The 57,671-nt window shown below is 52.2% G+C and carries 38 protein-coding genes (2 of these 38 cut by a window edge); 29 read left to right on the forward strand and 9 right to left on the reverse strand.

What is annotated here, in order from left to right; all coding sequences use genetic code 11:
* Window positions 1-1,323, forward strand: partial view of a glucose-6-phosphate isomerase gene (pgi, locus tag EFB02_RS06390; RefSeq protein WP_122820769.1) — the 3' portion only. The gene continues 375 nt to the left of window position 1, outside the view; the window shows 1,323 of its 1,698 coding nt (coding positions 376-1,698); its start codon lies beyond the left edge, outside the window; its stop codon occupies window positions 1,321-1,323.
* Between the two features lie 319 nt (window positions 1,324-1,642).
* Here the strand turns inward: pgi and EFB02_RS06395 are convergent, their stop codons facing one another.
* Both EFB02_RS06395 and EFB02_RS06400 read right to left on the reverse strand, forming a co-directional pair.
* Entirely contained in the window at window positions 1,643-2,491 is an 849-nt protein-coding gene (locus EFB02_RS06395; protein WP_122820770.1) for an aldo/keto reductase, read from the reverse strand.
* A gap of 254 nt (window positions 2,492-2,745) precedes the next feature.
* Window positions 2,746-3,177 carry a GNAT family N-acetyltransferase gene (locus EFB02_RS06400; RefSeq protein ID WP_122820771.1) on the reverse strand — a complete coding sequence of 144 codons (432 nt, stop codon included), beginning with the start codon at window positions 3,175-3,177 and terminating at the stop codon, window positions 2,746-2,748.
* A 393-nt stretch (window positions 3,178-3,570) separates the two neighbouring features.
* Between EFB02_RS06400 and dnaK the strand changes: the two genes are divergently transcribed.
* The 8 genes from dnaK (at window position 3,571) to EFB02_RS06440 (ending at window position 13,838) form a co-directional block, all read left to right on the forward strand.
* A complete protein-coding gene (gene dnaK, locus EFB02_RS06405) occupies window positions 3,571-5,445 on the forward strand; it encodes a molecular chaperone DnaK (RefSeq protein WP_122820772.1) in 1,875 nt (624 codons plus the stop codon).
* Between the two features lie 66 nt (window positions 5,446-5,511).
* Window positions 5,512-6,306 carry a nucleotide exchange factor GrpE gene (locus EFB02_RS06410; RefSeq protein WP_234992764.1) on the forward strand — a complete coding sequence of 265 codons (795 nt, stop codon included), beginning with the start codon at window positions 5,512-5,514 and terminating at the stop codon, window positions 6,304-6,306.
* 21 nt (window positions 6,307-6,327) lie between these two features.
* Window positions 6,328-7,335 (forward strand): DnaJ C-terminal domain-containing protein, encoded by a 1,008-nt coding sequence (locus EFB02_RS06415; RefSeq protein ID WP_122820773.1) that lies wholly within the window; start codon window positions 6,328-6,330, stop codon window positions 7,333-7,335.
* Window positions 7,335-7,772 (forward strand): heat shock protein transcriptional repressor HspR, encoded by a 438-nt coding sequence (locus EFB02_RS06420; RefSeq protein WP_122820774.1) that lies wholly within the window; start codon window positions 7,335-7,337, stop codon window positions 7,770-7,772. Before EFB02_RS06415 ends, EFB02_RS06420 begins: the two co-directional genes overlap by 1 nt.
* A gap of 42 nt (window positions 7,773-7,814) precedes the next feature.
* Window positions 7,815-8,834: a hypothetical protein gene (locus tag EFB02_RS06425; protein WP_122820775.1), complete on the forward strand. Its 1,020-nt coding sequence runs from the start codon at window positions 7,815-7,817 to the stop codon at window positions 8,832-8,834.
* 218 nt (window positions 8,835-9,052) lie between these two features.
* Window positions 9,053-11,674 carry an ATP-dependent chaperone ClpB gene (gene clpB / locus EFB02_RS06430; protein ID WP_122820776.1) on the forward strand — a complete coding sequence of 874 codons (2,622 nt, stop codon included), beginning with the start codon at window positions 9,053-9,055 and terminating at the stop codon, window positions 11,672-11,674.
* A 292-nt stretch (window positions 11,675-11,966) separates the two neighbouring features.
* Entirely contained in the window at window positions 11,967-12,962 is a 996-nt protein-coding gene (locus EFB02_RS06435) for a TetR/AcrR family transcriptional regulator (RefSeq protein WP_122820777.1), read from the forward strand.
* Window positions 12,963-12,974: 12 nt separating this feature from the next.
* On the forward strand, window positions 12,975-13,838 hold the full coding sequence (locus tag EFB02_RS06440) for a serine hydrolase domain-containing protein (protein ID WP_122820778.1): 864 nt from the start codon (window positions 12,975-12,977) through the stop codon (window positions 13,836-13,838).
* A gap of 6 nt (window positions 13,839-13,844) precedes the next feature.
* On the opposite strand, the gene EFB02_RS06445 is transcribed toward EFB02_RS06440, so the two are convergent.
* Window positions 13,845-14,636 carry an exodeoxyribonuclease III gene (locus EFB02_RS06445; RefSeq protein WP_122820779.1) on the reverse strand — a complete coding sequence of 264 codons (792 nt, stop codon included), beginning with the start codon at window positions 14,634-14,636 and terminating at the stop codon, window positions 13,845-13,847.
* Window positions 14,637-14,677: 41 nt separating this feature from the next.
* Between EFB02_RS06445 and pyrE the strand changes: the two genes are divergently transcribed.
* The 3 genes from pyrE to EFB02_RS06460 are packed head-to-tail and all read left to right on the forward strand — an operon-like array spanning window position 14,678 to window position 16,649.
* Entirely contained in the window at window positions 14,678-15,253 is a 576-nt protein-coding gene (pyrE, locus tag EFB02_RS06450) for an orotate phosphoribosyltransferase (RefSeq protein WP_122820780.1), read from the forward strand.
* 3 nt (window positions 15,254-15,256) lie between these two features.
* Window positions 15,257-16,030, forward strand: a complete 774-nt coding sequence (locus EFB02_RS06455; RefSeq protein ID WP_122820781.1) for an SDR family NAD(P)-dependent oxidoreductase — start codon at window positions 15,257-15,259, stop codon at window positions 16,028-16,030.
* 4 nt (window positions 16,031-16,034) lie between these two features.
* Complete coding sequence (locus EFB02_RS06460; protein ID WP_122820782.1) at window positions 16,035-16,649, forward strand: TrmH family RNA methyltransferase; 615 nt, start codon at window positions 16,035-16,037, stop codon at window positions 16,647-16,649.
* 124 nt (window positions 16,650-16,773) lie between these two features.
* Here the strand turns inward: EFB02_RS06460 and EFB02_RS06465 are convergent, their stop codons facing one another.
* Window positions 16,774-16,953: a hypothetical protein gene (locus EFB02_RS06465; RefSeq protein ID WP_122820783.1), complete on the reverse strand. Its 180-nt coding sequence runs from the start codon at window positions 16,951-16,953 to the stop codon at window positions 16,774-16,776.
* 288 nt (window positions 16,954-17,241) lie between these two features.
* Between EFB02_RS06465 and fbaA the strand changes: the two genes are divergently transcribed.
* The 4 genes from fbaA (at window position 17,242) to EFB02_RS06485 (ending at window position 24,098) form a co-directional block, all read left to right on the forward strand.
* Window positions 17,242-18,267, forward strand: a complete 1,026-nt coding sequence (gene fbaA / locus EFB02_RS06470; protein WP_122820784.1) for a class II fructose-bisphosphate aldolase — start codon at window positions 17,242-17,244, stop codon at window positions 18,265-18,267.
* 488 nt (window positions 18,268-18,755) lie between these two features.
* Window positions 18,756-19,961, forward strand: coding sequence for a glutamine-hydrolyzing carbamoyl-phosphate synthase small subunit (gene carA / locus EFB02_RS06475; protein WP_122820785.1), 1,206 nt, complete (start codon window positions 18,756-18,758; stop codon window positions 19,959-19,961).
* Complete coding sequence (gene carB / locus EFB02_RS06480; RefSeq protein ID WP_122820786.1) at window positions 19,945-23,226, forward strand: carbamoyl-phosphate synthase large subunit; 3,282 nt, start codon at window positions 19,945-19,947, stop codon at window positions 23,224-23,226. Before carA ends, carB begins: the two co-directional genes overlap by 17 nt.
* Before the next feature lie 2 nt (window positions 23,227-23,228).
* Window positions 23,229-24,098, forward strand: a complete 870-nt coding sequence (locus EFB02_RS06485; RefSeq protein WP_122820787.1) for a sulfite exporter TauE/SafE family protein — start codon at window positions 23,229-23,231, stop codon at window positions 24,096-24,098.
* A 216-nt stretch (window positions 24,099-24,314) separates the two neighbouring features.
* Here EFB02_RS06485 and EFB02_RS06490 read toward each other — a convergent pair whose 3' ends face one another.
* Complete coding sequence (locus EFB02_RS06490; protein ID WP_122820788.1) at window positions 24,315-27,296, reverse strand: hypothetical protein; 2,982 nt, start codon at window positions 27,294-27,296, stop codon at window positions 24,315-24,317.
* Between the two features lie 130 nt (window positions 27,297-27,426).
* On the opposite strand from EFB02_RS06490, the gene EFB02_RS06495 reads away from it, so the two are divergent.
* The 3 genes from EFB02_RS06495 to EFB02_RS06505 all read left to right on the forward strand — a co-directional run bounded on the left by EFB02_RS06495 (window position 27,427) and on the right by EFB02_RS06505 (window position 30,227).
* A complete protein-coding gene (locus tag EFB02_RS06495; RefSeq protein ID WP_122820789.1) occupies window positions 27,427-27,804 on the forward strand; it encodes a cold-shock protein in 378 nt (125 codons plus the stop codon).
* A 28-nt stretch (window positions 27,805-27,832) separates the two neighbouring features.
* Window positions 27,833-28,606 carry a DUF3027 domain-containing protein gene (locus EFB02_RS06500; RefSeq protein ID WP_122820790.1) on the forward strand — a complete coding sequence of 258 codons (774 nt, stop codon included), beginning with the start codon at window positions 27,833-27,835 and terminating at the stop codon, window positions 28,604-28,606.
* 145 nt (window positions 28,607-28,751) lie between these two features.
* Complete coding sequence (locus tag EFB02_RS06505) at window positions 28,752-30,227, forward strand: NCS2 family permease (protein ID WP_122820791.1); 1,476 nt, start codon at window positions 28,752-28,754, stop codon at window positions 30,225-30,227.
* 105 nt (window positions 30,228-30,332) lie between these two features.
* On the opposite strand, the gene serC is transcribed toward EFB02_RS06505, so the two are convergent.
* On the reverse strand, window positions 30,333-31,475 hold the full coding sequence (gene serC, locus EFB02_RS06510) for a phosphoserine transaminase (RefSeq protein ID WP_122820792.1): 1,143 nt from the start codon (window positions 31,473-31,475) through the stop codon (window positions 30,333-30,335).
* 182 nt (window positions 31,476-31,657) lie between these two features.
* On the opposite strand from serC, the gene EFB02_RS06515 reads away from it, so the two are divergent.
* Window positions 31,658-32,344: a metal-dependent transcriptional regulator gene (locus tag EFB02_RS06515; protein ID WP_122820793.1), complete on the forward strand. Its 687-nt coding sequence runs from the start codon at window positions 31,658-31,660 to the stop codon at window positions 32,342-32,344.
* A gap of 268 nt (window positions 32,345-32,612) precedes the next feature.
* Window positions 32,613-33,338, forward strand: a complete 726-nt coding sequence (locus EFB02_RS06520) for a C40 family peptidase (RefSeq protein ID WP_200831569.1) — start codon at window positions 32,613-32,615, stop codon at window positions 33,336-33,338.
* Window positions 33,339-34,242: 904 nt separating this feature from the next.
* Here the strand turns inward: EFB02_RS06520 and EFB02_RS06525 are convergent.
* Window positions 34,243-35,289 carry a hypothetical protein gene (locus EFB02_RS06525; protein WP_122820795.1) on the reverse strand — a complete coding sequence of 349 codons (1,047 nt, stop codon included), beginning with the start codon at window positions 35,287-35,289 and terminating at the stop codon, window positions 34,243-34,245.
* A 1,001-nt stretch (window positions 35,290-36,290) separates the two neighbouring features.
* On the opposite strand from EFB02_RS06525, the gene EFB02_RS06530 reads away from it, so the two are divergent.
* From EFB02_RS06530 to secA, 6 genes are all read left to right on the forward strand, one after another.
* Window positions 36,291-45,197 carry a SpaA isopeptide-forming pilin-related protein gene (locus EFB02_RS06530; RefSeq protein WP_122820796.1) on the forward strand — a complete coding sequence of 2,969 codons (8,907 nt, stop codon included), beginning with the start codon at window positions 36,291-36,293 and terminating at the stop codon, window positions 45,195-45,197.
* Complete coding sequence (locus EFB02_RS06535) at window positions 45,194-46,765, forward strand: SpaH/EbpB family LPXTG-anchored major pilin (RefSeq protein ID WP_122820797.1); 1,572 nt, start codon at window positions 45,194-45,196, stop codon at window positions 46,763-46,765. The genes EFB02_RS06530 and EFB02_RS06535 overlap by 4 nt, the downstream gene beginning before the upstream one ends.
* A gap of 306 nt (window positions 46,766-47,071) precedes the next feature.
* The gene (locus EFB02_RS06545; protein WP_122820799.1) at window positions 47,072-48,163 is read left to right on the forward strand and encodes a class C sortase; all 1,092 of its coding nucleotides are present in this window, start codon (window positions 47,072-47,074) and stop codon (window positions 48,161-48,163) included.
* Window positions 48,164-48,228: 65 nt separating this feature from the next.
* Entirely contained in the window at window positions 48,229-49,143 is a 915-nt protein-coding gene (locus EFB02_RS06550) for a universal stress protein (RefSeq protein ID WP_122821037.1), read from the forward strand.
* 1,416 nt (window positions 49,144-50,559) lie between these two features.
* Window positions 50,560-51,753, forward strand: coding sequence for a methionine adenosyltransferase (metK, locus tag EFB02_RS06560; protein ID WP_122820801.1), 1,194 nt, complete (start codon window positions 50,560-50,562; stop codon window positions 51,751-51,753).
* A gap of 164 nt (window positions 51,754-51,917) precedes the next feature.
* Window positions 51,918-54,695 (forward strand): preprotein translocase subunit SecA, encoded by a 2,778-nt coding sequence (secA, locus tag EFB02_RS06565; RefSeq protein WP_122820802.1) that lies wholly within the window; start codon window positions 51,918-51,920, stop codon window positions 54,693-54,695.
* A gap of 115 nt (window positions 54,696-54,810) precedes the next feature.
* Here secA and EFB02_RS06570 read toward each other — a convergent pair whose 3' ends face one another.
* Window positions 54,811-55,434, reverse strand: coding sequence for an Rv3235 family protein (locus EFB02_RS06570; RefSeq protein ID WP_122820803.1), 624 nt, complete (start codon window positions 55,432-55,434; stop codon window positions 54,811-54,813).
* Window positions 55,435-55,723: 289 nt separating this feature from the next.
* Here EFB02_RS06570 and EFB02_RS06575 point away from each other — a divergent pair, with 289 nt between their 5' ends.
* The gene (locus EFB02_RS06575; protein ID WP_122820804.1) at window positions 55,724-56,242 is read left to right on the forward strand and encodes a DUF6912 family protein; all 519 of its coding nucleotides are present in this window, start codon (window positions 55,724-55,726) and stop codon (window positions 56,240-56,242) included.
* 332 nt (window positions 56,243-56,574) lie between these two features.
* Here EFB02_RS06575 and EFB02_RS06580 read toward each other — a convergent pair whose 3' ends face one another.
* The gene (locus tag EFB02_RS06580; protein WP_122820805.1) at window positions 56,575-57,003 is read right to left on the reverse strand and encodes an HIT family protein; all 429 of its coding nucleotides are present in this window, start codon (window positions 57,001-57,003) and stop codon (window positions 56,575-56,577) included.
* A 197-nt stretch (window positions 57,004-57,200) separates the two neighbouring features.
* On the opposite strand from EFB02_RS06580, the gene ftsZ reads away from it, so the two are divergent.
* Window positions 57,201-57,671 carry the 5' portion of a cell division protein FtsZ gene (gene ftsZ / locus EFB02_RS06585; protein ID WP_122820806.1) on the forward strand. The gene runs 870 nt beyond the window's last position, so the window shows 471 of its 1,341 coding nt (coding positions 1-471); the start codon lies at window positions 57,201-57,203; its stop codon lies beyond the right edge, outside the window.

Below are 57,671 nucleotides of genomic sequence, written 5' to 3' on the forward strand. Positions count from 1 at the left end.
ATTTATGCTTTTGCCGAGGAAGTGCGCAGTGGTACATGGGTGGGAATCACCGGTAAACCCATCACTACCGTGGTAAACATCGGAATCGGAGGCTCAGATTTAGGGCCGGCGATGGCCTATGAAGCGCTACGTCCTTATGTGAAACCGGGACTTGGGTGCCGTTTCGTATCCAATATCGATCCCACGGATCTGTGTGAAAAAGTAAGGGATCTAGACCCGGAAACTACTCTCTTCATAGTTGCCTCTAAGACATTCACCACTTTGGAAACCCTAACCAATGCCCGGGCAGCCCGCAGCTGGCTACTAGAACAGCTGGCTGCTCGCGGAATCTGGAAGGGGAAAGAAACAACTGAACAGCTTAGCAATCAAGACGCTCGCCAGGCAGTATCGAAGCATTTCGTGGCGGTTTCTACCAACCTCAGTGCTGTAGCTGAGTTCGGGATTGATCCGGCTCATGCCTTTGGTTTCTGGAATTGGGTAGGAGGACGCTACTCGGTAGATTCTGCCGTAGGTACCGCACTGGCAGTGGCTATCGGGAAAGATGGATTCTCTGATTTCCTATCCGGAATGCACGCCGTGGATGAACATTTTCGGGCCACTCCGTTAGGAGAAAATGTCCCCATTTTGATGGGGCTACTTAACGTGTGGTACCGCAATTTCCTACATGCGCCCACCCATGCAGTGTTGCCCTATTCTCAATACCTGCATCGTTTCCCCGCCTACTTACAGCAGTTAACCATGGAATCTAATGGTAAGGCAGTGCGCTGGGACGGTGCAGCGGTAACCTACGATACTGGTGAAATCTTCTGGGGAGAGCCGGGCACTAACGGGCAGCATGCCTTCTATCAGCTGATTCACCAAGGTACTCAAATGATTCCGGCGGACTTTATTGCTTTCGCTAATCCCACTTGGCCATTAAAAGATGGAGAGAATGATCAACATGAGCTATTCTTGGGTAACTTCTTCGCCCAGACCCAGGCGCTAGCTTTTGGGAAGACCGCGGATCAGGTGCGTGCCGAGGGGACACCCGAGCAGATCGTACCGGCGCGAGTATTCCCCGGAAACAAGCCTTCGACCTCGATTATGGCGCCGCGGTTAACCCCCTCGGTATTGGGGCAGTTAATCGCCCTCTATGAACACATCACCTTTACGCAAGGGGTGGTATGGGGGATTAACAGTTTCGACCAGTGGGGAGTGGAGCTGGGTAAACAGCTAGCCAAAGCCCTGACTCCGGCAATCGCTGGCGATAAAGAGGTATTGGAGCAGCAAGATCCCTCTACGAAAGCGATGATCAACTACTACCACGCCAATCGCGAAAACTAGCCTCTACTTTAGTTTTTATATAGGGATGCGCAGGGGGTGGGCTAGGAGGTTGGTGCGCTAAAAGCGCTCGGGGCTCTGGTGAGCCTTGCTTCGCTCGGCTCAAGTCGCCCTCTCGCATCTTTTAGCGCGCCAACCGCAACATAGTGGTCAGGTTGGTTCCAGCTGTGCGCGGGGGCTAGGTTTTATCCGAGTCGGCTAGGCGGGCGCAAAATTTGGAAAACGTCGCTACGTTTCCCAAATTTTTGGGCGGGAGGAAAAATCTAGCCCTCGCGCCCACCGTGAAGATCAGTCTTTGCGTCGCTAGTCATGTTGTAGGGGGTTAGAGGATGTCCATGGTGTCGGGGTGGGAGCCGGTACGCCCGTCCTCGCCCTTATCTAGGGAATCTAAATCTACTTTGGACCGTTCGTCCAGCTGGAAATCAAAAATATCCAGATTTTCTTTAATGCGGTCGGGGTTAACTGACTTGGGGAAGAGAACGTCTCCACGTTCAATGCCCCAACGTAGCACTACCTGAGCAGGGGTTTTGCCTAGGCGCTTGGCGGCAGCGACCACTTTTTCTTCCCCTAACACCCTGCCTCGAGCTAGGGGGGACCAGGCTTCGGTTAGAATTCCGTGTTCGCGGTGGAACTTACGCACCTCGTTATTGGCAAACTGGGGGTGAATCTCTACCTGGTTAACAGCGGGAGTCACTCCGGTTTCGCTAATCAAACGCTCCAAATGGTGAATCTGGAAGTTAGACACCCCCACAGTCCGAGCTTTTTCGTCATATTGGAACTCGAGGAGAGTACGCCAAGTTTGCACGAAATCACCGTCGTAACGGGTAGGAAGCGGCCAGTGAATTAAAAACAAATCTACATAGTCGGTGCGTAAATCTTCCAAGCTCTGCCGGAAAGAGTCCCGAGCATCCCGCGGCAGATGCTTATCGTTGTTAAGTTTGCTGGTTAAGAAAATTTCTTGCCGCGGAATTCCGGATTCCTCAATCGCGCGTCCTACTTCTGCTTCATTGTGATACATCTGCGCGGTATCAATATGGCGAATCCCTAGATCCAAAGCGTATCTAACCGCATCTACACAATCTTCAGGGGCAATCTTGTAGGTTCCGAAACCGAATTGTGGAATCTGGTAGCCGGTAGAAAGTTCCAAAGTGGGAATAGACGGGGCGGTCATAAAATCAATCCTTAGTTCTCGACTGCTCTTACCACCATTTTTACCCCAGGAATGTCATCTTAGGGGAGTATTGCTAGCTAAGTCACGCTTCGGGTAGCAGTGTTGTGGGTAGAAAACTGAGATTTAAACTATGTTTAGCTGCAAGAATATCCCTAAAGAGCAACTTTGTGTTTTATCTTGCAACTTGAGAGTATCTCGGCTCGCTCTTTCGCAAAAGTTTTGTGACGAAGACGTGTTGGGCTCTTCAGGAAGGGTTAGTTATCGGCGTAGCGATAAACGTTGGTTTCCCGTTGTTTAAAGCCGCAACGTCGGTAGAGGCGATTCGCTGCTTCGCGCGAGGGGCGGGAAGTTAAATCCACGGTTTTCGCTCCGATTTTTTTGGCGTGAGCTACTGCTGCCTCAACCAGTTTCTGGCCGGCACCCTGGCCGCGAGCAGCCGAATCTACAACCACGTCCTCGATCCAGGCGCGTTTTCCAGTGGGAATTTTGAAGGTTGCCAGGGAGAGCATTCCTAAAATCCTGCCCTCATTGGAGCGAAAAACTAGCAGGTAAACTCCATCTTGTTCGCAGAATTCTTTAATTTGCTGGGGGGTTAGCTGTTTGGCGGATTGCGAGAGCTGGGGGATGAGACGGGAAAATGCCTCTACAAGTTCCTCGCTGAACTTTTCGACCAGTTCGACTGCCATGATTGCTCCTTTATTTTTTAGGAAACTCTTACTTAGAAAAGATATACGCTCCCAGCGCAATTTGGGAAGTAAGCACACCGCTGCTGGCGTTCCCTCAGGGAATCGGTGACCACTCTCTGAATAAAAGCACAGGTAAATGCAATTGTTTAGGTTTTTTGAAAAAAGTTAGAGGGAAAGGGAATAAAAGCCACTCTTGCGGAGTTGAGTTAAGTAGACTCAGGTTTTAGGGGTGCGGCTTGATAGTCTCTTAGGATTTGATAGCCTTGAGTGTGTGAGGCTCAAGGCTGCTGAAATCCAAAAGAGGGCGCCTTCAAGATCGAAAATAGTGGGCATCGGCCGTTAGAGCCTAGAGCTAAAAAACTAACTAAATAAAATCTTAGGAAGGAAAAAATTATGGCACGTGCAGTAGGTATTGACTTGGGCACCACTAACTCCGCGATTGCGGTTCTTGAAGGGGGGCAGCCTACGATTATCGCCAATGCGGAAGGCCAGCGCACAACTCCCTCGGTGGTAGCCTTCTCCAAGGCTGGAGAAGTTCTGGTAGGGGAGGTTGCTAAGCGTCAGGCGGTAACTAACGTAGATCGGACTATTGCCTCGGTGAAGCGTCACATGGGGGATAGCTCCTGGAAAGTAAAAATTGATGACAAGGAATATACTCCTCAGCAGATTAGTGCGTTCATCTTAGGCAAACTGAAGAAAGATGCTGAAGAATACTTAGGGGATTCGGTACAGGATGCAGTAATCACCGTGCCCGCCTACTTTAACGATGCGCAGCGCCAGGCTACTAAAGATGCCGGTAAAATCGCAGGGCTTAACGTACTTCGTCTGGTAAATGAGCCGACCGCCGCTGCCTTGGCTTATGGTTTGGAAAAGAGTGAAAAGGATGAATCCATCCTAGTATTTGACCTAGGTGGAGGTACCTTCGATGTTTCCTTACTGGAAGTAATGAAGGACGAGGATGGCTTTTCTACTATCGAAGTGCGCGCCACTAATGGGGATAACCACCTTGGTGGTGATGACTGGGATCAGCGCATCGTGGATTGGCTAATCGGTACGGTTAAAACCAATACCGGTGTGGATCTTGCCAACGACAAGATTGCGATCCAGCGTCTGCGGGACGCCGCGGAGCAAGCTAAAAAGGAGCTATCGTCTGCCACCTCCACCCAGATCTCTTTGCAGTACCTATCGATGGCGGAGTCAGGGCCGGTTCACCTAGATGAGCGCCTCACTCGTGCCCACTTCGAGGAAATGACCCAGGATCTGCTAGAACGTACCCGCAAGCCTTTCGAACAGGTAATTGCTGATGCCAAGATTCACGTGTCAGATATTGACCACGTGGTTCTGGTGGGTGGCTCTACCCGCATGCCCGCAGTCGCCGAGATGGTAAAGACCTTGACCGGTGGAAAAGAAGCTAATAAGTCGGTTAACCCCGACGAAGTAGTAGCCAGCGGTGCTGCCCTGCAGACTGGGATTATCCAGGGGGATCGCAGTGACGTTCTTCTGATTGACGTGACTCCCTTGTCACTAGGGATTGAAACCAAGGGCGGGGTGATGACCACCCTGATTAAGCGCAATAGCGCTATCCCCACTAAGCATTCGGAAATTTTCTCCACTGCGGAAGATAACCAAGATTCGGTGTTAATCCAAGTGTTCCAAGGGGAACGTACCTTTACTCGCGATAATAAGTCGCTAGGTACCTTCCAGCTCACTGGGATATTGCCCGCGCCTATGGGAGTTCCTCGGATCGAGGTTACTTTCGATATTGACACCAACGGAATTGTGCATGTCTCGGCGAAAGACCAGAACACTAATAAGGAACAGTCAATGACTATTTCCGGGGGTTCCGCGCTTTCCAAGGATGAGATTGACCGCATGGTGAAAGAGGCCGAAGCGCACGCGGAAGAGGATAAGAAGCGGCGCGAAGAAGCTGATTTACGTAACTCGGCGGAACAGACGGTTTACTCGATCGAAAAACTGCTGAAAGATAATGCCGAGAAACTTCCCGAGGAAATCGCCAAAGAGGTGCGCGAAGCTTCCGACAAGGTCAAGAAGGCTTTGGAAGGCGAAGACATCGAAGCGGTAAAGACTGCGATGGAAGAGCTTAATACCAAGTCGCAAAAGATTGGGGAAACCCTCTATGCGCAAACTCAAGCCGAGGCGGCGCAAAGCCAAGCGGAGGCTGGAACTGAAGCTGGGGATGCTGGCGCCGGCGCCGAGGATGACGTAATCGATGCGGAAGTTGTCGATGAAGAGGATGAAAATAAGTAACTCTCTAGACTCAAACTGTCTGGGGCGCTCGCGACAGTGGGCGCCCCACCGGCAGGAGGAAGAACTTTGGAAGAGAAAAATGGGAAACGGAGGATAAAGATCAAGGTGAAAGACCCATTGAATCCAACTTCGGATCCAGAACCAGAAAATAAAGCGGATTCTTCCGCCTCACAGGCCTCGGATCCTCAAGATGCCGGCATGCCGGAATCTTCAGCTCCAGTCGGTACTGGTGGTAACGCGGAGGCAGCTCTCGTTGATAGTGCTAAACCAGAAGAAACCGAGCATCAGGATGAAGACTCCGCTTTTGCGGATTTGGCTGCGCGTCTAGGGGAAGAAATTCCAAATGGACCTGCTGGGGTGCAAGAAGAAGCCGCTGCTCCGCAGGAGAGCGAATCCGAAGATGTAAGTGACGAGTTAAAACAGTTGAAAGACCAGGTGGCGCAATTAACGGAACAGTTAGCTCGCTCGCGGGCGGAAAACTATAACTTGCAGCAGGAATACTCTGGTTATGTCAAGCGTAGCAAGACCGAGATGTCTGCTCACCGGACGGATGGGCAAAAAGCGGTACTGCAAGTATTACTGAGTGTTCTCGACGATGTGCAAGCGGCGCGGGAGGCGGGGGATCTTAAAGGGCCCTTCGAATCGATTGCCAATAAATTGGAAAACACGCTTGAAACCAATTTTGGTTTAACTCGCTATGGCAATACCGGTGATGAGTTTGACCCCAACGTGCATGAAGCCATGATGGCGCAAAGTGGTGGTGAGGGTGAACCTAGCATCGCCCAGGTGCTTCAGCCTGGCTACAAAGTGGGTGAACAGGTACTGCGAGCAACAAAAGTAATAGTAAATAATCCAGATTAGGGATAAAGGAGGTGAGCATTCATGGCCGGACAAGATTGGGTCGCAAAAGATTTTTATCGCACCCTAGGGGTGTCAAAAAAGGCAAATCAGGCCGAGATTAAGAAGGCTTACCGCAAACTGGCGCGCAAGTATCATCCCGATCAAAATCCTGGTGACCAAGCTGCTGAAGACAGATTTAAGGCAATCGGGGAAGCCTATCAGGTACTGTCCGATCCGGAACAAAAGCGCCAATACGATGCCATTCGCGCTATGGCGGGCGGTGGTGCCCGTTTCAGCGCCGGCCCCGCTTCAGGTCGTGGTGGGGCCGGAGGCTTCGAAGACGTATTAGGCGCTATGTTTGGAGGCGGAACCGTTCCCGGGGGCGGCTCCGCTAGGATCAACTTGGGTGAGGGTGACCTCGGCTCCATGTTTGGTTCCCTGTTTTCCGGGGGAGGGCGCGCTAGCTTCGGAGCATCCGCTCCTTTCGGGGCAGGAACTTCTGGCTTTCCCGGTGGTGGTAAAGGCCCGGATTTAGCTGCTGAAGTTACCTTGGATTTTCGCACCGCCATGGCGGGCAGCACTATGAAGCTTTCGGTAGACGGCGAGAGCATGACCGTGCGAATTCCTAGCAAGATTCGCGACGGTAAGAAACTGCGTCTGCGTGGAAAAGGGCGTCCCGGGCCGGGAGGAAACGGGGACCTGGTAGTGACAGTTCACGTTACTCCTGATCCGGTGTATTCCTTTGACGGAAAATCCCTGCAAATGCAGTTGCCGGTTACTGCGGCGGAAGCGCTCGCGGGTGCCAAGGTTAAAGTGCCGCTTTTAGGCGGCAAGCAGGCAACTATCAAGATTCCTACCGGATCCGATAGTGGCACTAAGCTGCGTCTGCGTGGGAAAGGACTGGACGGTTTAGATGTGGTTGCCACTGTACGGATAGTGAATCCGCGCAAACCTTCTAGCCGGGTAGTCGATATTGCCAAACAATTGGGTGAGGCGATTAGTGCAGATCACCCGGACTTTGATCCGCGTAGTCAGTTGGAGCGGCAATAATGGCTGCCGCGGTGGAAACACTCTATGTGATCTCGGTTGCCGCAGAGCTGGCGGGGATGCATCCGCAAACTCTGCGGCAATACGATCGCATTGGATTGGTAATTCCTAGGCGCACTAAGGGTAGGGGACGCCGTTATACCGCCGAAGATATTGCGGAACTGCGCGAAGTGCAGCGCCTTTCTCAAGAAGAAGGTATTAACCTGGCGGGAATAAAACGAGTGCTGGAGCTGCAGCGTGCGGCTACTCGTTTGGCCGCCGAAAACCAGCGCCTGCAAGAGCGGCTTAATATTTATGAACGAGGACGGGGGCGGGTATTTTCGGCCGCGCCCACCGGGGAAGTAGCTCCTTTAACTCGGTTCCCGGGTTCGCGTCGGGTGCCGGGACAGGAATTAGTACCCTATCTGCCAGGACAAATAGTTATTTGGGGTCAAAATTGAGGTTAACCTTTACAATTGGGGAAACGATTTAGGGGAGGAAGTATGAGCGAAACTCCAAATAGATACGGGGCTAACTCTAGCGAACAGGAGCAGTGGGTTCTGGACGGCAAGCTTTACTCCGGGAATCCTGCTATACAGCGTCAAGTTGCCGCCCAGCAACCTGATCAGCAGCCTCTATCTTTTTCCGAGCCGGCAGGGGAAGCGGCGGATGAACAGGTATCTTATAACTGCGATGGTGGTAATACTTTTGCCCAACCTCCCACTCTTCAGCCTCCTTATGGGCAAAACGTGTCTGGCAATGGAATCCCCAATAATTACTCCTCGGCGCAGAATTCTTACCCGGCAGGAAATAGGTTTCCTATTCCGCCAGGTTATCCCGGGAACGAGGAATGGAATACGCTCTCCGGAATGTCGCAAGCTACTGGATCGGGAGGTGTGGGGCCGGGGAGTTTCTCGGGGCTCACTAATAACCCGGTACCTCCGTATCCAGAACGAAAGTCTCGAGTCGTACCTGTCACAATTCTGGTGTTGGGTATCGTGTTAATGCTGGTACTGGCGCCTATAGCCTGTATCGGGATGTTAGTGGGGTACGGGCTGGATGTTGCTTCCAGCGCGGAACGTCAGAGTGGCGGCAGTGTGATTACTCGCGAGGATGACTATTATGGGCACACCTTAGTGCTGGTGGAAGTACCAGAAGATACCAGAGTTACTTGTAAAACTACCTTTAACGGCAAAGAAATTCCTACTGAAACCAACGCCGGATCAGAAATTAGTGCCGACACCGCGGTGGGGGACGATACTAACAACGAGGTGTTTAGTTACAATCTCCGCTCTCGCGGAAAGCTAGTTATTGATTGCCGTAGCGCCCAGCCTGATAAGGCTCCTATTTCCGCCATCACTGTGATTCCCAATGTCACCTTTACCCTGTTGGTTTGGGCATTTATTCTCCCCACTGTTATGGGATTTGGGGGTCTGGGGCTGCTGATTTGGGGGATTATCTGGACGGTGAAACGTGGTCGGGATAATCAACGAGCTCTCGTAAGTAACTCTTACTATCGTTAGTTTTTTTGGTTCCCTGAGTATTTGAAGTGTAGAGACTCGGTGTAGGTGAGCCTTTAGCAGGTCTTCAGGGGAATTTGCCTTTCCCTTTTGGGGATAAGAATCGTTCTTGAGAGGTAGCTAACTCAAAATAGAAAGTTGAGTGGAATAAACTCAACTTTCTGGGTGTTGGACTAAATAGCAACACCCCATCCCACCCGGATGGGAATATGGGAGGAAAAATGGAAACAAAACTTACTATTAAATCGCAGGCAGCCTTGGGAGATGCGGTACAAACCGCGCAGGCTAACAATAATCCTCAGGTAGAGCCGGAGCATCTTTTAAATGCGTTGTTGGGGCAAACCGATTCAATCGCGTTTGCACTCCTGGAAGCGATGGTGCCCAATCGTACCCAACAGATTAACGCGCCCCTGCACCATCTGCTGGGAAAGCTTCCCAGTGTCACCGGCAGTTCCGTAGGGGAAGTGCAAACCTCAATGGCAATGCGGCGGGTCATCAATAAGGCCGGCGAACTGGCGCGCGAACTAGGCGACGAATACGTATCAACTGAGCATCTCTTAATCGCCCTCGCCGATGATTCCGAGGGAAAGACAGCTGTTACCTCACTACTCCATGGCGCGGGTGCCAACGCTAAGGCGCTGCGTGCAAAACTCAAGGAAATCCGCAAAGACCCGGTTACTTCTCAAGATCCGGAAGCCTCATTCCAGGCCTTGAAAAAGTACGGTCGCGACCTAACGGAAGTGGCACGTAGTGGAAAACTTGATCCGGTAATTGGACGTGATAAAGAAATCCGTCGAGTAATCCAAGTGCTTTCGCGTCGTACCAAAAACAACCCGGTGCTAATCGGAGAAGCTGGGGTGGGTAAAACTGCGGTAGTGGAAGGTCTAGCGCAGCGGATCGTAGCCGGAGATGTTCCGCAATCTTTGCAAAATAAAAAACTGATTAGCCTAGATTTAGGGGCAATGGTTGCGGGGGCCAAATACCGTGGCGAGTTCGAAGAACGCCTCAAGGCCGTCCTTGAAGAAATCAAGAACGCCGATGGGGAAGTCATTACTTTTATTGACGAGCTGCATACGGTAGTTGGTGCCGGGGGCGGTTCCGAGGGAGCCATGGACGCCGGCAACATGATTAAACCTATGCTGGCGCGAGGCGAGCTGCGGATGGTGGGGGCCACCACCCTTGACGAGTATCGACAAAACATCGAGAAAGACCCGGCTCTAGAGCGTCGCTTCCAGCAGGTGTTCGTAGCCGAACCCTCGGTAGAAGATACGGTAGCGATTTTGCGCGGGATTGCCCCCAAATACGAAGCTCATCATAAGGTCACAATTACCGATGGGGCGCTGGTGGCGGCGGCAAAGCTGTCTGATCGCTATATCACCGAACGCAATCTGCCGGATAAAGCTATTGACCTGATTGACGAGGCCGCTTCCCGGCTGAGGATGGAGTTAGATTCCAGTCCGGTCGAGGTAGACGAAAAGCGCCGTCAGGTTGACCGATTGAAAATGGAAGAAGCCTATCTGGCTGATTCCGAGGGCGAAGGCTCAGATGAACAGACTAAAGCTCGTCTGGAAGATTTGCGCACAGAAATCGCCAAGGAACAGCAAGTCTTAGATGAACTAAATGTGCGCTGGGAATCTGAAAAAGCCTCCCGCAATAAGGTTGGAGATCTACGCGCCCAACTCGATAAGCTCAATACCCAGTTAGAGCGGGCAATGCGCAGTGGTGATTGGGAAGGTGCTGGACGTTTGCAGAACGGGGAAATTCCCCAGATACAAGCCGAGATTGCCGCCGCTGAAAAGCAGGAGCAACAAAGCGATGGCTCCGACGCCATGGTGGTGGACAAAGTAGGCCCTACTGAGGTGGCGGAAGTGGTGGAGTCCTGGACGGGAATTCCTACCGGAAAAATGCTGCAGACGGAAACCGACAAGCTCTTGCATATGGAACAGGAGATTGGAAAGCGCCTGATTGGGCAGGAGCAAGCTGTGCAGGCGGTTGCAGATGCGGTACGTCGTTCACGGGCAGGGGTCTCCGATCCGAATCGTCCGACAGGATCCTTCCTTTTCCTCGGACCTACCGGGGTGGGTAAAACCGAACTTGCCAAGTCCCTCGCGGCCTTCCTTTTTGATGACCCCGCGGCGATGGTGCGTATCGATATGAGCGAGTACGGAGAAAAGCATTCGGTATCCCGCTTAATCGGGGCGCCTCCCGGATATGTGGGTTATGAAGAAGGTGGGCAGCTGACCGAAGCAGTGCGCCGGCGTCCCTACTCGGTGATTCTGTTAGATGAAGTAGAAAAGGCGCATCCGGAAATCTTCCACGTGCTGCTGCAGGTGTTAGATGACGGACGCTTGACTGATGGACAAGGTCGAGTAGTGGATTTTCGTAACACTATTTTGGTGCTAACTTCCAACCTAGGTTCGCAGTATCTGACTGAGAAAGACATGAGCGAGGACGAGAAAGAACGTTTGGTTAATGAAGCGGTCAAGGCTAACTTTAGACCCGAGTTCTTGAATCGTCTGGACGAGATTTTAATCTTCAAGCCGCTTAGCCGGGCGCAGCTGGCGAAGATTGTCGATCTGCAGCTGGCACAAGTGATGAAGCGTCTGGCTTCACGTCGCCTGAAATTGCAGGTTAGCGAGGATGCCAAGAATTGGTTAGCCAACCAGGGGTATGACCCTGCGTTCGGGGCGCGTCCGCTACGTCGCCTGATTCAAACCGAAATTGGTGATCAGCTGGCGCAAGGGCTGCTGGCTGGGAAGTGGGAAGATGGTGCCGAAATTAAGGTGATGGTACCGCAGGCGTCTGCTTCCCCCGCGGGAAGATTCCACCTGCTGTTAGTTTAGTGACAGTTTGTCATAACATTGGTGCCGGAGGGTCTCCTACCTTCCGGCACCAATTTGTGTTGTCATTTTCTTTGAAATTGCAGTTAGCCAAGCTATCTAAATCGCTTTACGCATGATTTTAGGAGTTGGGAGAGGGTTTTAAGCTCGGAAACGGGGGAGTCAGTTGTAAAACATCTTCTATTTGTTAGGTGGTTTGAGGGGAAAAACTGTATCCTGGTTAGAGCTTGGGTGTTCTGGCATCCAGCGGTAGAAAAAAGTATAGGCGATAGGCAAAAGGGAGGGGGATGCCCAGGTGCCGAAACCAGCACACAAGAGCGGGGAGCGTGGCCCTTATGCCGGTGGCGTAGCTCGGCGTGAAGCCATACTAGACGCAACTGTCGACATGATTGCGGAAGTTGGCTACCACGGTCTATCTATGCGCGATGTGGCTCGCCGTGTTGGTATCTCCCACCCGGGGGTTATCTACCATTTCCCTTCCAAAGAAGCCCTGCTCATGGCGGTTATCGAACGTTATGAGGATCGCTCCAACTTCAATGTGCAGGCAATGCGCAGTATGCAGCCTTTTGAAGTGTTCAATGCCTTCACCGAACTTTCTACCAAGCTCAGTTCTAACCCCACAATCGTGGAAATGGAATGCATGCTTTCAGTGGAAGCCTCCAACGAGGTGCACCCGGCGCACGACCACTTCGCGGCTCGTTTTGAAGGGTTGCAAAAGGTGCTAACCAGTGCCTTTGGACAGCTGCAAGCAGAAGAACTTCTCAATAAGGATTCCGATCCCAAGACACTGGCACATTCCCTATTGGCTGAATGGTACGGCCTGCATATCCAGTGGCTCTACAACAGGGATGGAGTAGATGTGGTCGGTTCCTTGACCAACTTGATTATCAACCAGGTGGATCTTTCCAATCCCAAGGCGCTCCATGCCATCATGTCCAGCGGTTTTGCCTCCCCCTCCGCAATGGCCGCAATCGAGCAGGTGGCTGGTTTTACCTTGGAAGATTTGTTGGAAAAAGGATACATCAGCCTTTCCTCCCAGGAAATGGAGAAATACGGTCTTTCAGATGTGCCGGAAGAAATCCTGGACAAGATTGTTCGTTCCGGTACTCTGACGGCCAACGACCTAGAATACGCCCAAGAAAACCAGGCTCTCAGCATAGATTTGTTGGGTCGCTTGGTTATCAACAACGTCTTAGAAACAGAGGAATACAACACCCTGGCAGATGTTGGTGTCGTGCCGCGTGAAGCGGTGGCTGCGCTTACCGCAGTTATGGCAGCCCGCCCCTTCTAGGGGCTACTTAGGATGATTTCTGACCCAGTAAGCACGGTTCTAGCGCAGTTTCCTTTCCCGGTTTCCTGCGCGCTTTTTTCCTTTGAATCAGCGTCTCAACCGCAAAGCTGTCAGCTGTTAGGAACCTGGGGTGACCTGGATACAGTCTACCCTTGGATGTCGGTGACCAAGTTGGTTACCTCCCGTACTATTCTTGGGGCGGTGGAAAACGGCGTCCTCGACTTGTGGGAGCCGCTGCAGCAACTACCTGGAGTAAAAAATCCCCGTCCCGTGAGTGTGGCTGACCTGCTCGCGCACCGCAGCGGCCTTGATTATGAAAAAAAAGAGTTTACCCGCGCCCTCCATACTCGCCGGGTTTACTCCAATGTCGGGTATGAAATCCTGGGTGATCTACTCAGCCAGCGCAGCGGGGTATCCTTCAGTAACTGGGTGACGAAAATGGTATTTTTGCCTCTGGGGATCAAACGTCAATTGTCAGGGTCTCCTGCGTGGGGAATATACGGTAACCTGCGCGAACTACTCAGTTTTGCCTTCGAGGCTGCCTGTCCGCGTTTCCTTTCCCCCAAGCTGTTTTCTGCCTGGTCACGTAGTGATGGGATGCAGTTGCCCGGGGTGGTACCCGGATATGGTTTTCATCGTGACAATGCCTGGGGATTGGGCTGTGAAATCCACGCTGCCAAACAGCCACACTGGACGCTGCCGGGATCTTCTCCAGATACTTACGGGCATTTCGGGCAGTCTGGGGCATTCTTGTGGATCGACCCCGCCTCTTGCCTGGGAGCAGTTTTCTTAGGGCAACAGCGCTTCGGCGCTCTGCATAAGCAGTTATGGCCAGAGCTAAATCGCATTCTGCGGGAAGCAGCTAAAACCGCTTAAGGGGTGTTACAGAGAAACCTCTAAAATAACCGGAACATGGTCGGAGGCACCTTTGCCTTTGCGTTCCTCTCGTAAAGATTTAGCCCCCTTAACCCGTGTTGCTAGGGCAGGGGAACAGTAGGCAAAATCAATTCGCATTCCCTGGTTACGGGGAAAACGCAGCTGCTTATAGTCCCAGTATGTGTACTGATCAAAAAGATTACGGGTGACTTCGGTAAAACCGGCATCTTCGAAAGCGAAGAAAGCTTCACGTTCGGGAGCAGAAACATGGGTGGAATCAGCAAACACTTCCATATCCCAAACATCTTGGTCAAAGGGGGCAATATTCCAGTCACCCATCAGTGATATTTGTGCCTGAGAATCTGCCAGTAATAATGAGGACGCATACTCGCGGAGTTGCGTCAACCAAGCGAGTTTATAGCGGTAGTGAGGGTGGGAAAGCTCGCGTCCATTGGGGACATAGAGAGAAAATATTCGCACTCCACCGCAGATAGCACCTAAAGCGCGTGGTTCCACCACCGGCTCTTTCCCCGGGTTAGCATAGGCGGGTTGCCCAGGAAAATCTCGTTGCACATCCTTGAGGCCCACCCGAGAAATAATCGCTACCCCATTCCACTGGTTTATCCCGTGTACTGCGACCTCGTACCCGGCGGTGGTGAAAGGCTCATAAGGGAACTGCTGCGGGCGACATTTGGTTTCTTGGATAGCTAAAACATCCAAATTTTCCCGCTCTAAAAGCGCGCTTACCCGTTCTTGTCGTGCCCGAATTGAGTTAACGTTCCAAGTTGCAATCCTCATGTGCTAACCATATCGGGTACAAAACCGATAAACTGAATATCATGACCGCTAATGACTCGCAAAAGACACGTCTGATTTCTTTAATCAAAAAATTATCCGTTAAATTCGGGGATTTCACCCTGGCCAGCGGAAAGAAATCTTCGTTCTATATTGACCTACGCCGCTCTACCTTGCATCACGAGGCCTCGGTGTTGATCGGGCATGTGCTGCTGGATCTATTAGAAGAGTCGGGTTTTCTACCGGAAGATATTGATGCGGTAGGGGGACTAACTATGGGTGCTGATCCGGTGGCCTTTGCGATTATGCAGGCGGCTTCTTCGCGCGGCCTAGATATTGATGCCTTCGTGGTGCGTAAAGAAGCGAAAGATCACGGCATGGGGCGCCAGATTGAAGGCCCAGATATCGCAGGTAAACAAGTGGTAATCGTGGAAGATACTTCCACAACTGGCGGATCTCCTATCCAGGCGGCACAGGCAGCCGAAAAAGCAGGCGCCAAGGTACTGTGTGTGGCGGTAGTGGTTGATCGCGGCGATGTGGCCAAAGAAAAAGTTAACCAGGCCGGCTGGCAATACCTGGCGGCACTAAATTTGACAGATTTAGGGATCGAGGGAGATTAAAAGATGTCATGGGTTTTAGTAACCGGAGCCTCCAGTGGCCTGGGACTAGAGTTTTGTAACCAACTGGCCGGGCGTGGACACAATGTGGTGATGGTGGCACGACGGGAAAACCTTTTGCTGGAACAGGCACAACGAATTGAAGACTTCTACGGGGTCACCTGCGAGGTGTTGACTGCAGATTTAGCCACTCAACCAGGGCTAAAGGCGGTGGCACGTCGCCTGGCTGCGGAGACGCGTCCGATTTCCCTACTGGTTAATAATGCCGGATTTGCTCTGGCGGAAGATTTCGTGGATGGTTCTGCCTCTAAACAGGTACGCGGGTTAAACGTGATGGTGCGGGCGGTCATGCTACTTTCGCAAACCGCTGCCTCTCGGATGCGTAGGCGGGGGCGGGGTGCGATTTTGAATGTTTCCTCGGTAGCGTCTGGAACTGCCATGGGAACTTACGCAGCCCATAAAACCTGGGTAGAGATCTTTACTTGTGCGCTCGCAGAGGAACTGCGAGGCAGCGGGGTACTGGTAATGGCGCTAAAACCGGGAACTACCGATACCGGTTTCTTCAACAAAATCACTACCAAGATCGAGGACGTACCTACCATCGCCCGGCTAACCCCGGAATACGTAGTTGAACAGGCCTTGAATGATCTTTCGCGCGGAAAAATAGTTTCGGTACCTTCTGTAATCTATAAAGTTATAGATTTTTTGACCTGGAAGGCTCCCCGCTCCCTGGTTTGCCGTTTTACCGGATATTTGCAGCGCGACCGGTTTAAAGCCTAAGCCGATGGGGAACGGAGTCGGTCCATGGCCAGGAGGGGCAGACCATTGGCCAGAGGGAGAGCATTGGGATCCGCAGCTGCTTGCCGAAGGCGACCGCCGCAATGTAGAGGATCGTTTCCGCTATTGGCGTCGAGATGCTATTCGGGACTTCCTTGATAGTGAGCGTTTTCCCTTCCATGTGGCAATCGAAAACCTAGACCATGATTTCAATATCGGGTCAATCGTGCGTTCAGCCAATGCTTTTGGTGCTAACTCGGTGCATATTGTGGGGGCGCATCGCTGGAATAAGCGGGGAGCAATGGTAACTGATCGCTACCAACACGTAGATCATTTCCCCGATACGGACTCTTTCGCCCATTGGGCGCGGGGCGCGGGAATTACTCTCATTGGGATAGACAATGTCGAAGGTTCTCGACCGTTAGAGGATGCGGTTTTACCGTCGGAATGCTGCCTAGTTTTCGGATCCGAAGCCAATGGTTTAAGCCCGGAAATGCTGGCTGAATGCGCGGCGGTTTACGAGATTACCCAGTATGGCTCGACCCGCTCCATAAACGTAGGAGCTGCCGCGGCAGTAGCAATGTGGGCGTGGGTGATACAGCATCATGACCAAGCCAAGTGATGTTTTTATGGGTGTAGCTACCGGGGGAACTGGCGTAATTTTGTCTCCCGCCAATTCCCGCTGACCTTAAGGCCGATTACGTTCTGGTTCCTCGTGGGATGTACCTGGTAACGTTTCTTAGTTTTTAGCGCGGTTCAATGCAGTAAGTGCTGGTCTTTAAATGATGACGCAAGGTTATGGTGGCGCTACCGCTGTTTGCTCTATAAAGTGCATCGTCATTTTGCTGTTTTAGCAGTTTTATTGCTACCGCACTAGATGCAGCCACTGCGCGAACCTTGGCTTCTAGACCGTTTTGCGTTGCCATTTTAACCTGGTCAATACTGTTGGTTCCGCAAATAGTCTCTTACCTTCCATCCTCATCTCTAGCAATCGTGTGTCCATAGGAATCACGATTGCTAGCTGATATATAAGAGAAAAACAGAAATCGAATGAAAAGTATTTGATTCTTGAGTTGGCGGTAGATATAAGAGGAGAAAATGCAGTCGGCAAATGAGATATGAGCGACAACGATGTGGGACGCAAGACCCTGCAGTGAGCTAGACCTTGTGAGAGAATGAAAAATGTAAGAAGTCTATCTTAAAGGAGGGCCCCTGTGGCTATTGCAACCCCTGATGTTTATAACGAAATGCTAGATCGCGCAAAAGATGGCAAGTTCGCCTATCCTGCGATTAACGTTACTTCTTCCCAGACGCTAACTGCGGCGATTCGTGGTTTTGCCGAGGCCGAATCCGATGGGATCATCCAGGTTTCGGTAGGTGGAGCCGAATACTGGTCGGGCTCTACCGTTAAAGATCGGGTAGCCGGTTCTCTGGCATTGGCCGCCTATGCGCGGGAGATCGCCAAGAACTACCCGGTTACCGTCGCTTTGCACACTGACCACTGCGCCAAGCAGAACATTGATTCCTGGATTCGTCCTCTAATGGAACTAGAGGCCGAAGAGGTCAAGGCTGGTCGCCTTCCGTTCTTCCAGTCTCACATGTGGGATGGCTCCTCCGTTCCGCTAAAAGAAAACCTGGAAATTGCTCAGGAACTGCTGGATCTCTCGGTTAAAGCCAACACCATCCTCGAGGTTGAGATTGGCGTTGTTGGCGGCGAAGAAGATGGCATCGTCGGCGAGATTAACGAGAAGCTCTACACGACCCCTGAGGACGGCATGAAGACCGCTGAGGCTCTGGGCTTCGGGGAAAAGGGACGTTACCTGACCGCATTGACCTTCGGTAACGTTCACGGTGCCTACAAGCCGGGACACGTGAAACTGCGTCCGGAAATTCTGGGTGAAATTCAGGAAGCTGTCGGCGCAAAGTACGGCAAGGGCGATCGTCCGTTCGACCTGGTAATGCACGGTGGTTCTGGCTCTACCGCCGAAGAAATCGCCACTGCGGTAAGGAACGGTGTTATCAAGATGAACGTAGACACCGACACCCAGTATGCCTTCACTCGTCCGATTGCTGACTGGATGTACAAGAACTACGAGGGTGTACTGAAGGTAGACGGCGAAGTCGGAATTAAGAAGCAGTACGATCCTCGTTCTTGGGGCAAGGCTGCCGAAACCGGTATGGCGGCACGCGTAGTCGAGGCGTGTGAACGTCTGGGCTCGGTGGGCACCAAGATGAAGTAACTTGTTTTAGCTAACTAGAGCAAGGCTTAAAGCAATAACTCAGCCGGAGCTGGAACGCGGCGCGTGCCCAGAAGTTGAGGTTTGTCTCCGCATTCCTGCTTTTCGGTCACTAGCTAGTTATCAAGGGAGCCTTGGGGATTTTAGGGCATGAGCCCGGATTGTCCTCAAGGCTCCCTATTTTTTTAATGCCTTGTTACTTACTGCTATTCCTTAGTTAGTCCCCAGGAACCTGAGCGACATAATCACCCTCCAGAACCGAATAGCCCTCTGGGGAAAGAATGACCCTCCAGGGAGAAATCTTCCCTCCCAATAAAAGTGCTTTGACAGTAGGGAGGAGAGCAATGAACAAAAATCACGCTGGAGCGCTCGCTTACGCTATGATTAGGGGCAGTGAAACTCTTACCTATTTGCTCGCGCCCCCTTGGTGCGGGCAATTTTTTTCTATATGCCTTTACCCTTGGGTGAAGCATAGATAAGGAGAAGTTCTTATGCAGCAGGCCTCCTCAGATCTGGCCTTAATCGTGCTGGAGGACGGGTTTATCGCGAAAGGTAAAGCCTGGGGCAAGCGAGGGCGCGCCTTGGGGGAAGTGGTTTTCGCGACTGGGATGACCGGTTATCAGGAAACTTTGACCGACCCGTCATATCATCGCCAGATAGTTATCCAAACCGCTCCCCATATTGGAAATACCGGCGTAAACGAAACGGATCCTGAGTCGGGACGGGTCTGGGTAGCTGGATATGTGATCCGCGATGCTGCTCGGCGTGCCTCCAACTGGCGTGCTACCGGAGACCTGGAAGACCTGCTGAAATCCCAGGAGGTAGTAGGAATCCGCGAAGTAGACACTCGTGCCCTCACCTTGCATTTGCGGGAAGCCGGGGCGATGCGCGGCGGTATCTTTTCTGGAGATGCGCTTCCGGCGGGTGCCGCTTATCTAGATCAGGCCACTCGTGACCTATTAGTTTCGGTGGTGCGCGATCAGCCGGTGATGGCGGGCGCAGCGCTCGCAGCTGACGTGAGTACCCCCGAAAAATACGTGGTGGAGCCAGCTGGCGAATATGAGGGCAAAGAGCCGTTAGCAGTGGTAGCCGCTCTGGATTTAGGAATCAAAGCGCGTACTCCCGAGCAAATGGCGCTGCGTGGGATCCAGGTGCATGTGTTCCCGCAGCAATCAAGCTTTTCAGAAATTATGTCGGTTAACCCCAATGGAGTGTTCTTCTCTAACGGGCCCGGCGACCCGGCTTCAGCAGACCATGAAGTGGCATTGGCGAGGGCGGTGCTGGACGCAGGTATTCCCTTTTTCGGGATTTGTTTCGGTAACCAAATTCTGGGGCGTGCCCTGGGGTATGGCACCTATAAACTTGCCTACGGTCACCGTGGGGTAAATCAGCCGGTGGTAGACCGTGAAAGTGGGAAAGTGCAGATTACCGCGCATAACCATGGTTTCGCGGTGGATGCCCCGGCGGAACATCCTTCGGTAGCTCCCTTTGATGGGGGACGCTACGGGCGGGTAGAGGTTTCCCATTTAGCGCTAAACGATGGGGTAGTAGAAGGCTTGCGCGCCCTGGATCTGCCGGCTTTCAGCGTGCAGTATCACCCCGAGGCAGCGGCCGGTCCCCACGACGCCCAATATCTATTTGATAAGTTCCTAAGAATCATGCAGGAAACAAAGGAAAAACATGCCACGCAGAACTGATCTTAAATCTGTCCTAGTTATTGGTTCCGGGCCGATCCAAATCGGCCAGGCCTGCGAATTCGACTATTCCGGGAGCCAGGCCTGCCGCGTGCTCAAAGCGGAAGGCCTGCGAGTTATTTTGGTTAACTCTAACCCAGCAACCATTATGACTGACGCCCAGATGGCGGACGCTACCTACATTGAGCCGATAACCCCGCAGGTGGTGGCGTCAATTATTGCAAAGGAACGTCCAGATGCCCTATTGCCTACCTTGGGTGGACAGACCGCGCTGAACACTGCAATTGCCCTGTCCCAAGATGGTACCTTGGAAAAATACCAGGTGGAGCTGATCGGAGCCAGTGCTCAGGCGATTAACGCCGGTGAAGATCGCGAGGAATTCAAAAAGGTAGTACACCGCTGCGGCGCCGAAGTGGCACGTTCCTTTATCGCCCACAACCTGGCTGACTGCCGGGCAGCTGCCGAACAATTGGGATATCCACTGGTAGTACGTCCTTCCTTCACTATGGGCGGCATGGGGTCTGGGATTGCCTATAACGAGCAGGATCTGATCCGCATAGCCGGGGGAGGCATGGCTGATTCCATAACCTCCGAGGTGTTGCTGGAAGAATCCATTCTGGGCTGGAAAGAATACGAACTGGAGCTGATGCGTGACAAGGCCGATAACGTGGTCGTGGTGTGCTCTATCGAAAATGTTGACCCGGTAGGGGTACATACCGGCGATTCAATTACGGTGGCGCCGGCGCTCACTCTAACTGACCGGGAGCTGCAGAATCTGCGCGATATTGGGATTAACGTGATCCGGGAAGTAGGGGTAGATACTGGCGGCTGTAACATCCAGTTCGCGGTGCATCCGGATACCGGCCGGGTAGTAGTCATTGAGATGAACCCGCGGGTTTCTCGCTCCTCCGCGCTGGCGTCGAAAGCTACCGGTTTCCCGATTGCGAAGCTGGCCGCAAAACTGGCTCTGGGCTACACTCTGGACGAGATTCCCAACGATATTACCGGTTCGACTCCGGCCTCTTTCGAGCCCACTTTGGACTATGTGGTAGTCAAAGTGCCGCGGTTTGCTTTCGAAAAGTTCCCGGCGGCTGACCCCACGCTGACTACCGCCATGAAATCAGTAGGCGAGGCGATGGCGCTGGGGCGCAACTTTACCGAAGCGCTACAAAAAGCCTTAATTTCTCTGGATAAAGCCGGCACCTACTTCCGTTGGGATACCCCGCTTGCATCCTCAAAAGAAGAATTATTAGAGCAGGTAAAGATACCTACAGAGAAGCGTCTGATTCAAGTGATGGACGCGATTAGAGCGGGCGCTACCCTAGAGGAACTCTATGCGGCCACGAAAATTGACCGCTGGTTCCTAGATCAACTCTTCTTGCTGAACGAGGTAGCGGAGGAAATTCGGGTAGCAGAAGCGCTTACCCCGCAGCTACTGGTAGAAGCGAAACGTCATGGTTTCTCCGATCTACAGATTGGGCAGATTCGCTCCGTATCCGATGAGGTAGTGCGCGAAGTTCGCAAGGCTTTCGGGATTCGCCCGGTCTATAAGACAGTGGACACCTGCGCCGGAGAATTCCCTGCCCAAACCCCCTACTATTACTCCACATATGACTTGACCAGCGAAGTTAAACCGCGTAAGCGTCCGGCGGTGATTATTTTAGGATCTGGGCCGAATCGGATTGGGCAGGGGATCGAGTTCGATTATTCCTGTGTGCATGCCACCCAGGAACTGCAATCTGACTATGACACCGTGATGGTTAACTGCAACCCGGAAACGGTATCTACGGACTACGATATTTCTTCGCGCCTGTATTTCGAGCCGCTTACTTTTGAGCACGTAATGGAAATTTATGAGGCCGAATGCAAGGCCGGTCCGGTCGCGGGGATGATTGTGCAGCTCGGTGGGCAAACTCCGCTATCTTTAGCGTCCCGTCTGAAAGCTGCCGGGGTGCCGATTGTAGGTACTCCGCCGAGCGCAATTGATGCGGCGGAAGATCGTGAGCTCTTTGGCCGGGTGCTGGATGAGGCAGGACTACCTTCGCCGGCTCATGGAACGGCAACCAACGCTGAGCAAGCCTTCGAACAGGCAGAAAAAGTCGGGTATCCGGTTTTGGTACGTCCATCCTTTGTGCTGGGAGGGCGAGGAATGGAGATTCTCTATTCCGCAGAAGAACTCGACTCTTACCTACATCGCTATAACCTGTCTGACCCCACGGTGATGACTGGACCGTTACTGATTGACCGGTTCCTTGACGATGCGATCGAGATTGACGTAGACGCCCTCTATGATGGCCAGGAACTGTTCCTGGGTGGGGTAATGGAGCATATTGAGGAAGCTGGGATTCACTCTGGGGATTCTTCCTGCGTACTACCGCCGATAACGCTTTCGGACGCGATTATTGCCCATATTCGCACCTCCACCGAGAAAATCGCAGCGGGAGTAGGGGTACGCGGCCTCATCAATATCCAATACGCTCTGGTAAGCGGGGTGTTGTACGTGATTGAGGCCAACCCGCGGGCTTCTCGGACGGTACCCTTCGTCGCTAAAGCTACCGGAGTGCCGTTGGCGCGGGCGGCTGCCTTGGTGATGATGGGGTCTTCAATTGCAGAGCTAAAAGAACGCGGCTACCTGCCGGCAGCTGATTCCGACTTTGCCACTCCCGGACGACCGATTGCGGTTAAAGAAGCGGTGCTTCCCTTTAAACGTTTCCGGGACAAGGATGGCCGGATCGTGGACACGGTTCTTGGTCCTGAAATGCGCTCTACCGGGGAAGTAATGGGTTACGATCGCGATTTCCCCACCGCATTCGCCAAGAGCCAGACCGCGGCCTATGGGAATCTCCCCTCCAAAGGAACTGTATTCGTGTCGGTGTCTGACCAGGATAAACGCGCCTTAGCTTTGCCGGTATCCCGGTTATTTGACCTGGGATTCTCGATTATGGCAACTGCGGGAACTGCGGCTTTGCTGCGGCGCTACGGGATTCCGGTTACCGAGGTGCGCAAAGCCAGCCAAGGGCCGGGTCCAGATGGGGAACAAACGGTGGTGGATATGATTCGTGCTGGGTTAATTGATATGGTAATCAACACTCCTGGCACTTCCGGCGCGAGGGCGGACGGTTATGAAATCCGAACCGCCACCACTGCCGCTGATAAACCGATTGTCACCACCATTTCTCAGTTCCAGGCGGCAGTACAGGCGATTGAGGCTACGCGTGATCGCACCTATGGGGTGTGCTCACTGCAAGAATACGACAAAGCTAAATAGCCATGTTCCTATTCCTCGCCGCTGCTATCGGGTTGTCAATCGGCCTGATAGTGGGGGCGCTGGGCGCGGGTGGGGGAATGCTATTTATCCCGGTTCTGGTGTACATGCTGCATTTTCCTCCCCATGAGGCAGCGGCAGTCTCCCTGATTATTGTGGGGCTCACTGCTTTGGTTTCTCTCGTTCCCCATGCGCTTACTGGCAATGTGCGCTGGGGTAAGGGTGTGCTGTTTGGTTTATTTAGTGCTCTCGGATCTGTCGGGGGGTCGTACCTGAATCTGCTCACTTCCGCTCACTACTTAATGCTGCTCTTTGCAGTGTTAGCCGGGGTGGTCGCGGTCGTGATGGCCCGGCAAGGGGTGGCGGCCAGGAACCTGTATCAAGCCAGGATCCGAAAAATACTGCAGGAAGATGTCGTGGAGTCTTCGCGGCAAAAAACTAACCCGGAGGCTACGGCTTTCCCTGAATCTGCCGCGCAGGTAAACGCAAATAATTTAAAACAGCAAAACTCGCTAACTAAATGGGTGCTAGCCGCTCTGATTACCGGTTTCTTGACGGGATTTTTTGGGGTTGGCGGCGGATTTGCAGTAGTACCTGCCTTGGTGATTTTTCTGAATCTAAATATGCGGCAAGCCGCGGCTACCTCACTATTAATAATGGTGATTTCTTGTGCCGCTTCGCTACTGGCACGAATAGGTGTGACTCTAAATATTGAACTGCTGGTGGTGGCAGTGTTCGCGCTTTCTTCCATGGTGGGAGGGATGCTCGGTCCCATTCTCACTCGTCGGGTATGCGAGTACCGGTTAACCTTAGGATTCGCATGTCTACTTGCGGGAGTGTCTATCGTTACTGCTACTGAGCAGCTTCTTTTATGATTAGCTCAGATGTAAGCGGGGGTAGCCCGGCTAGCTATCCTTAATAGGGCTGGCATTATTAAACGCAAAGATCCAGGCGGCAGCTTAGCTTCACTAGCCAGCTGTCGCGATAAGGGAATAGAGCCAGTGGCGGATACCAGTGATTGCCCAAGTTTAGGTACGGCAGAGTGCCTAACGGGAACCTACCCTGCCTGGTAACGAACCCTCCTGTTTCAACTATGAACGTTTAGCGACATCGTTTTCGGCCAAGCGCAATGCTTGCTCAGTTTGCTGTTTTGCCCGTTGTAAGAGTCGCAAAGCTTCTTGAGTGTCGAGACTGCCTGGACGGTCAAGTCGGGTTAAAGTCCGATTTGCCAGGTCAAGCATGGTACGTCCCGCTACCCCAACCTGAGTGGTGTGTACCCCGATATAGTCATCGACAGCCGCCATTAGAATTGCGACCTGTTCACTAAGTGGCTCAACCTTTTCTTCGAAGGTCAAAGCCCGAGTGGCTTTCTCTGCCACGCGGATAGCGGCTTCTTCTGCGCGAGCTTGACGTGCGATTTTATGCCCTTGTAATAAAAGATTTTCGGTGCGTACAGTAGCTTTTAGCACCTCATTTTCGCGTCCTGCACGATCCATTGTTTGCGCTTCTTCCAGCAAGTTCTGAGCTCGTGCCAATAGCTTATGTGCCCCCATGACATCTTCACCTATGCGAGTGGCCTTTTGGGGATCCTCACTTTGAATTCTTTCCACGATCAAACGGCATCTAACCAGGTCTTCCCGACATTCAATAATTTGTCGTTCAAAATTGCGGGTGATATCTGGCAGCGGAGTCTGCTGATGATACAGATTCGTAAAGTGGGTAATCTGATCGCGTAGTTCCCGCAAAGGAGCGGGCAGATTTCCGGCTACAATCTGCTGATCAATAGGGCGAGATTGCAGTTGGGCGGTAGCAAACTCTGCAAATGCTGCGCGGACAGCATCTTGCGCGCGAACTAGCGCTAAAGCGAAGGGCTGGGTAACGATCTTGCCGAAACGCTCCTGCGCTAAGGCTAGTTTGCTGGAACCTTTGCGCGTCCAGGAATCGGCCTGTCGCAGAACTTTTGTAAAGTCTAGTTGCCCGCCGGCTGCCGCCGGGCGTTCGCCTGTCTCTGCTAAAGTTCGGGGCTCCACCTGCGGATTTTCTTGGGGAACTTTCGGCAGATTAGACGTTGGTTTAGAACTAGAGAGCGCGGCGGACTGTGGCTGCCGGAGAGGATGTGATTTTTCGAGGCGCGGGGATGGGGTTGCTATCTGGGGAGAGAGCGGGGGAATTGCCTGCGCTGCTATCTGCGTTTTAACCGGGGTAGTCTCTTGTGGGGGCAGTGCTGGTTGTGCAGCGGGCTGAGAGGGCTGATGCATTGTCGGTGCGACCCCACGAGCCGCTGTTTGCTGAGTAGGGGGCGGGGTTTGCGGTCGGGAGGACAAACTGACAGGCTCCGGTTTAGCAGGCGCAACGGGTGAAATAGGGGAGCCGTCCTGCTCGGTAAGGGGAGGTGTGAGCACTTTCCCGGATATGGGGTAGGCAGCCGGCGTCACCACCTGCGGAATGGGGCTGGAGCTAGTCACCGGGAGGCTTGCGCCCGGGTGAGAGCTGGCAGGCTGTTGCGGAACAGGCGAAGTAGGTTTCTTTGCCTGTTCTTGACGGAAACGGTTAACTGCCTGCGCGTGGGCTTTCGCGCGGGCAATCTCGTCACGACGCTCTTGCCCATAATGCTTAATCTGTGAGGCAGAAGTAACCTGAGTGTCATCGTCATTGGCTTGCGGCGGCAGGTAGGTAGTTGCACCCGGATGCAAGACAGAATTATGAGGCTGGGGTGCGGACATCTGTGGAGAATGCGAGGGTTGTACTGCGATAGGAGCCGCAGGAGCGGCGGTAGTAGCTAGAGGAGATGAAGCTGGTGCTTGCACTGCTGGTAGGGGCAGTTGGAACTGTTGTATTTGCTGCGGTGATTGTGACAGTGACTGCTGTTTAGGTGTCTGCACCTTAAAAGTCTGGTCTTGGGGATGGGATTGCGTTTCCTGGAGCACTGGCTCCCGCGAAACCTGCGGGGATTGTGCAGTGTTGCGATCAGTGTGGGGAGCCGGGGAAAGCCCCTGCGAAGCAGCCTTGGTTCGTGCCAAAGCAATCTGATCTAACTCGGCAAGCGAAGGAACTTTGCCCGGTTGCGGCTGGAAAGTGGCAGCTGCACTTAGGGGCTGAGAAGGAACTGCCCGCGTGGAACTAGGGGTACTGACCTCGGGTGTTTGGGGCGCTGCCGAAGGAATATCTACAACCGGAGCAGGTGAAGTTGCAGCGGTAACTGTTTCGTGCTTTAGAGGAGCCGGGGAGGAAGCTGATTGCGTTGTCTGTGAATCACTGACAGAGACTTTAGTATGATTCTGGCCTCCAAACTTAAATCCGAAATTCTGTTTACTGGCTCGCTCATTTTCCTCGCAATTTTCTGCCTCAGGGGCAGCTAAGGCAGAAGAAGTCTGGGTAGCCTGCGTCTCCGGAGCCGGCGTCGTCTCTGAAACTGAACCGGAGGTAGCCGGGGAGATCAAAGCGTCCGTTTGTTCCTTTCCTTCGGCTCGCTCCTTAGCTTTACGGCGTGCTTTAAGCATCCGGGAAAGCACTATGATCACTAAAATCAGGGCAACCAGGAAAGCGATCATCGCCCAAGGGGCTACCGCTAATCCCAAACCCATTTCCGGTGCTTTCGCTGAGAGCGCATCTAGATAAGCTAACACTGCATCGGGATATTTTTGTTGATTGAGTAAGGGCACCATTTTGTCAGAAGCGATTGCGGACAATTCCTCTTGAGAGAGTTTCGCGGCATTATCTGCAGAGGCTAAATACATGGTCTGATTAGGGTTGTCAGCTACTATGGAGAGCATATAAGAGCCTTGGGGAGCACCTGACTTTTGTAATGCCATCAAGTTCCAGTTACTGACGGTGTCATTGGAGTATTCTGATGGGAATGCCACGTAAACATGCAGGCCAGAGCGGTCTAAAGATGCTAGACGCTCTTTTACTTTATTTGCCTGTGATCCCATTTTATTTCCAGGATCATAAAGATGATTGGAAATTTTAGGTGGATCCTCGGCGTAAGCAACATTTCCCGCAACTATGAAACTGGCAAAAAGCGCAGTTAGAAGCACTATTGCCAGTAAACCGGCTTTTTTAAAGACTCTCACTTAAGTTTCTCCCTAACTAATGAGGCTAGTCCGGAGCAGATTAAATCCCCACTTTGCATTATCATATGCAAAGAAGTGGGTTGCATGTTGCTTCATGTAACCTAGATTAAGAAAAAGTAGGGAGATTTCAGTGCCAACGGGAAAAGTTAAGTGGTTTGATGCCGACAAAGGGTTCGGGTTTATCACCGCAGAGGACGGCTCGCAGGTATTTTTACATGCCAGCGTGCTGCCTGCTGACACTAAACCTCCTACTCCGGGAACCCGCGTAGAGTTCTCAGTAGCCGACTCTCGCCGTGGCCCCCAAGCCCTATCGGTGCAGATATTGCAACGTACGCCCTCGGTAGCGAAAAATTTGCGACGTAAACCTAAAGCTATGGTGCCGGTAGTCGAAGACCTGATTAAATTATTGGACGCCTCCTCCGGGCATTTGCGGCGTGGACGCTACCCGGATAACGGTGCGAAGATCGCTCAGCTGTTGCGAGCAGTTGCCGATGATTTCGATGCCTAGTGGTGGCGGTGAGCTAAGAAAGACATCTATGAATGAAACTAACCGTCGTAAGACCGGAAAAGCAGATACTTTACTAGCCAACGCGGTGGAAATTGCTCGCGAAGGGCTAGCACCTATTGCCAAGTCGGAAGAAATCGGCGAACATTTAGGTGCTAAAAGTGAGGGGGAACGCCTGGTTACCCACAGCTTTGAATGCTTAAAGCCCGGTTATCGCGGCTGGCATTGGGTGGCGGTTCTAGCGCGGGTTCCGCGGGGTCGCAAAGCCACAGTCTGCGAAATCGACTTACTTCCGGGCGGGGATGCGTTGTTGGCGCGTCCCTGGGTACCTTGGGCAGAGCGTTTGCGTCCTCAAGATATAAAACGTGAGGATGTACTGCCTTACGTCCCCGATGATGAACGTCTCGATCAGTCCTATGCGGATACCAATTCCGAAGAGCTAGATCGGCGCACCTTAGAGGAACTGGGGCTCGGGCGTCCCCGGGTATTATCGGCGCAGGGACGTGCCCAGGCTGCCAAACGGTGGTATCACTCCGAACAAGGACCGGCACGGCGGGGCGATATTCGTAAGAAACTACCGGAGAATACCTGCTCAACCTGTGGATTTTTACTAAAAGTTGCCGGCAGCATGCGTACTATGTTTGGGGTGTGTAGCAATGAATGGTCAGTAGACGATGGTCACGTGGTGTCTATGGATCACACTTGTGGCTCTCATTCGGAAACTGACGTAAAAATGGATACCTCCCCTTGGCAACCCACCCCGGCGCGCCTAAATGAACTAGATGTGGAGCAAGTTGACATCTAAAAGACGAAGGCAACTGACCGGAGGCTTGGGCAGATTTTGGTGGCTGCTAGGGAATCTGGCCAAGATTTGCAAACAGGTTGCGCATAGCGGTCAAGATTGAAAAAAGCCTGGGAGTCTTTCGATAATGAGCCTGTAAGTAACTTCTATGCCTTCGGTGGCGGATTGGAAAGTTATCTTGTCTTCTCAAGATACTGCGAACAAGTCGGATAGTTCTTTAGATCGTTTCTTTAAAATTTCGGAAAGGGGCTCCACCGTTGGGCGGGAAATCCGCGGTGGTCTAGTCACTTTCTTCGCGATGGCCTATATTTTGGTGGTTAATGCTGCGATTTTGGGGGTGGCAGCTCCCAAAGATATTAGCCAGTCCGCAATCGCGGCCGGTACCGCCCTGGTGGCTTGCGTAATGACCCTACTGATGGGGTTAGTTGCAAACTTCCCGCTGGCTTTGGCCTCCGGTATGGGGTTAAACGCGGTGGTGGCTTTCACTTTGGCTAATCCCGAGGCTTTGGGGCTTAGCTATCAGGAAGCTATGGGACTGATCTTTTGGGAAGGGGTGGCTATCACTATCCTGGTGCTGACCGGTTTTCGGGAGGCCGTTTTCAAGGCGGTTCCTGCCCAACTGAAAACCGCGATTAGCGTAGGCATCGGGCTGTTTATTGCGTTCGTAGGACTGATTAATGCCGGGATTATCCGTCCGGGAGGCACTCCGGTGCAGCTGGGGGTCAACGGCTCCCTGGTGGGCTGGCCGGCTTTGGTATTTTGCGTTGGCCTGATCGTGATCGTGGTGCTTTATATCCGCAAAGTACAGGGCGCAATTCTTATCGGAATCGTAGGAGCCACCGTTTTGGCGTTCATCGTGCAGGCTTTCGCGCATTTAGGTTCGCGCGCAGCCGATGAAAAGGCCGTGTCCGCCTGGGCATCCAATGTTCCGCAGCTAAAAGGCTCCCCGGTTTCCCTGCCTGACTTTTCTAGTATCGGAGCGGTTGATTTCTTTGGAGCCTTCACTAACCCGCATACTACTGCGGTGGGAGTGGTGTTGTTGATTTTCTCGCTGATGCTGGCGGACTTCTTTGACACGATGGGCACTATGGTGGCGGTAGGTGCAGGCGCGCACCTGCTAGACAAGGACGGCAATCCGCCTAAGACTCGGGAAATCCTGCTGATTGACTCGCTTTCCGCCATGGCTGGCGGTCTGGGTGGGGTCTCCTCGAACACTTCCTTCGTGGAATCGACCTCCGGGGTTGGCGAGGGCGCACGTACCGGTTTGGCTTCGGTAGTCACCGGGCTGCTGTTTGGGTTGTCTATGTTCATTGCCCCGCTAGTGGAGCTGGTTCCCGCCGAGGCAGCCTCCACCGCCCTAGTGTTCGTGGGCTTCCTGATGATGGTGAATGTGCGCGACATTGAGTGGACTCGCCCCGACGTTGCGATTCCCGCTTTCATGACCATCATGATGATGCCGTTCGCCTATTCAATTACTGTCGGGATCGGGTTCGGTTTTATCACCTATGTAGTGATAAAGATTGCTTCCGGACGGATCTCTCGGATTCATCCTCTGATGTGGGTAGTTTCAATCCTGTTCATAATCTATTTCTGCCTCGGGCCAATCCAATCTCTGCTGTCGTAGGGGCGTAGATTTTAAATAAGTCCGTGGGAGCAGCTAGGAAGCTGTTCCCACGGACTTGTTAAGTTAAGAGCTTGCCTAAGTTGACACCGCTAGATGTGGTATCCGCTAGAGGCGGTCAATTACATAGTCCAGACAGGCGGTCAGTGCTTGGGTATCGGCCACTTCCACATTCGGGAAGCACGCTACCCGGATCTGATTGCGCCCCAAAGCGCGGTAAGGGTCAATATCCACGATCCCGTTGGCGCGCAGCTGCGCTATCACCTGGTCGGCATCAATATCGTGGAAATCAATCGTCACCACCACCGGGGATTGTTCCTTCGGAGCTGATATATAAGGGGAGACATCTGCGCGGGAATGCGCCCAATCATAGAGCACTGCCGAGGACGCGCGGGTGCGTTTTTCCATTGCCGGAAGTCCGCCCTCGGCTAGCATCCATTGCACCTGGTCTTCCCATAAAAGCAGGGTGGCAATCGCCGGCGTGTTTAAAGTCTGGTTCTTAACCGAGTTTTTCAGCGCCACCGAAAAATCCAATATTGGCGGAATCCAACGTCCCGCACCTGGGGTCGTTTTGATTTCATTTGCTCGTTCCTGAGCAGCCGGGGAGGCGAGTGCCACCCACAGCCCGCCCTCGGCAGCGAAACATTTTTGTCCCGAGAAATAGTAAACGTCGGTTTGAGAAATGTCGACTGTGATGCCCCCGGCGATAGAAGTGGCATCTACCAGGTTTAATCCTCCTTCGATGCGCTTCACTGGGCTGAGGGCTCCGGTAGAAGTTTCGTGGGCGGGATAGCAATAGGCGTCGATTCCCTCTTGATCACCACGTAAAAACGCGATTTCACTGCTGGTTTCCCGGCCTTGCGCCCTCGCCGATACACCCCCGAGCTCTAGATAGGGTTCTTTAAGGTGGGGAGCCCCGCTGACGGTTTCCGCAAACTTTTCTCCGAAGGAGCCGAACACGGCGTGCGCGGAACGCTCCCTAATTAGGGAGGAAGCTGCCACCGCCCAAAAAGTAGTGGCTCCGCCGTTGCCTAGTACTACCTCGTATCCATCTGGCAGGGTAAACAATTCTTTTAGACCATCGCGCAGCGAACCCACTAGGTTCTTAACCGGGGCTTGCCGGTGTGAGGTGCCAGGTAGGTCACTGGCGGCAACTTTCGCAAGGGCGGTTTTTCTTATTGAGCTGGGTCCGGCGCCAAATTTCTTATTTTTAGGCTTTAAATTTTCGGGAATGCTGACAAAGTTTTCCATAAAGCAAACCTTACTCTAGGTGCGTAAACCTCCGCGAATCCAGTCCCAAAAGCCAGAATTGGTCGCGTGTACGCCTTAAACTTTAGGTTAAACACGTTAGCCTGGTTTAGCCGGGGAAAATATGACTTGGTAATAATAATGCGGGCGCAGGTTCCGCGACTGACACGGTATAAGGGGCATTGATGAGCGATCTGATTGATACTACCGAAATGTATCTGAAAACCGTCTACGAGATGCTCGAGGACGGGGTGCCGCCGCTGAGAGCGCGGATTGTGGAGCGTCTGGATCATTCTGGTCCTACTGTTTCTCAAACTGTAGCGCGTATGGAGCGCGACGGATTGCTGTATGTGGCCGATAATCGCCGCATTGAATTTACCGATCAGGGGGTGACTCTGGCGCGGGAAGTGGTGCGCAAACATCGCCTCGCGGAGCGTTTGCTGTTGGATTTGATTGGCCTGGACTGGGTAATGGTGCACGAGGAAGCCTGTCGTTGGGAACATGTGATGTCATCCGCGGTAGAGATGCGTCTGCTGGACATGCTGCATCATCCCTCTACGGATCCTTATGGCAACCCGATTCCTGACGTGGAAAGTGATTTGGTGGGGCCGGGTATCTCCGCGACACAGATTGTGGAGCAATATGGCGGCATTGTGGCGGCTAAAGTAGTGCGGATTGGCGAGCCTCTCCAGGCGCAGCCACGTATGCTAGCTTTCTTTGATGAGGCAGGTGTTTTACCTGGAAACGAGGTTAATCTGCTACCTCAAAGTGACCAGGTGTCGGTTATTGGGGTTAACACGGAGAAAACTGTGTTACTTGACACTTCTTTAGGGCAGCACCTGTTTGTTGAAGAAGTATTGTCCCAGGATTAATCATATTTAAGCTTTGCTTTGAACTGAGGGAATAGCGCATTTTTGGAGCTAATTTTTGAGGTTTGAGGCGACTTATGCCGTTAGGGATTGTTCTTAAGGTGGCAGCCGATTGCTGAAGATTAAAAAATTTTCGTAATCAAAACGTGACAATTCGTTATCGAAGCATTATATTTGGTTACGACCAATCGGTCAGGACGGTTTCCTGGGTAGCTCCCAAGGAGTCATCTTGATCGGCGAGACACTTATGACTGTCAGGAGAACCCTTATCGTGACTCAGAAACTGAAAGCGCGTCACCGTGCTCCGAGCCGTCCCTCCACTCCGGTTTCCCAGTTTGCCCAGTCTTTCTTTTCCTCTGAAAACGGAAAGCGCCTATCTGCGTTGGCCGGATCGGGAGTTGCCCTAACCGTAGTAGCGGCTGCAGCTGTTCCCGCCAGTGCTGATGCAACCGCCGCCAAGTTGGCTGCCACCGCAGTTAATTCTGGACAGTTGGCAAAGGGCACCGTTGAAAAGCTGACTGTTAATGAAGCCGTTACCTCTGAGGTGGAAAAAGTTGCTGACTCTGCTACCTCAGCTCAGGTGGGTACTCCCGCTCCGACGGCGGACGGTAATAGTTCTTCTGCATCGTCAGCTGAAGCCTTTGTAGGTCGCGATTTAGGCCCGGCTGATGGCACAGCAGTCGGAATTGCGATGCAATATCAGGGTTCCCCCTATGTGTGGGGAGGGACGACCCCCAGTGGCTTCGACTGCTCCGGTTTCGTCGGTTATGTCTATCGGCAAATGGGTAAGTCTTTACCGCGTACTACTGGTGCCATGATGGGTGCCGGACAGGTAGTTCCGCTTTCGCAGATTCAGCCGGGCGATGTTTTGCTTAGCCCCACTCATGCCGGTATTTATGTAGGCAATGGACAGGCTATTCACGCCCTCAGTCCCGCACAAGGAGTACAGGTCACTCCGATGTCTTGGGGTTCTTTTACCACCGCGCGGCGTTTCTAGTTCTTTACTAGCTGCTGTTACCCACTGACTTCTTAGGTCGGCTTTGGTATCGCCTGGTAATACTGAGAAGGATAGTTCCTGCCTCTTGCTAATGGGGTCGTTTACTGGTCTATTTCCTCAGTTTTGACGTATTCTTAATAGTTTTGATGATTGTGGCTCGAGGGCTTTCCTCGGGTCACAATCTTTTTTCCCGTACTCTCCCATTCTTCCGCTCTGGAGGGCGTTTCTGCCTTTGGAGGTATTTAAAGCCGTTGGAGGGCGTTTTTGTGCGCGGAGGGCGTTGATGTCGCACATGTTTCCTGATTTATGTTTTCTGAAAGACGTTTTCACTCTCCAGAGACAAAATGCGCTTGGACTTTGTCTACTCTCCCCTAAAACAAACTTCTATTGTTCTCGCTGGCGGGTGTTTATGTCTCAGAAGGGTGTTTTTGTGCGGGGAGGGTGCTAGTGCCGCGCATATTTCCTGCTTGCGGTCATTCGGATGACGTTTTCACCCTCCAAGGATTTAGAACGGGCAGACAATTAAGTCCTAGTAGATGAGTGGGTAGGTGGGGTTTACTATTCACTACGGAGGGCGTAGGCGCTCCTTTTAATTAGGTGTCAGGTTCGCCCTCCGCGGGCAGGAACATGCGCAAACTCGCAACCCGAGCCAATAACCGCGAAAAGTTCGCCCTCCGCGGGCGGGGATATGCGTACTAGGTGCGGATGAAAAGGTAGCAGCAGGATCTGGAGGGAATAAGGAGGACGAGCTAAGCAGGAGTAACGACTAAGGGGGGGCGCTATTGATCCGTTTCCTGCGCGAAACAACCACTCCCCGTTAGGGCATAAAATCGCAGAAGAACTGCTCAGATAGCTAATAGAATCAGACTTCTCATAGGTCTTTACATATTAAAAGCAGGCTTTTTCAAACGGTACAAGGGTGGAAGTGCCACACCATTCCAACTGGTATCCAGCCGATCACGCAGAAATTTGGCGAATCCCAGCGTGTCGGCCACGTCCTCGTAGGTAAAACGGTAAATTCGCCATCCGAGTTTTTGGAGCTGACTTTGGCGCTGTTTCTCCCTCTGGATGGCGTCGTAAGTTTTTGAGGATTGCTGCTGTGGTATTTTTGCATCCCGTCGATTTCGAACGCCTCGCGAATCTTCGGGAGAGCGGCATCTAGAAAGTAACTTTGAACGGTGGAAATCGTAACTTGGAACTGCGGAATTAGCTTCTTTACCTGCGCTAACTGTGCGGCGGCGTGAAATAAAGATTCTGCGTAACTTTCAAACCGAGGATCCATATTTGCGAGGATTCGCCGAGCTTGAGGCGCTCCGAGTCGTTTTCGATACTTGATGGCGAGGTTTGTCATTTGTGCGCGCAACTTTGGAATGTGCTTTGCGAAATCCTCCCGACTGCGGCGATCAAGGCGGATCCATTGAGGGATGAGCTTTCTAGCTGCGGAATCAGCAACTGCTTGCGCACTACCAGCGGGTAGCCAAGCCGCGCATTGCAATGCGGTTACCGCAAGATTGGTGACTCGGACTTTGTGACCGATAAATTCAGGAGAATTTTTAGGGAGCGTGATTTTATGGAAAATCAGGGGAGTCGGCGGTATCTTCGTGCGGATGGGGCACCCTTGGGAGGTATCGACATCGACCCAAGCTGGCAGTAATTTCTTTTCAAAATGCCTGGTAGAGGTGTGTAAAGGAGTATCGCCTCGCACTGATTTTAGAGACAGGCCATGCAATAGGGCAGCAGTCACTCCGATAAAGACCGGGGGAGTTTTACAGCGCGCTGCGTGGGAGGCAATCTGTCCCAACTTTACGTGTCGGATTCTTTCCCATTTATTTGCCGATTTTAGCGGCCTAATCACGTGGCCGCGCCCGACTTTAATTAGAGAGCCGTTCGCTAGGGAGTCTGCAAGGACTCTCCGCGAAAACGCCTGGGTGCTAATTAGATCAGGAAACATAGCTACAGCTTGACAGCTATGGTTAACAAACTCTTGTTCCTAATAATCAAGCAAGGAGATTATCGGTTTGTTGCCGTTGGGGACTGGCGTCATTGCTGAGTCGTTTAGATGCCGCTGGAGGGTGTTCTCTTCTTGTGAGGGTGTTTTGGGCCTGGGCGGGTGGAATGGTTGCGTATTTGACGGAATGTGCTGGTGAGCTCTGGTGGAATCACCCTCCGGCGACAGATTTACCCTCCAGGGACGGGAATACTCTCCAGTGTTTATAGGAGGAGGGGCATATTGATGCGTGCGGAAGAGGAGGGGCGTTAATGCGTGCAGGGGGGCTCGAAAGAAAAGGAATGGAGTCCAAAGGGGCGATAATCAATCCGCGGAGGAAGGAACAAAGTAACAGAAATATGAAGAGGGCGCGAAGATCACACGAAAATGGCATTCAGGAACTGCGAAGCGGAGTGGGGGAGAGCGGTACGGCATGAAAATTGCGGGAAATGGACGCGGATAGAAAGGGACTTGTCTTCAAGGGGTGCCAAGATACTACTTGGGAACCACGAGGGGACTAGACAGATGGCGCAGTGCAGCCGTTAATTGGCGTGGAATCAGGGCTGTAATCGGCGCAAACTTGGAGTGGAAGTGTCTAGATAATGGGACCTTGCTGCGGAATCAGGATCGTAAGCGTCATTAACTTGCTACAGAAACCGGCTCAATAATCGCGCAAACTTGGAACGTAACCCGATCGGAAACAGCTCAAACCCGCGGCGGAAACGGTTTGGAAACGGCACAAATCCTCGTTCGGAAGTGAACCGGAAGCGCCACTGTCTTAATGCACAAATGTATCTAAAAGGCTCGCCGGATCTATCTGGGGTTATGAAAAAGAGGGAGAAAAACGGATCTGAAAAGCCAAAAAAGATTGCGAACGGCAGGTTAATTTACTATCATGGATTAAAACGTATTAAGGTTAGAGTTGGCTACTATTTTGGTGGCTTATCTCGTTTAGGGGTGTTAGCGTGGCAAGTAAGGTGCTGAGCAGAAGGCTGGTTGCCGCGCTTTCGGTTTTAGGGCTGCTGTTATCCACTTTGTTGGTGGTGGTGCCGCTTACGGCATCGGCTAAATCCGAACCGGTTAAGGCTTCTTCGGTATCTGCTGCTTCCAAGTCGGGGATAGCTAAGGCGGTGCGTTCTGGGCAGCCGGTTCCTGGGCAACTTAGTTTGCAGGATCTGTCGGCGGGGGCGCCGCAGGCGTTGCGTAGCCCGGCTCCGCTGGGGCAGGGGGCGCCTCTGAGCGACCCTCGTTTTACTTATAACGGAACGGAAATCACTGGTCTGACTGCTAAGGGCAATAAAGAACTTGAAACTAAGCATGAACTGACCATCCCTGATGGCACCACCAAGATAGCGGCGGGCGTATTTTCGGAGAAGGGGCTCACTAAGGTCACCTTGCCGGATTCGGTGACTGAGGTCGCGGAGCGGGCGTTTTACGATAACCAGATTGAGAAACTTAGTGCGCCGGGATTGATAACTATTGGGGCGGGCGCGTTCCAGAAGAATCAGCTCAAGGTTTTTGAGTCTTCGACGGTGGGGGAGATCGGTGAGGGCGCGTTTACTGATAACCAGCTGGAAACGCTAAGGATTACTGATGAGCGGCCGGATGATACCGGTAATCCGCCTAAGCGCTTGACTAAGATTTCGGATAACGCTTTCCGTGACAACCAGCTGAAAACGGTGGAGTTACCTCCGTATGTTACCGAGATTGGGGCTAGTGCTTTTGCTAATAACCGGCTGCAGGAGATTACCCTTCCGCCCAGCTTGCAGAAGGTAGGGCAGGAAGCCTTTAGTGGTAACCAGATTGAAAAGGTCAAGATTCCCGCGACTATCACCACCTTCGGCAAGGAAGTTTTTTCGAATAACCAGCGCTGGGTAGTGCTAGAAAACGCGGACGGGCAAACTTCGCTCCCGACTGCGGTAAAGTCTGCAAAATACAAATCCGGGTTTGGTCAGGTGGCTGCCGAGGACGCGGTCTCGATTACTATCAACTATGTTGATGCGGATACTAATAAGCCTCTGCGTAGCCCTCAGATTTTGCAAAGTGAGTTTACCGAACCAGATGGGGTCTATTTCGCAGATGAACCTAACAAGATTAAGGCGCCGGTTTTTGCTGGTTATGAGGCTACGGAATCCTCAAAAGAGATCACGCCGGTAAAGGGCGAGAAGAACGAGCTTACTTTTACCTATAAGAAGACCGATTTCTCTCCCAAGATCAGCGGAGAAATCGTTAAACACATTGACCATGGTGGCGACGGCTCGACTGCGGCTCTGCTCGCAGGGGTAACCGCGAGAGATGCTGACGGCAATGATATTACTGCTTCCTTGACGGTGTCCCCGGAAACGGTGGATACCCGTGTGGAAGGGACAGTTCAGGTTTACTACACGGCTAAGGATTCTCAAGGGCGCACTAAGACTGTGAAAGGCAACATCGCGGTCGGCCCTAATTGGCCAGAGCAAATTATTTGTGCTGGCTGGCAGGTAAAAGATTTCGCTTACAGAGGGGGAACCATTACCGGGTTCAGTGCCACCGGTAACGATAAGAATAGGAAAGGGAAGACTAAGGATCCCTGGTGTTGGCCGACTTTCGGGGACCAAGGGCAACCAATCAAATCCATTGGCATGGATGCTTTTAGTGGCAGATACAAGTCTCCTAAGCTGACGCGGCTCCCAGATTCTTGGGGGACGATTACTACCATAGAATGGGGAGCGTTTGAGGAAAATGAAATCACCTCCCTGCCGGATTCTTGGGGCAAAGTTACTCACATTGTTCGGTCAGCTTTTGAGAACAATCAGATTGAGGCGCTGCCTGATTCTTGGGGAGATGTTACTGAACTAGGATACTGTTCTTTTAGTGACAATAAAATAGCTAAGCTTCCAGATTCTTGGGGAAAGATTACCAAACTTCCGGCTTCGGTTTTTTATAAAAATAATCTGACCGCGCTGCCGAAATCTTGGGAAAGTATTACATCCATCGGTGGGTCAGCGTTTGCTTACAACCACCATATTAAGGCGCTGCCTGATTCTTGGGGAAATGTCACTGGAATGGGCACGGAAGCCTTTCAGATGAACGAGCTAACCACCTTGCCGAAATCTTGGGGCAAAGTGGACACCCTAGGAGAGGGCGCCTTTTCTAACAATAAACTCACTGAGTTGCCGAATTCTTGGGGTAAAATCACTGTCTTACGCAAAAAGGTCTTCGAATCCAATAAGCTAGTTTCCTTACCCGCTTGGGGAAAGGTTACGAGCGTTGGTGAATCCGCGTTCCGTAATAATCAAATCACTACGCTGCCTGATTCTTGGGGGAAGATTACTTCCCTGCCCGCGCAGGTCTTTAAGAGTAACCAGATAGCCTCGCTGCCAGCTTGGGGATCGATTACCAGCATTGGAGAATCTGCATTTGAGAAAAACAAGCTAGTTAAACTCCCAAATTCCTGGGAAAACGTGTCTCGGATAGACACGAGTAGTTTTGCTTCTAACCTGTTAACTACTTTGCCGGATTCGTGGGGCAAGATCACCACCATTCCCGAAAGGGCTTTCTACGATAACCAGCTGGCCGTGCTGCCTGCTTGGGGAACGGTGACCACTATCGGTAAGAACTCGTTCGTGCGAAATAACCTCACAGTGCTTCCCCCTTCATGGGATGAAGTCACCACTATCGAGTCCTGTGCTTTCGCTGGAAAAATGATTTACCAAGATAGCGCTTCTCTCGATTACCGTTGCTACCCGTATGACGCAAATACCGGTACTAACATTAACCAGATTCAATCCCTGCCTTCTTCGTGGGGAAAGGTGAAGACTGTTGGGGCTCAGGCTTTTATGGGTAACGCTCTTGCCGCTCTCCCTAACTCTTGGGGAGAGATCTCAAACATTGGTGAAGAGTCTTTTAAGGATAATAAAATCACTGCTCTCACTGCACCCTGGGAAAACTTTACCGCTATTCCGCGCGGCGCATTCTTGAATAATGAAATAGTATCTTTGCCTTCGTCTTGGGGCAAGATTGCTGAAATTGGAATGTATAGTTTCTTGGACAATCGCCTAAAGGCTTTACCTAGTTCCTGGGGTGAGGTTAAAGAAATCCAGTATGGGGCTTTTGCCAATAATGAGTTGACGGCATTACCAGATTCTTGGGGCAAGATAGCTCTCTTAGGCACGAGGCCGCGAGGAGCGTCTATATCCGAGGGAAACCCGCATGCTCACGTCTTTGGGTATTCAACTTCTAACCCGAAGACAAGGTATATAGACAGTCAGAAAAATAAAAATAATATCACCGCTCTTCCGGAGTCTCTTGGCGATTTATGGGCCATCGGTCCAGATACTTTTAGCTGGGAAATGCCGCGAGGAATGGTGTTTACGGTTCCAGATGCTCCCCTTATAAACGAGGGGCGTCAGTATGATCATCTAGAACAAGCCGTAAAAATGTTTTCAGGGCTAAGTTGGGGTCTAGACGGCGCGGGTCCTAATACTACCTACGGCGGTCTTAGGGGGCCTATATATCTGCGACCGGAGTCAGGGAAGAACCCCAAGAATATTCCTGGATATGTTACTGGATATGGTAACGACATTATTATTCTTACCAGTACCAAGGTACAGATAGATTACCTGGGGCCAAATGACGCAGCAGTAGCCCCCAGCGAGACGCGGAGTATTAGCACTAAAGACAGTGGGGGCGCGAATAAATATACCTTAGTCCCGCCGGTAGTAAAGGGCTATTCCATTCCGGAGCCGGAGATAATCGATCTAGATGGCACGGATAAGCACGTAGTTTTCCGTTATAAACCCACACCTGCGGAGTTTGCCGGCACCTATGCGATTCTTAACTTGACCGGCAAATTGTATAAGCTGCCAAACGTTCCGGACTCTAGAGTGCTAGAGGACGAGATCGGGCAAAAGCTGCAAACCAATCTTACCTACGGGGGTAAGGGCCAGAATTCTGTAGTCAAGAATGGGGTAATTCGGGTGGCCTATGACCCCAATCGGGTCTACGATCCTGAGGTAAAAATTACCGAGAATTCCGGGTTTAAGGAAGCCAAGGTGGTGGCTCCGGGCATCCTGGAAGTGAAGCTAGAGCCTGGTTATGGTGGGAACCGGGCGGATACTATTCCTATTCTTTGGCGTTTGAAGGAGCGAGTTACTCCCGCAGGTAAGGAGTTCCCGATTACTGCTACATTGCTGGATACGGATTCGCAGGGTAATAGATATGTGTTGCAGCCTCATGCTGATTCTTATCCGGGCCCGGTGATTCTTAAAGGGCACTATAAGCTGCCTACTTTTTATAAAGATACCGCCAATTGTGATCGCGAAGGTATCTGCAGGGATTACGATGACGATGCGCAAGGACACGTAAAAGAAACCGGTAATAACGCGGTTACCTTTACTTTTACAGTTGACAAATTAAAGCGTAACGTACGGGGTTATACCATTACTGACCAGCTGCCTCTATATATGAAAGTAAATGGCACTCAGGTGCGGGCGGAGTTCGTAGAATCAGAAAACCCCGGGTGGAAATTGGGGGAGGATGAAATCACCCTCACTTACACCAACACCACAAAACACCTGACTACGGAAACTCCGGGTTTGGGCATTTTGAAGCTGCATTTCCCGGGAGCGAAGAAGCAGCGACTAATAACCAATACCGCAAACTTCAAACTGATCCCGGAAGATAAAGGCGCGATAGAACCCGAAATTACTGGCTCGGCGAGTACCGTTTTCAGCTTCTATAAACCGATGGAAACCAGGCCTCCGGAAGGCATAGCCTTAAGCAAGACGCCTGACGGTCCGCATTTCCCGGCACGTTTTGGCTATAACGCCGTCATCTTTGACACTAAACAAGATCGAACCTCCGAGATTAACTGGAATGTGTTAACCAATAACCTGACGGACACTCCCGGCACTTTGAATCTAAGAGATTTTGATCTGGATACTCGTTTGCAGTACACCGCAATTACCCCTGATCCGGTGTTTGTGGGCGGCAAGTTAGAGATTATTAGCCCCACTGGCGAGCCGGGTAAATTTCAGGTGCTTTATTCGGTTGCTATTACCCAGCCGGGGCGTATTGAACTACCTGCGGAACTTACAGAACAATATGATAATGTCCAGTTGCGTTGGAGCAGTGTTAAGGCCACGCAGCCTGGGCAAACTACTATTACTAAGATTCATACTAAGCTTCGCGACCCGGATGCGGGCATGATGGATACGTCAACCGGACTTTGCAATGAGGACGGAAAATGCGAGTCTGACCTCAGAAACAAGATCCAGGGTGGAGAGCGGATCGAAGAAGCTCATATCATGATTAAGCCTGAGGGCAAGACCCTGCAGGCTCGTAAAGAGAGCAGTTTCCGTGGGATAAATCTGCCAGGCAGTTCCGGAACCTATGACGTGGGTGCGCGACTGGAAGTTGATTATGGTGATCCTCTGTCCGGCTTTGAGCTGGTAGATGTCCTACCCCAGGGGTTGGAAGTTACCCAGGTGACGCTAACTCAGAAGTTCTCGGAGCTGCCGGGAGCCCACTACGAGATCCTTTCTAACTTCAAAAACACCGGGCGGATGGCGGTTCGTTTCCTAGCTGATCAGGTTAACGATCCCTATGACGTGTATAGTGTGGGGCGGTTGGAGACTTCGATTACTAACCAGGCTCCTCCGGGAGCAATGACGAATGAAGCCTTCGTGCAGGCTCGCGGCAACGTTGAGTATCCAGAAGATAAAAGCGACAAAGACAAAGATAAATGGATAACCACGGTAAATAACCCGGTGGCTGGGGACGGCAAGTGGTCGCGGGCTGAGAATAAAACCTATGTTGGTACTGGTAGCTCGGTTTATGTAACTAAGCGGATCCGTGAGGGTAAACCGGGGGCGCCTTGGGTGAACCAGATTAATACGGTTGGGAACGCGAATTTCGATTACCAGTTGCGGCTGGGCTACGGTGATGAGGTGGTGACCGACCCGGTCATCTATGATTTGTTGCCGGTGACGGGCACACCCGCTAGGGTGGGTTCCACCTTGGTTAACCGTTATAATCCCCAGGGGCAGATTAAGTTTGAAATGGCAAATGGCGAGCCAGTTGTGGGTTGGCAGACTTTCTTCACCTGCGCTACCGGAATAGCCAGAGACGAGTTGGCTACTGCCACCTGGTATGCCAGTCCCTCCTGTGGGAATGTTACGGGTTTGAAGTTTGTGAACAATACCCCGCAGAAACCGCGCACCGAGGTGCGGATTACGGTACCGATGATTGCCGGCCCAGAGGGGGTGGATGCGCGTTCCCAGAGTGAACTGGGTAAACAGGCTATCAACGATATCTGGAGTGTTTCCCGCGATAACGAAAAGCTGGATTCTAATAAGGTGATTAACACCTTGGTACCGCCGGCGGTGGATATCGAGCTGCAGAAGTTTGGGTGCAAGGGGATCGCATTTTCGGAATGTGAAGTTAAAAAGAAGAAGCTTGCGGGGGCGAAGTTCGGCTTATTTAATAAAGAGGGCGTACTGAAAGCTACCGTTATCTCTGATAGTGAGGGTTGGGTTAGGTTTAAGAATACCCAGGCTAGCCCGGGTTGGACGGTGCGAGAGCTAGAGGCTCCGCTCGGGTATTCTCCTAGCAGTAAAGCGTTTATACTGGCAGCGGCTAATTTTAGCGCCACTAATTACGATGGCGTTAACGGTAAGTACCGGATTATATTGCCTGATGTTACTAACTATGGTTCTTGGCAGCCGATTGAGCCGGTAAAGGGCAGTGTCACGTTTAAAAAGGTGGATAAGGATCTCCAGCCTTTAACGGGTATTGAGTTTACGATTACTCCCCAGCCGGTAGAAGAAATTGATAAGAATGGGAATGGTACCGGGATATTTGTTACGCCGAACTCGGCTCCGATTACGGTGCGCTCGAACGATTTCGGTGAGGTGAAGTTCTATAATATTCCTGCTGGTAAGTGGAGGCTGACGGAGAACCCGGGTGACCGTCACCTGCAGCCGATTGATCCGATTGATTTTACGATTAGTCGTTGTGTCACGTCATGTACTAACTTGAACGGTCTGAATTTAGCGTTCGGGTCTGGCGATCTCGGCCTGGTTATAAACGATAAGGGTCGGGTGTCTTTGTCGAAGCTGGGCGTGCGGGGCATGGCCGATAAGAAAAAGACCTTTGGCGACTGGCAGCGCGGGGATGGCGTGATCAAAGGTGGCGCGACCTTCGAACTATATAGAGGAACTACGGACAATGCTACCAATCGGGTAAAGACGGTCACCACCGCCAGAGATGGGCAGATGAACGTCATTTTAGACGGGCTGGATCTAGACCAGGTTTACACCTTGAAAGAGACCGTGGCTCCTGCCGGATATATCAAGAGCGATGCTTTAATGCAGTTCCAGATTAATGCTGCTGGCAAGCTCATGGATGCTTCCGGGAAGAAGCCGCTGCTAGAGCAGGGCGAACTATTGGTGCCTAACGAGCAGGAAAAGCAGAAGTCTTCGCTGGTAATCACCAAGGTCGATCCCAAGGCTGCTGCTACTGCCCGCAATCTGAAGGGCGCGGTATTTGGTCTGTTTAAGCAGGCCGGCGATGGTTCTTGGCCGACCGAGCCGATCACGAAGGTAACTACTGGCGATACTGGGCAAGCAGAGTTTACCGAACTTGAAGGCGGCATTTACCGGGTTAAAGAGTTGAAGGCTCCGGTCGGGTATTATGTGGATTCCCGGGCGCAATATGATTTTGTGGTTGATGATTATAAGGCGCAGCAGTTTACTTGGACGGCTAATAATGATCGTTCCCGCTTGCAGGTTTTCAAGTTCGAGCCTTTGGTAACAGGCGTTAGCGAGGATGCAGCTGACAAAGTGGTCTCCGGTACCCCGAATGCGATTAAAATGGCTGCTCAAACGCCGGGTACTTTCGATGTGGTGATTCCGCTTGCTGGTGCCGAGTTCTCGCTGTTGGAAGCTGATGGGAAAACTCAAGTGCCGGGGGCTGGGGTCTTAGTTACCGATAAAGATGGGTATGTGGAAGTACCGGCAGCGGTGAAGTTGGATCCGGATAAGGTTTATAAGCTTAAAGAGACGAAGGCGCCGGCTGGTTATATTTTGAAGTCGAATCTGATTTCGGTGAAGGTGTCGGATTATTCTTCTCTGTCTGGGTTCACTGGTTTGATTACCATGGAGGTTCCTAATACTAAGAACACTGGTCGGGTTACGGTTTCTAAGTTGGCGCAGGAGACTGGTAAACCGCTGGCTGGGGCAGAATTCACGCTTAAAGATGTTACGGCTAATACCGAAAAGACTTTGACCACTAACGAGGTGGGGTTGGCGACTTTTACTGGTTTGCCTTTTGGTCACGAATATGAGCTGCGGGAAAGTAAAGCTCCGGATGGTTATAAGCTATCTGCGGATGTCGAGAAGTTTACTCTTACCAGCGATAAGGAACCGGTAAAGACTTTTACGCGCTATAACCGTTTGAATAAAGTCGATATCACCTTAAACAAGGTTGATGATAATGGCTCCGCGATGGCGGGCGTGGTTTTTGAGCTCTATAAAGAGGGGGCTAGTGCTCCGGAGCAGTCTTTGACTACCGGTAAGGACGGTACAGCTAAGTTCACGGTGGAGCCGGAGCAAATCTACATTTTGAAGGAAATCAGCACCAAACAGGGTTATGCCTTGTTGCCGCAGCCGGTGAAGTTTAGGGTCACCGGGGACGGGAAAGTGACCGTTATCAGCGGCAAGGGTGAGGTAAATACTGTTAGTGGCGGGGGTAAAACCCTGACCGTCACTAACTACCCCGAGGGGGAAATTCCCTTATCGGGGTATGCCGGTGCTTTAGAAGTACTACTTCTAGGGTGCCTGGTATTAGGGATTGCTATGTTATTCACTCTATTTGAAAGGAAGAGAAAGTGAGTAAGAAAAAGTTATTAGCCATGCTAACCGGCATGGTGATGGCCTTCATGGGTCTGGCCGGAGTAGGCGCCGCCAGCGCTGATACTACGTTGACCCCGAATACGCCTCGGGCATCTATGCCCGATAAGGCAAGTTTGACGGTGCATAAATTTATGGGTGCTACCACGGATGTGAAAAACGATGGTACCGAGCTAAACGCGGCTGAGATGAATAAGCTGACTACCCAGAAAGAGTTGGCGGGAATCAAATTCAACCTCTACAAAGTTGAAGGCGTTGATATTAACACCAATGCGGGGCTGAAACTGGCCACCAAGCTTGCCAAAATTAAATTGGATTCCACAGTTGTTACCACTGGTATTAAGGATGGATCTGATACCTACAAGCTTGTCCCGGCTAAAAATGCTTCCGCGGTGACTGATACTGGCGGTACCGCGAAATTCGAAAATCAAGATCGTGGTCTTTATGTGGTAGTTGAGGACGTGGCTGGATCAGACCCGGATGCTATTAAGGCTGATGGTAAGAAGGTTGAGAAGGATCAGATTACTCCGATTGCTCCTTTCGCGTTGACTTTGCCAATGACGAGTCCTGATGGTAAAACCTGGAATGACAACGTACATGTCTACCCCAAGAACCAGGTGGACGAGCTGAAAAAGGAAGTCAGCGACAAAAACGTTAAGGTAGGCGAGGAGTTCTCCTACACCCTATCGGCCACTTCCACTCCTACCGATAGCAATAAAGATAAGAAATTGGATAAGGACGACCTGGGCGGAGTTTACGAATTCTATGATGAGCTACCTGCCAATGTATCCTACGTGGGAACCACGGCCACGATTGCCGGGGCAAACCAAACTGAGAATACTGATTTCAAAGTTACTACCGATGGTAACAAGATCACCGTATCCTTCCAGGATCCTGCTTTAAATAAAATTGCTAAGGGCGTCGAGGTTAAGGTAAAAATCACTGTCAAGCTAAACAGCGTTCCAGGCAGCGGTCTTACTGAGAACGAAGGTAAGCTGTACCCGAATAAGTGGAAGAAAGATAAGGGCGACGGAATTCCGTCTAATAAGGTTATTACCAAGCACGGCGATATCGTAATCAAGAAGATTAACGGGTCTAACGAAGTCCTGGAGGGCGCAATTTTCACTGTGCACCTTAATACGGCTGCTAAGAAAGATTGCTCCACCTATGGTGACGTAATTGCGACATCAGAAGCGACTAATGCTCAAGGTTTGACCAAACTTGAGCATCTGCAGCTATCTAACTGGTACAACGGCGCAGCGGTTGGTGACGATGATCAGCAGCCTTACTGCTTGCTCGAGACGCAAGCTCCGGAAGGTTACCAGATCTTGCCGAAGGCGATTCCTTTCAAGCTGACCAAAGAGGGAAGCGTTACCGATCTGACCCAAGCTGCCAACGAGGCGGCTGCCGGTCACTTCACGACGGTTACCAACTACAAGAACCCGGGGCTGCCACTGACTGGTGCGCAGGGGATTCTACTCGTTTCGGTTCTGGGCTTGATTCTGGTTTCGATTGGCGTGACCTTAGCGGTTAAACGTCGTCAAGACTAGGGAAAACCTAGAGATACTATATTAATAGAGTGAATAATAGCCCCTAGTATCCAAGAGGGGGCGGTGCAGATCGCTGCATCGCCCCCTCTTTGCGCCCCAAAACTAGAAACCGCCTCCTCGGAAAAGGCAAGGCGGATAACGGGGCGCCGGGCAGGGGAGGAGTACTCAACTAAGAAAAAGAAAAAATATCCTTCCGGGGAGTGCCAGAACCGCAAACACCCGGAGTTGGTTAAGAAAATACCAGATTAGCTGGCGCAGCGATTAAGCGAAAACTACTAGGAATTTTGAGAGAGGAGGGGAGCCACGTTGCGAAGAGTCTTAATCATTGTTTTAACAGTGGTGGGGGCGTTGCTCTTGCTATATCCGGTAGTCGCGATTTTCATTGGCAATGTGCGTATCGGGGAAATCTCGCGCCAAGAGGCACGAGAAATGAAACAAATGGCTGCCCGCCCCGATCAGTCACAGGAGGTGCTGAAAGCGGCACACGAATATAACCACAATATTCGCGGGATCCCGATTCTCGACCCCTACCTTTTCCGGATGACCAAAACCGGGTCTGCGGAATATCAACAGTACCTTCACACCATCAGTGGAGACGTGATGGCGCGGCTAGTGGTACCCTCAGCAAAAATAGATTTGCCGGTGCGGCACGGAACTGATGATGACGCGATTGCCCGCGGCGCCGGACACCTTTTCGGCACCGGGCTGCCAGTTGGTGGCAAAGGAGTAAATGCCGTACTGACCGCCCACTCCGGGATGAGAACCGCCAGTTTGTTTGACGGGCTGCACGATGTCAAAGTCGGCGATATTGCCTATGTGCAGGTGGCGGGAAAAAAGCTCGCCTATAAAGTCCGCGCTATCCACGTAATCAAACCCACGCAGTTAGAGTTATTCCATCCGGTACCAGGCAAAGACATCCTGACCCTGTTCACCTGCACCCCCTACGGACTTAACACCCACCGCCTGGTAGTTACCGCCGAACGCATCGCCCTCAAGGATGCACCCCAGATGAATGAAGAAGGTCCCACCTGGTGGGATGCCTTGCGATGGTGGATGATACTCCCGATACTTATTTCCGCAGTGGGAGGAACCATCGTAGTGCGGTACCTGCGAAAAGGTCGTAAGAAAGACGATGAAGAAGGCAGCCCCGATAAAGCAGAAAATCTGGCGCAAGTTGGCAGGTTAACCCGGGCAGAAAGAGCGAAGAAGTTCCGGAAAACGCGTAAAGGTAAAGAACCACGCCATTCCCTGCGCTCGCACCATTCCTCTCGCGCCCCCAGAGGTGGCGAGGTCAGCGGAAAAAGCCGCCAAGCGTCCCCTCGGGAAAAAGAAAAAGCTTCACCTGAATACCATCCGTTTCAGCCTTCGCTTCAGCGCGCACGCGTCATTTCAGAGTAAAGGCGCCCTGCGGCCTATAAAATAGGAGTAAGCAGGCAATGGCGCAGCAGAAGGGGGACATGATTATGTCGGAAAAAGAAACCATTTTAGTGGGGGTTGACGGCTCTCCGGAATCTTTAGAGGCCGCGGAATGGGCGGGGGCGCGCGCCGAGCAAAGCGGCGGGAAGCTGCAAGTATTATGTGCCTACGCGCTGCCCTCCTATACGGCCGCCTCCATGGATTCCGGATTCGCAGTAGTAGACAATGACGCCATCCGTGACAGTGCACAAACCGTAGTTGATCAGGCAGTATCGCACCTAGAAAAACGAGGCTACCAAGCCGAAGGGCGGGTGGAGGCTGGCGATCCCACCGCGATTTTGGTGCAACTATCAAAACAAGTTGATTTAATCGTGGTTGGTACCCGGGGTGGCGGCGGGTTCACTGACCGCTTGCTAGGAGCTACCTCCTCGGCGCTGCCTGCCTATTCTCGCTGCCCAGTAGTGGTAGTGCCGCGGCGGGGTGCCGATGACCAGTTCGTGCCAGTAAAGAAAATAGTTATCGGGGTTGACGGCTCCACGCGTTCCCGCAAATCCTTGCGCCGCGCCATCACCGAAACTCAAGTATGGGGCGCGGAACTGACCGCGGTAGAGGCAGTGCCGATGGCCTCTTCCGCGGGGGTATTGGCATGGTTGCCAGCTTCGGTGGACCGCGAAAGTATTTTGCGGGATGTGCGCAGTGAACTCAAGGAGATCTGTAAAGAAGAAACTGCTGATAGTGGGGTTAAAATACATTCCCACGCCCTAGATGGGAACGCGGCGGCTCTGCTCAATGAGTTTTCGACCGCTGTGGATCTGATGGTAGTCGGCACGCGAGGACGTGGAGGATTCGCAGGGGCGCTAATGGGGTCCACCTCGCAATCATTGCTGGCTCATGCAGCTTGCCCCGTACTAGTAGTGCCCACCGGGGACCGCGATCTGGCGCCGAAGAATAGTGGCCGGTAGCAGCGGTTATTTCGCGCGGTAGTGCCGGCCTGTCAGGACGCTAGCGAATCTGCCACCAAACACTGAGCATTTGCTGCACAAGTGCAACGCAAATGGTTTCGTTGCACTTGCGTTACGACTCTAAATTTTGCGTTGCACTTTGCGTTGCAACGCAAACCGAAGGATTCTGCTTAGTGTTGTTCCCCTATTAATAAAGTTCCTGCGTCTGGAGTGCTGAGCGGAGGAGAAGATCGGGAGTGTTACTTTCGGTCTTGCAGTTGGCCGCACCCTCTGTTTGGCGGATTCTAGAGGTGGTTGCAACGGTTGATGGTTTTAGGCAAGCAGATTCAGGGGGTGCTCGTTGGGCATCTGGGAGATAGTGGGGTTGATAGTTGGTGAGGTTGACGTTTGTGGTTGGTGGGGTGCGCCAGTAACCCTCCCTGACTGCCATCTCTGCCCCAGGATTTATGGTTCTGACGCTTTTGTGCCCCCTCATCTGCGAATATTCTTGCTCCTGTTGGTTTGCGGGTGTCGTAGCCTCTTAGTGGATGAGCAGGCAGCTAAATATCTTAAATGAAATACAACACAAGTTAGCTGCATATCGTGAAAAGGTTTTGTCGGAGTTTTTAGGGTCGTTAGCGCCGCCTTGGAGCTAAAAATAGGTGGTTTTATGCCGAAAAGTATTTAAAATTGGCAATTTAAAGATAAATGTTACAAAAGAAAAGTTAGTTGCATTTAAAAATAAAGGAAATTAAGCGGTTAATTTAATGAGTTTTCGTGTCGCATTCCTAATTTCAATTTCGATGAATTACGCAACAAGTTATCCACAGGCTGTCTTCAAATTTGCTTGTGTGTTCACTCCATGAAAGTTCGCCAAAACTGAGTGAAGTTCGGAAAATTTTCGCCGTCCGGATATCTGACCGTGTCCCGTAGCTAGGTCGCCCCCCTTGGCTGGTCTATCTCCTCCCCGAAGCTTGGCGCCGTTCTCTTCTCCTCACTTCCCCCACCTTCCTTACCTTCCTCCCTCCCTCCCTCAGCCTCCTATCACTCCCGCTGCGCACCCTCGCCATAGCGCCTTCTGCTGTACCGGGTCTTCGAAACCTCCGTTCCAGAATCCGCTCCGGAGGGTGAAAACGTCGCGGGAGGGTGGAAATGTCAGCGTTGTGCCTGTAGTGGCTTGTAAGGGTGTACAGGATCGCCCTCCACGGAGAAAATCACCCTCCCGGTACGGAAAGCCCTTCAGTGCGGAGAAAGGCGGCAAAACCACCCTCCAGGGTCGTTTAGGGTGGGGAAGGGGAATCGCCTGGTTTTCCAGATCGATGGCGAGGTGTTGCGGATAGTCCAGTGCGGCACCCATTATGGTGACTTGTGACGCTTAACTCTGCTTACCTCCCTCCCAATTCCCGCAACCGCCAGCGCTGCCATAAACTGGAGACTATGAGCGTAAAGCAGTCGATTTTTACTTCTGAATCTGTCACCAGTGGACACCCCGACAAAGTCTGCGACCGGATCGCCGATACCATTGTGGATGCCCTGCTAGAGCAAGACCCGGAGGCGCGGTCCGCAGTGGAAGTGATGGCCACCACCGGGCAGGTGCATCTGGCCGGAGAAATCACCACTTCTGGTTATGTTGACCTGCAGACCTTGGTGCGTGAAACCATTAACGAAATCGGCTACACCTCCTCTGATATTGGTTTCGATGGAAATTCTTGCGGAGTACTGGTTTCTATCGACCGCCAGAGCCCCGATATTGCCCATGGGGTGCAAGACTCGTGGGAAACCCGCCAAGGCGCAGCGGTAGATGCCTTTGACCAGCAGGGAGCCGGAGACCAGGGGATGATGTTCGGCTATGCCTGCAACGAAACCCCTGATTTAATGCCCGCCCCAATCTGGCTGGCGCATCGCCTAGCCAAGCAACTCGAAAAAGTCCGCCGGGAAAACGTCCTCGACTACCTGTGCCCCGATGGGAAAACCCAAGTAACGGTACGTTACGAGGACGGGCGCCCAGTAGGGCTAGACACAGTCGTGCTCTCCACCCAGCATCGCGCCTTCGCAAGCCTTAAGGATCTGCGGGAAGAAGTGAAGGCCGCCGTAATTGACCCGGTTATCGCTCAGGTGCCATGGGTTGAAGATAGCAATTTCCGCACCCTTGTGAACCCGGCAGGACGTTTCACCCTAGGAGGTCCGGCCGCCGACACCGGCCTGACCGGCAGGAAACTGATTGTCGATACCTATGGGGGAATGGCGCGCCACGGCGGGGGCGCATTCTCCGGGAAAGACGCCAGCAAAGTGGATCGTTCCGCAGCCTACGCGGCGCGGTGGGTAGCCAAAAACGTGGTCGCGGCTGGACTTGCGGATCGGGCGGAACTACAGGTGGCTTACGCTATCGGCTCGGCGCACCCGGTATCGGTAGAACTGGAAACTTTCGGTACCGAAAAAGCCGATAAAACCCAGATTCTGCAGGCTGTGCAGGAAACTTTCGACCTGCGACCGGCAGCTATTATCGATCACCTCTCGCTGCGTCGACCTATTTATGCGCGCACCGCCGCCTACGGACACTTCGGTCGTTCCGGGTTTACCTGGGAGGATACCGGTAAAGCGCGGGAGCTACGCGCCAAACTGGGGGCATAAAATCAGCGGGTCAGCTAGGGGAGTGACCACCAGCGAGAAAAGCTGGGAGCCGAAAAACCATTACCGCCAAGTGCCACGCCTAGAGGAAAAACTAAAATAACTAATCGTGCTTTTTGCCGCAGCCATATAGAATCGGTAAACGGAGCGAACACACGGGAGAACCAATGTCATTTTTTGAAAAAATCCTGCGGATGGGCGAGGGACGAATCCTCAAACGCCTAGACCGGACAGCTCGCGAAGTCGTGGCGAAAGAAGAAGAATACGCCGCCCTCAGCGACGAAGAACTAAAAGCCAAGACTGCTGAATTCAAAGAGGCACTGGCAAAAGGGGCAACCGAAGACGAAATCCTGGTGGATGCCTTCGCTACCGTGCGGGAGGCCGCCTGGCGCGTCCTCAAACAAAAGCCCTATCACGTGCAGGTTATGGGAGGAATTGCCCTGCACAACGGCAATATTGCCGAAATGAAAACCGGTGAAGGTAAAACCCTGGTAGCCACTATGCCCAGCTACCTCAACGCCCTTAGTGGCAAGGGTGTGCACGTAGTCACGGTTAACGACTACCTCGCCAGTTACCAAAGTGAGCTCATGGGGCGCGTCTATCGCTTCCTGGGGCTAACCGTAGGTTGTATTGTCAACGGTCAAACCCCTACGGAGCGGGTAAAACAATACCAAGCGGATATTACTTACGGCACCAATAACGAGTTCGGATTCGACTATCTGCGGGACAATATGGTGCAGCGGGTAGAAGACATTGTTCAGCGTGAACACAACTTTGCCATCGTGGACGAGGTGGACTCCATTCTGATCGACGAAGCGCGTACCCCGCTGATTATTTCCGGTCCCGCTCAAGGCGAGGCCGACCAGTGGTACAACAAGTTCGCCTCCCTGGTAACCCGTCTAGAAAAAGATATGGATTACGAGGTCGACGAAAAGAAACGTACCGTGGGGGTCACCGATGTGGGGATCGCCGCGGTCGAGGACTTCTTAGGGATCGACAACCTCTACGAAGCCTCCCACACTCCCTTAATCGGTTTCCTCAACAACGCAATCAAAGCGAAAGAACTGTTCAAACGGGATCGGGACTACATTGTCCGCAACCGGGAAGTGCTAATCGTTGACGAGCATACCGGGCGCGTGATGGAAGGGCGGCGCTACAACGAGGGTATGCATCAGGCGATCGAAGCCAAGGAACACGTCCCGGTCAAAGCCGAGAATCAGACCCTGGCCACCATCACCTTGCAAAACTATTTCCGCCTGTACAACAAGCTTGCGGGCATGACCGGTACTGCCGAAACCGAGGCGGCCGAGTTTATGAATACTTACAAGATCGGGGTTATCCCGATTCCACCCAATAAGCCGATGATCCGCATTGATCAACCGGATTTGGTTTATCCCTCCCGACGCGGCAAGCTCAAGGCGATTGTGAGCGACATTAAAGAGCGTCACGAAAAAGGCCAGCCGATTCTGGTAGGTACCACCGATGTTGCCAAGTCGGAAGAACTTTCCATTCTGTTGGATGAGGCCGGGGTGCCTCATAACGTGCTAAACGCGAAGCAGCACGCCCATGAAGCCCAGGTGGTGTTCGATGCCGGGCGTAAAGGCATGGTCACCGTGGCCACCAATATGGCCGGTCGTGGTACCGACATTATGCTGGGCGGCAACCCGGAGCATATCGCGGATCAGAAACTACGCGCCCGCGGACTAGATCCGGAAGAAAACCTTGCCGAATGGCAAGATGCCTGGGAGGATGCCCTTACCGAAGCGGAGGCCGAAGTAGCTGATGAACACAAGGAAGTTGTAGAACTAGGCGGCCTTTACGTCCTCGGTACCGAACGTCATGATGCTCGCCGCATTGATAACCAGTTGCGCGGGCGTTCTGGACGTCAAGGTGACCCCGGGGAATCCCGCTTCTACCTGGCAATGGACGACCCGTTGATGATGAAAAATATGGCGGCGTTCGTAACCCGGTTCATGAATTCTTCCCTCTATCCCGAGGATCTACCACTTGAATCCAAGCTGGTTTCCGGGCGCATCCAATCCGCACAGCACCAGACGGAGGCGCAGAACTTCGAGATCCGTAAAAACGTCCTCAAATACGACGACGTGATGACTGATCAGCGCGATTTGATTTACACTGAACGTCAAGAAGTGCTGCATAAGAAAATAGATCTTGACGAATTGATTCCTTCCTATCTGCGCACTTTGATTAAAGAGGCCGTCACTCACGCCACCAGTGAAGGCAACGATTCCAACGAATGGGATTTGGAAAAACTGTGGAATAATCTGCGCGCGGTTTACCCGGTGCGTGCCTCTCTTTCGGAGCTCAAGGGAGAGGACGGCTCTTTCCTACATATCTCGGCTTCCGAGCTGGAAACTATGTTACAAAACGATATTGCCGATGCCTATGAAGATATTCTGGATCAGGTCAACGAGAACCCGATTGCAATTGATCAGCTGGGTGATCAGCCGATGGCCGAACTGGAACGCCGGGTGCTGCTGGCTACGGTGGATCGCTTGTGGCAACAGCACCTCTACGAGATGGACTACCTTAAAGAAGGTATCGGTCTGCGGGCGATGGGACAGCGTGACCCCTTGGTGGAATACAAGTCCGAGGGTGCGCTGATGTTTGAGAACATGATGGGGCAGGTACGTGAAGATACCGTGACCGGTATTTTCAGTTTCTCCCACCAGTTCCAGCAGGTCTATGAACAACAGCTGGAGGCAGAAAAACAGCAAGCGGAACAGGCTAAGAAGAAGGCGCTGGCGGAAGGCTCCGTGATGGGGGATACCGGACATAAGGAATCCTCGGAAACGCTGCCGGCTGGCGCGGGAGCTTCCGGGCAAGGATCAGCTTTTGGTGCCGAGGCTGCGCGGCAAACTGCTGCGCAAGGCGGTAACCGGGCTCAGCGCCGCGCGCAAAAGAAACGCCAAAAACATCGCTAGTATTGCTGAGGTGTGGCTAGCAGGCGGGGAGATTAGTGGTGTTTTGCCGATTTCTTCCCCGGGTGTCGCTTCTACTGGCTATTAAGCGGGGGAGTGAATCGTGGGGCATGCCTGCTTAGCCGATTTCTAGGGCGCAAATTCGCCAAGTTTTTCCCCAGGGCTTAATGCGCATGGCGACTGCTCGAACTCGGGAACCATCGTTAACGCTTACCGCTACCTCGATCCCGTTGAAGCCATGCTCACCCTCTCCGGCTTTGCGACAACAAATCCGGCGTACCTGGATTGGGGTGGGCAGAGGGTGATGTCTTTCGGTACGTACTAAAGCCAAAAAAGGTTTACGCAGCTCGCTTGTGAACCAATTAGTTACGGCCTGTTCGGATCGCCTCCCGGAAAAAACTTCAAAAATCGTTCTCACTGCTGTTGCTATCCAAGGTTTTATCTGAGGCAGTTTAGATAGTGATTCTGCCTGGCTGCAGACTGGTAGTACTTCTGGTTTTTCTTGTTTCTGTGGTTTTAATGCCTGTACTACTAGCGGACCATAGTTGGGGCTTAGGGGAATTTGGGGAAGCTCTGGGCAGATGATAGCTAGCGGTCCAGAATATTTCCCATCTTGGGGGCAGATAGTTACTAATGGTTTTCCCGGGGGAAATAGTTTCTGAAAGTGGTTTTGGGTATTTTCTGTTTCCGGGTGCTCTTCTTCCACCTCGTCTAAAAGAGGTTGTCTAGCTGCTAATATCATCGGCTTGGATCCTTAAAATATGAGAATTGTGCCGCTAATCCATTAGGGGCATCTGGGGAAAGGCTTCACTGCCAAGTTGCATTTCGCGATATTTACAGAGATATCTAAAAGTTTTTAATAGTCAAAATCTATACGAACAGGCTGTTAATAATTGCAAATTAAGCAAAAGTTAAAGTTAGATGAGTTATAAGGGTGTTTTTAAATTTGAAAAATACGCGAGTATTCCATTTCTAGGATGCTTCGGGGTGGGGGCGACCTCAAGAAGGCGCGCGGGGGTTAGCATGGTTAGGTGCGTATTTATCTTCCCTTGACGGTCAGTGAACTTTCTGAACTGCAGCTTTATTCTCGATTTGCCTGGGCGGGCAATGATGATTTTTGCCAGCTGTGGGGGATTGACTTCCAAGATGGGGAGCAAGCGGAAGATATGGCCATGAGCATGGCGGCAATGGCCTGCCTGGAAAAGGCCGGGGAAGCCTATCCGGGGCGAATTGTGGCGGCCTTAGATGCGGATGCCAGTGAATTGATTACCAATAGCGACCCTGGTGTTTTTGAAGTTAAAACTGGTTTTGACTGGCGGCGCATGGTTAGTCTCCATGTGGATAGCCGCGAAGATCTTGAGCTTTGCCGGCAGGTCAGGAATTTGGTTTCCCCACAGTTAGCCGCCTTGTGGTGTCGGGGAAGATTTAGTGGTGAGGGCGAAGAAGAAACCCCCGAGTGGGAACTGTGGGAGGCCTTGGCGGCGCAACCACTATCCTGGTATGACCAGAGCGAACTTGATTATTTACGCCGGTCATTGCCCGTCTTGTAGGGTGTAGGGTAATATCGCCGGGCATTACCGCACCTATTTTCCCTCGCTGACCTAGCCAGGATGGCTCAGATTCTAGGGGTTTATGCGAGTGTACCTGCGAAATTTGGATGAAAGTTGGCAGTCGGTGGTTACTTGAGACAGGTATGCGCCGAAATTAAGACCGGTTCCGCCGCCTCGGTACCGTGCGCAACATTAGCCGGGTCGTCCATCGCGGTTTTAAACCCACCCCGCAGCCTCGGTACTATGCCTCCTTGAGCTAGGGGAAGGTGAGTCGCCCTCGGAGGATTCCCTGCTGGGCGGGTTGCCGCGTGCCCTTGCTTCTAAAGTTAGTTTTAAGCGTTGATCCCCGCCTCGCTGGCATATCCTTGAGCGGCAAGAGCTTGACGTAGTGCCTGCATAGAGGTCGCGATATCCTTCGGGGTAGCGGGCTGGGCGTGCGCGAATTTAATATCTTCCATCGAGTTTGCCGGAATTAGGTGTAGGTGCAGATGTGGCACATCGAATCCCGCGATACTCAGGCAGGATCTCTGAGATCCAAATGCTTGGCGTTGCGCGCGCCCGATAATCTGCGCCACTTTAATTAGGTGCTGCAGCTCTTCAGAAGGGGCATCCCAGTAGTTTTCGACTTCTCGGCGGGGAACTAAAAGCACGTGTCCGGGAGTTATCGGATTGATATCGGCAAAGGCGACACAAATGTCATCTTTCCAACAGAATTCGCCGGGGATTTCCCCGGTGATAATGCGAGTAAAAATGGTGGGCATGGTTCCTCCTGGGATGGTAGTTCTTGTCTTCAATGATAGGACGGGAAGGGGAAGAGAAAAGTTTTTGGGACAAAATTGGCAACACGCGTGCCGAGTGCTTGCTGAAAATGTCAGGTTACATAGGATTTTCGTTTGACCAAGAGGGCAATAAAATCTAACCCTCAACTAAAGGTTGAGGGTTAAATCGGAGGGCGACCGTGACAGTACCAGATACGAACCTGGCAGATATTAAAGTTGTAGGCATCGGCGGCGGCGGAGCAAATGCCGTTAACCGCATGATTGAGTTCGGTCTCAAGGGCGTGGAATTCATCGCGATAAATACCGATGCCCAGGCGCTAATGATGTCGGATGCGGACGTGAAACTGGATATCGGAAGGGAAGAAACCCGTGGTCTAGGCGCTGGAGCCGACCCTAAAGTTGGCGAACGGGCTGCCGCTGATAACGAAGAGGAAATCAAAGATATCCTAGCAGGTGCGGATATGGTCTTCGTTACCGCAGGCGAGGGGGGTGGTACCGGTACTGGTGGTGCTCCTATTGTGGCGCGGGTGGCGCGGGAAATGGGTGCTCTTACCATCGGGGTAGTCACTCGCCCCTTCTCATTCGAAGGCAAACGCCGTCATACCCAAGCTGATGCTGGGGTAGAGGCGCTGCGAAAAGAAGTCGACACC

This window comes from Varibaculum vaginae, from assembly GCF_900604285.1.
GTDB classification, from domain to species: Bacteria; Actinomycetota; Actinomycetes; order Actinomycetales; family Actinomycetaceae; genus Varibaculum; species Varibaculum vaginae.

Bases quoted from the DNA above. Each gene is read 5' to 3' on its own strand.
- EFB02_RS06400 (WP_122820771.1), bottom strand. From the start codon at position 3,177: ATGGCAGTCGAACTGGTCGAAAAGTTCAGCGAGGAACTTGTAGAGGCA.
- carA (WP_122820785.1), top strand. From the start codon at position 18,756: ATGCAGCAGGCCTCCTCAGATCTGGCCTTAATCGTGCTGGAGGACGGG.
- metK (WP_122820801.1), top strand. From the start codon at position 50,560: ATGAGCGTAAAGCAGTCGATTTTTACTTCTGAATCTGTCACCAGTGGA.
- serC (WP_122820792.1), bottom strand. From the start codon at position 31,475: ATGGAAAACTTTGTCAGCATTCCCGAAAATTTAAAGCCTAAAAATAAG.
- EFB02_RS06550 (WP_122821037.1), top strand. From the start codon at position 48,229: ATGTCGGAAAAAGAAACCATTTTAGTGGGGGTTGACGGCTCTCCGGAA.
- clpB (WP_122820776.1), top strand. From the start codon at position 9,053: ATGGAAACAAAACTTACTATTAAATCGCAGGCAGCCTTGGGAGATGCG.
- EFB02_RS06425 (WP_122820775.1), top strand. From the start codon at position 7,815: ATGAGCGAAACTCCAAATAGATACGGGGCTAACTCTAGCGAACAGGAG.
- EFB02_RS06485 (WP_122820787.1), top strand. From the start codon at position 23,229: ATGTTCCTATTCCTCGCCGCTGCTATCGGGTTGTCAATCGGCCTGATA.
- EFB02_RS06570 (WP_122820803.1), bottom strand. From the start codon at position 55,434: ATGATATTAGCAGCTAGACAACCTCTTTTAGACGAGGTGGAAGAAGAG.
- EFB02_RS06515 (WP_122820793.1), top strand. From the start codon at position 31,658: ATGAGCGATCTGATTGATACTACCGAAATGTATCTGAAAACCGTCTAC.
- EFB02_RS06525 (WP_122820795.1), bottom strand. From the start codon at position 35,289: ATGTTTCCTGATCTAATTAGCACCCAGGCGTTTTCGCGGAGAGTCCTT.
- EFB02_RS06500 (WP_122820790.1), top strand. From the start codon at position 27,833: ATGAATGAAACTAACCGTCGTAAGACCGGAAAAGCAGATACTTTACTA.
- EFB02_RS06580 (WP_122820805.1), bottom strand. From the start codon at position 57,003: ATGCCCACCATTTTTACTCGCATTATCACCGGGGAAATCCCCGGCGAA.
- EFB02_RS06445 (WP_122820779.1), bottom strand. From the start codon at position 14,636: ATGAGGATTGCAACTTGGAACGTTAACTCAATTCGGGCACGACAAGAA.
- EFB02_RS06395 (WP_122820770.1), bottom strand. From the start codon at position 2,491: ATGACCGCCCCGTCTATTCCCACTTTGGAACTTTCTACCGGCTACCAG.
- EFB02_RS06415 (WP_122820773.1), top strand. From the start codon at position 6,328: ATGGCCGGACAAGATTGGGTCGCAAAAGATTTTTATCGCACCCTAGGG.
- secA (WP_122820802.1), top strand. From the start codon at position 51,918: ATGTCATTTTTTGAAAAAATCCTGCGGATGGGCGAGGGACGAATCCTC.
- EFB02_RS06420 (WP_122820774.1), top strand. From the start codon at position 7,335: ATGGCTGCCGCGGTGGAAACACTCTATGTGATCTCGGTTGCCGCAGAG.
- EFB02_RS06440 (WP_122820778.1), top strand. From the start codon at position 12,975: ATGATTTCTGACCCAGTAAGCACGGTTCTAGCGCAGTTTCCTTTCCCG.
- EFB02_RS06505 (WP_122820791.1), top strand. From the start codon at position 28,752: ATGCCTTCGGTGGCGGATTGGAAAGTTATCTTGTCTTCTCAAGATACT.
- EFB02_RS06460 (WP_122820782.1), top strand. From the start codon at position 16,035: ATGGGGAACGGAGTCGGTCCATGGCCAGGAGGGGCAGACCATTGGCCA.
- pyrE (WP_122820780.1), top strand. From the start codon at position 14,678: ATGACCGCTAATGACTCGCAAAAGACACGTCTGATTTCTTTAATCAAA.
- carB (WP_122820786.1), top strand. From the start codon at position 19,945: ATGCCACGCAGAACTGATCTTAAATCTGTCCTAGTTATTGGTTCCGGG.
- EFB02_RS06465 (WP_122820783.1), bottom strand. From the start codon at position 16,953: ATGGCAACGCAAAACGGTCTAGAAGCCAAGGTTCGCGCAGTGGCTGCA.
- EFB02_RS06455 (WP_122820781.1), top strand. From the start codon at position 15,257: ATGTCATGGGTTTTAGTAACCGGAGCCTCCAGTGGCCTGGGACTAGAG.
- dnaK (WP_122820772.1), top strand. From the start codon at position 3,571: ATGGCACGTGCAGTAGGTATTGACTTGGGCACCACTAACTCCGCGATT.